This window comes from Nocardioides sp. NBC_00163, from assembly GCF_045206295.1.
In the GTDB taxonomy this organism is placed as follows: Bacteria; Actinomycetota; Actinomycetes; order Propionibacteriales; family Nocardioidaceae; genus Nocardioides.
Genome location: NZ_CP108155.1, coordinates 5,833,019 through 5,888,192, shown reverse-complemented (window position 1 = coordinate 5,888,192; position 55,174 = coordinate 5,833,019). Strand labels below are relative to the sequence as shown.

Sequence of the window (55,174 nt, the reverse complement as noted above, 5' to 3'; positions counted from 1 at the left end):
GCAGCTCGACGAGCGCGGGCCTGGCGGCAGGCCCGGCATCGACGGCGGCCAGCACGCCGCGTACGGCCTCCTCGGCCCGCCCCGTCCGCGCCGTCTGCTCCTCCAGGAACCCGATCAACGCTGCCCGCGCCTCTCCAGCCGGCGAGTCGAGCACAACCCGCATCGTCTCGATCGGGACCCCGGCCTCCCGCATGCCCACGATCAGCCGCGCCCGGTCGGCGAGCTCGGGCGTGTAGTAGCGATAGCCCGTCCCGGAGTCGACCTCCGCCGGCACCAGCAGCCCGCACTCGTCGTAATGCCGCAGCGCGCTCGCGGTCAGGCCCACCGCCCGCGCGAAGGCCCCGATCGTCAACAGTGGCTCATCCATGCCGCAACCATCGTCCTTCAGGCCAGATGAAGGTCAAGACGCCGACGAGAGGCCGTCACGGGAGGGTCAGCAGCCGGATGACAGGTCGCGCGACGTCGCCGGCGTCATCGGCAGGGTCGTGCGGAACCGAGCCGGCGAGCCACAGGCTGGCGAAGCCGTGCACGATCGACCATGCGGCCAGTTCGGTGGTCTTGTTGGCCGATGTCGACAGCGCCTCGGTGAGCGCCCGGCCGGCGCGCTGCTCGGCGGCGGCCAGCTCCGGCGCATCGGGATCGTACAGCGCCGGGCTGAACATCACCTCGAAGTGCGCACGGTGCCCCACCGCGAACCGCACGTACGCCACCCCGGCCTCGATCAGGTCGCCACCGGCAGCGGACAGTGCGTCCGCGAGCAGGTCGTAGCCCTCGGCCGCGAGCGCTGTGAGCAGACCGCGCTTGCCGCCGAAGTGGTGGGAGAACGCCGCGTGCGAGACGCCGGCTCGCCGGGCGACGTCGCGCATGCTGAGCGCGGCAGGTCCGCCGCCCTCCTCGAGCGCCTCGACGGTCGCGGCGAGCGCGGTTCTGCGCAGGTCCCCGTGATGGTAGGTCCGATCGGTCACGAAGCGATCTTACCATTGACAACATTTGGCAGCGCGCCTATCTTACCAGTGGTAACTTCATCGTCGGAGGAGAGCACTCATGCTCGAGACACTCATGCTTCTCGTTGTTCCCACGGCCGGGTTCAGACTGCTCGGGGCCTTGGGCCTGAGCCGTTTCGCGACCTGGCGATCCAGCGCCACCCACGGCTTGGCGGTGCTGCTGCTGTTCACCGGGAGCGCGCACTTCGTTCCGGACAGCGTCACGATCATGCCCAGCCATGACGATCTGGTCGCCATGGTCCCGCCGTTCGTTCCCGCCCCCAGCCTCACGATCTACATGACCGGCGTCCTGGAGGTGCTGGGCGCCGTCGGGCTCGTCATCACGCGGACGCGCCCGGCTGCCGGACTCGGACTGGCCGTGCTCTTCGTCCTGCTGTTGCCCGCCAACATCTACGCGGCGGTCGAGAACATCCCACTCAACGGCGATCCGGCTACGCCGCTCTGGTTCCGACTCCCCGAGCAGGTCGTCTACGTCGTCGTGGCGCTCTGGGCGGCGCTACCCGTTCGACACGGCCGCGTCCCGATGCCGGCAGGCGCGACGAACCCGGGAGCCGACGAGGCCGATCGACGCTTCGGCGTCAGGAACTGACGTCTCGGCGTTGGGCCTTGGCGCTGGCGTAGAGGCACAGGGCGGCGGCGGTGGAGAGGTTGAGCGACTCGGCCCTGCCGAAGATCGGGATGCTCACGATCTCGTCGGCCTCGGCGGCGAGCTCGGGCGGGAGGCCCCAGGCCTCGTTGCCCATCAGCCAGGCGGTGGGCCGGGCCAGGAGCGCGTCGGCGCTGAACAGGTCGGCGGTGCCGTGCATGTCGGCGGCCAGGACGGTCAGGCCGGCGGCCTTGGCCGCCTTGACGGCGACCAGCGGATCCCGCTCGATCGCGATCGGGAGGTGGAAGGCGGAGCCGACCGAGGCCCGGATGGTCTTGGGGTTGTAGAGGTCGACCGAGTCGCCGGCCAGGATCACCCCGGACGCGCCAGCCGCGTCGGCACAGCGGATGACGGTGCCGGCGTTGCCGGGATCGCGTACGTCGGCACAGATCACCACAAGCGGACCCGCGATGTCGGTGAGCGGCACGTCGAGGAACCGGCACAGTGCCACCACCCCGGCGGGGGTGACCGAGTCGGAGAGCCCGGCCATCGCTCGGTCCTCGACGAGAGTGACCGGTTGGTCGGCCAGCACCGAGGCGTACGCCTCGGCTCCGGCTTCGGTCGCGAAGATCTCCTGCACGCAACTCACCCCAGAATCCAGCACAGTGCCGAGCGCACCCTCAACGGCCTTCGGACCGTCGGCCAGGAAGACCCGCCGCTCCGAGCGAACCGCACGTCGCGCGAGCTTGCGGATCTCCTTGAGGCGCGAGTTCCCCGCGGACAGCTTCACGTTCTCCCCCGACTCATTCACTGACGAAGACTCCCACGTCGCAACAGAGAACGACGCCCCCAGCCCGGCACAGCGGCCGGTGGGGGCGTCGTTTCAAACGCAAGCTCAGGCGTTCGCCGGGGCGTTGACGTCCTCCGGCAGAGCAGCCTTGGCCTGGGCGACGATCGCGTTGAACGCGGCCACGTCGTTGACGGCGAGCTCGGCGAGGATCTTGCGGTCGACCTCGATGCCGGCCAGGTTGAGACCCTGGATGAAGCGGTTGTAGGTCATGCCCTCGGCACGCGCCGCCGCGTTGATCCGCTGGATCCACAGCTTGCGGAAGTTGCCCTTGTTCTTGCGGCGGTCGTTGTAGGCGTAGACGAGCGAGTGGGTGACCTGCTCCTTCGCCTTGCGGTAGAGGCGCGAGCGCTGGCCACGGTAACCCTGGGCCCGCTCGAGGGTGGTGCGACGCTTCTTCGCAGCGTTCACTGCGCGCTTGACGCGTGCCATTTCAGTGCTCCTTGAATGCTAGGGAAAGTTTCGGGGTGATCGCTCAGCGACCGAGCAGCTTCTTCGCGCGCTTCACGTCGGCGGGGGCGAGCTCCACCAGACCGGCGTTGCGACGGTGCTTCTTGCGCGAGCCGGTCGTCGGCGCGGAGGCGAACGCAGCGCCAGACTTACGGCCGGCCTGCAGGCGCTGGATCTTCCCGGAACCGGTCACCTTGAAGCGCTTCTTGGAACCGGAGTGGGTCTTGTTCTTCGGCATGTTCTTCTCTCTCTCGTCGTCCGGCCGGTCACGGGGCGCCGCGGCGGCGGAAGTCTCTTGCTGGGCCCGGGAGGCTCAGACGTCGATGTCGGGGTCGAGGTTCTCCGAGCGGCGCTTGACCTTCGGGATGGAGGCCGGACGCGCGGCGTTCGCAGCCGTACGCTCCGCCTTCTCGGCGGCCTCGTCGGCAGCGCGCTCGGCGGCCTTCTCCTCCTTGGCCTCCTTCGCCTCGACCTTGGCGTCGGCCTTCTTCTTGTGAGGGCCGATGACCATGGTCATGTTGCGGCCGTCCTGCTTCGGCGAGGACTCGACGAAGCCAAGCTCCTCGACGTCCTCGGCGAGCTTCTGCAGCAGGCGGAAGCCGAGCTCGGGACGGTGCTGCTCACGACCGCGGAACATGATCGTGATCTTCACCTTGTCCCCGGCGTTGAGGAACCGCACGACGTGACCCTTCTTGGTCTCGTAGTCGTGCTTGTCGATCTTCGGACGAAGCTTCATCTCCTTGATGATCACGTTCGTCTGGTTTCGACGGGCTTCACGGGCCTTCTGGGCGTTCTCGTACTTGAACTTCCCGTAGTCCATGAGCTTGCAGACCGGCGGCTTGCCCTGCGGGGCGATCTCGACCAGGTCGAGGTCGGCCTCCTGGGCCAGGCGCAGCGCGTCAGGGGTCGGCACGATGCCGACCGTCTCTCCGTTGGGACCAACGAGGCGGACCTCGGGAACCCGGATCCGGTCGTTGATACGAAGCTCAGTGCTGATGTGTCCTCCAGTTGTTGTGGCTGCGGAGGCTCTGGATCTCGGCTTCCGGGCCGCGTGCACGGGCGGTCCGGAAATCAAAAAAGGCTTCCGCTTGTCAGGTCACAAGCGGAAGCCAGTCATAACGCTCACCCGCGCACGGGCTCGCACCACCGGGGACACTGTCTCCGGGACCGGACCCGACGACCTTCGTTGCTAGGCGGTCGATGCGGGTGGGAGAACGCTGTCGTGATCTCCGCTTGTTGGATCAAACCGACGGCGTACGTCGGCTGATCGGTCAACACGGAACACTACTGCAACATTCCCCGCTGTCCCAATCGTCAGGGTCGCACCCAGGCGGTACGCGGCCCGACGGTCGCCAGCTGCCAGCCCTCGGCCACCTTCTGCAGGTCGTCGCCCTCGATCGCGAACGGGACCGGGCCGGCGAGATCGAGCACGAGGGCGTCGGCGCCGTCGTGGACGGCGGCCTGAGCCGCGTCCCGCAGGGAGACCGGAACCGGGCGGGCGTCGGCCTGCCACGCCTGCAGCGGCGCGGTCCCGGTGAACCCGAGCAGCGCCTGGCGCCCATCGGCACCGGTGAGCAGCACGGTGGCCATGTCAGAGGTCTTGTCGTGCGCCAGACCGGCTTCGTCGACCTCGACCTCGCCCAGCACCGCGACGACCGGGACGAGCACCCGGGCAGCCGCCAGGGTGATGAGCACATCGGCGTGCGTGGCCTGGCCCGCGGCGTACGACCTCATCACGGTCGCGACCTCAGGGCTGGTCTCACCGGTGTCGCCGGGAAATGCCGTGCCGAGAAGTCGTTTGTCGTTCATCGCCTCCCCATTCAACAACAGAGCAACATCAGGGCAGATATCGGGGACAGTCCGGGTGCCAGACGACCACGACGGTGGAAGACTGCAGGTATGGACCAAGGCGCCTACCTCGCACTAGCCGCCGCGCTCACCATTCTGGGCGCGATCTGGACCTGGGTCGCGTTCCGACGGCGCGGCCTCGGAGCCGGCGTGAAGGCTGCCGGGTGGACGCTGCTCGCCCCGGCGGCGTACCTCACCGGCCTGCTGCGCGCCGGCGGCCGGATCGTCGACGCGATCGCCGACTGGGCCGCACGCCTGGTCTTCAGCCCGACCGTCTGGATCGGGTTCGGCATCGCCGCGCTCGCCATCGTGCTGATCTTCGTCTCCCGCCTCCTGCCCACCAAGGAGAAGCCGAGCCGAGCGGCCCGCAAGGGGGCTGCCGGTGCCGCGCCCGCCGGTTCGGCCGGCCCGGCCTCGGTCGCGGCTCCGAAGACGGCCAAGGGCCCGGTGGTCGACGACGATGACGACGACATGGCCGACGTGAACGACATCTTGAAGAAGTACGGCATCTCCTGAGTTGACCGACTCCACTGATGGCCTCGGGCTCCACTTCAGCGAGCCGGCAACCGATCTCCTCACGATCGCGATGAGCCGTCCGGCCACCCTCGGCCCCGGACGGCTGATCTGCGTCGACGGCCCCGCCGGCTCCGGGAAGACGACGCTCGCCACCGCCCTGGCTGAGATGACGCAGGCCCCGGTGGTCCACATGGATGACCTGTACGCCGGCTGGGACGGCCTCGCCGAGGGCATCGCCCAGCTCGAGACGATCCTGCTTCCCCTCGTCGAGGGAGCCGCCGGCTCCTACCGGCGTTATGACTGGCACGCGCGCGAGTTCGCCGAGACCGTGCTGGTCCCGCCGAGCCCGCTGCTCGTCATCGAGGGCGTCGGCAGCGGCGCCGCCGCGTACGACGGCTTCCGCACCGCCCTCGCCTGGGTCGACGCGCCCGAGGAGGAGCGCCGGCGACGCGGCATCGACCGCGACGGCGAGACCTTCGCACCCCACTGGGACGCCTGGGCGGCCGCGGAGATCGAGCACTTCGCCCGCGACCTGACCGCCGCCCGCGCCGACATCATCGTGACCATCTGAGCGGCCGTCGCTCCATCGCCCGGGGCTAACCCGACCGGTAACCGGGCCGGGCCGGCCACCTCGATAGCCTGTGTCCGTGCTGAGACCGAGTGGAGAGCAGTTCACGATCGACGGCGGGGGCTACACCGCGACGGTGACGGAGAGTGGCGGCGCGCTGCGGCTGCTGTCCTACGAGGGGCGGGACCTGATCGCCGGGTTCAGCGACGACGAGCAGTCCAGCGGGGGCAAGGGTCAGCTGCTGGCGCCGTGGCCCAACCGGATCCGCGACGGCCGCTACGAGTTCGGCGGGAAGACCTATCAGCTCGGGCTCACCGAGGTCGCGCGCAACAACGCCTCCCACGGGCTGGTGCGGTGGTCTCAGTGGCTGCCCATCGACGAGGCCAAGGACTCGATCACCCTGGCCACCCGGTTGATGGCGCAGAGCGGCTATCCGTGGACCCTCGACCTCGAGGTGACGTACGCAATCGGCCCTGACGGGCTCACCGTGACCCAGGCGGCGACCAACCACGCCGACTCCCCCGCGCCCTACGCCGCCGGCGCGCACCCCTATCTCACCGTCGGGGCCGGTCCGGTCGACGAGTGGACGCTCACCCTGCCGGCGCGGACGCGCCTGCTCTCCGACGAGCGCAAGCTGCCCACCACGAGCGAGGCGACGGTGGGGACGGCCTACGACTTCACCTCCGCCAAGCCCATCGGCGACGTCGTCCTCGACCACGCCTTCACCGATCTCGACCGGGGCGAGGACGGACGGGCGACGGTCACGATCCAGGGCCCCGACGACAGCATCGCGCTCTGGGTCGACGAGCACCACCCGTGGCTGATGGTCTACAGCGCCGACGACCAGGCGCCGGCCCGCGGCGGTCTCGCCGTCGAGCCGATGACCGCTCCCCCGGACGCGTACAACTCCGGCACCGACCTGATCACGCTTGCCCCCGACGAGCGCCTCGAGGTCACCTGGGGCATCACCGCGCTGACATGACGCTGCTGACAGTCTCCGGGCTCAGCAGGACCTACGGCGACCACGCCGTCCTCGACGGGCTCGACCTCACCCTCGCGGCCGGCCGGGCGATCGCCCTGACCGGTACGAACGGGTCGGGCAAGTCGACACTGTTGCGTTGCGTGGCCGGGGCCGACGAGCCGACCGCCGGCGAGGTGCTGCTGGACGGCAGGCCGTACGACGAACGCTCGGCGCAGATGCGCCGCGACGTCGCCGCTCTGCTCGACGACCTGGACCTCTTCCCGGACCTCGCGGTGATCGAGCATCTCGACCTGGTCGCGCACGCCCATCGGGTCGAGGATCCCGAGGGCACCGTCGACGGCGTGCTGGACGAGGTCGGCCTCAACGATCAGGCCGACCAGCTGCCCGGGTCGCTCTCCTCGGGTCAGCGTCAGCGGCTCGCGCTCGCGCTGCTCCTGGTCCGGCCCCGCCGGCTGCTGCTCCTCGACGAGCCCGAACAGCGGCTGGACGCCGAGGGCGCCATCTGGCTCGCCGACCTGCTCCGACGGGAGAAGGAGGCCGGGGTCGGCATCCTCTTCGCCAGCCACCACGCGGCTCTTGTCGAGGCGGTGGCCGACGACGTCGTACGCCTGGGCTCCTCCTTCGACGAAGCATGAGCACGGAGACACCGCCGCCGACGCCGGCTGAGATCCGCGGACTGATCCGCGAGTGGCGTCGCGGTCACGTCACCGCACCCTGGGGCGAGGTGCTTTACCAGGCCTACCTCGCTCTCCTGACGGTCCTGATCTACGGCTCGGGGCTCGTCAGCGCGGTGGTCAATGCCGGGCAGGCGGTGGAGGGATGCACCACCGGGCCCTGCGTGGGCACCCGCGCCGCCGGACCGGTCCTTCTCGTGCTGATCTGGCTGGCCCTGGGCGCCGCGGCGCTCCGGCTCCTGGGACCGCTCATGGCCTCGCCCGCGACCTCGGCGCTGGTGCTCTCCACGCCGGTGGACCGTGGCCGCTGGCTGGGACGGCAGTACGCGACGGTCCTGACCCTAGGAGCCCTTGCCGCCGCGGTCCCGGCCCTCCTCGCCGCCGTGACCGCGGGCTGGCCGCTGCTCACCGGCGGCGCGCTGGCGCTCGCCGCGGCGCTGCTGGCACCGGCGACGTACGCCGCGGGGACCGTCGCCCAGGCGCGACCGGGGTCGGCATCGCGGATGGTCGGGCCGGTGACGGCGCTCGTCGCCCTGGCCGCGGTGGCGGCCGTGGCCGCCGGCGTCACGGCCCGGCTGACCCCGCCCGCGGACGCGCGGTGGTGGCTGGTGCCGGCTGTGCTCGCGCCGGTGACCGCCGGGGCCGCAGTGCTCGCGCGCCGTCGTCTCGGTGACCTGCGCCGTCGTGACCTGACTCGCGGACACGGGCTGGCCAACGGCCTCTCCGGCGCTCTCGCCGGGATGGACACCGCCCTCGCCTACGACGTCGTACTCCAGCACACCAGCAGCCAGCGTGCCGTCGTCCGGGCACGGCGCCTGCGGGGTCCTCGCGGGCCGCTCGCGCTCGTCACCGCCGATCTCGTCCGACTGCGGCGGGCGCCGCTGCGCGTCCTGGCACCCACCGCCGCGGTGGTGCCTGCGTACGCCTTGGCGGAGGCGGGCGCGGGTGCGCTGGTCGTGCCGGTGATGGTGGTCCTCGGCTTCGGGGCGGCCATCCCGCTCGGCGCCGGGCTGCGGGTACTGTCGCGATCGAGCAGCCTCGCACGGCTGCTGGGCACCTCATCCTGGCAGCTGCGGCTCGGCGCGCTGGTGGTCCCGACAGTGCTGCTGATGGCCTACGGGCTGGGCTGTCTGTGGGCGCTGCCACACCCACTGCTGGCTCCAGCGATCGGGCTCGGCGCACTCGCCACGCTCACCCGGTGGCTCGTCGCTCCCCCGCCCGACTACGCCTCAGCGATGGTCTCCACCCCGATGGGGGCGATGCCGGTCTCGCTGTTCGGCAACGCGGTGCGCGGCTTCGACATCGCCGGGCTGGTGAGCATCCCGGCGCTGTTCGCCCCCGACGCCCTCGGCGCCACCGTCTCGATGGCGATCTCGGTCGTGACGCTCGGGGTGCTCCTTGGCCGCCGCTGAGCCGGCTCAGCGGTCACATTCCAGCAGCCCCAGGTCGAACGCCTCGGCCATCGCCGCATAGCCGGCGTCGCCGGGGTGGAGGTGGTCCCCGGAGTCGTACGCAGGCAGGAACCGCGCCGGTCGCTCGGGGTCACGCGTGGCCGCGTCGAAGTCGACGATGCCGTCGAACTCACCGGAGGTCCGGATCCACTCGTTGACCGCGACCCGCACCCGGTCGCGCGCCGGGGTGTAGCGGCTGCCGCCCTCGTACGGGGTGAGGGTGGCGCCGACGACGCACACGTCCTCGGCGTGCGCCTGCGCGACCAGGTCGCGGTAGGCCACGATCAGGTCGGAAGCCTCGTCGGCGTCGTCCCAGCGGATGTCGTTGATCCCCTCCAGCAGCACGACCGTGGAGACGCCGGGCTGGTCCAGGACGTCTCGCCGGAAACGGTCCAGCCCGCGCTGGCCACCGGTGCTGTCGACGAGCACGCGGTTGGCGGAGATGCCTTCGTTCATCATGCTGAACCGCCCGGCGAACGAGCTCGCCGCCACCCGGTCGGCCAGCACGTCAGGGTAGCGCCGGTCGGCCCCGACCGTGGACCCGTTGCCGTCGGTGATCGAGTCACCGAAGAGCACCACGGTCTTGACCCGGCGCGGCTTCTCGATGACGACGCTCTCGACCCAGTACCAGCTGGAGATCTCCGTCGTGAACGCCGCACCCGACTCCTCGCCGGCCACGTCCGCGCCGGCTGTCCCGGAGACGTAGGAGGTCTGCGTGGCCACGTCGTGCCCGGTGATCGGGCCGCTCTCGCCGACGACGTGGAAGCTCACCGCGAGGGTCGTATCGGCCGGCACCGACGCGTCGACCGGGTCGCTGAGCACCTCGGTGCCGGGGGCGACGGTGACCTGGTCGGCGCCGTCGAAGGTCAGCGGCCGGTTCGTGCCGGACACCACCGCGGCTCCGTCCGCGGCCAGACCGATGTGTGCCGAGGCGAACGTCACCGGACGGTCGCCGAACACGTTGGACAGGGTGATGCGTACGCCGGCGCCACCCAGCGAGGTGTGCACCAGGTTGCGCACCGACCGGTCCGTCAGGCCGGCGGCGCCGGTCTGACCGCCCACCTCGTCGGCCGAGGCACCCCAGGTGCCGACCGGATGCACCGGCGCGGCCTGGGCCGGCACGGTCGAGACCAGCGTGAGGACAGCCGCCAGCGCCGCGAGAGCACGAGTCCATGAGATCACAAAGACACGCTAGGACTCCGAGGGCACCGCGATCAGAGCTTCGGGCGAAGATTCCCCGAAGCGTTGTAAGTGGTTCGCCGCAGGGTCGCTGCTAGGACAGTTCTTCGGCCAGTGTGCGCAGCGTGCGTACGGCTTTTCTCGACGAGCCCCCGTCGGAGGCCTGGATGCCGAGGACGGAGATGTTGTGGCCCGAGGCCAGGTCGATGTTGGGCCAGGGGGCGCCGCGGGGGAAGTTGATCGCGAGGACCTCGGCCCACTCCAGGTCGCGGCGCTTGTAGCCGTTGACCACGGTCAGACCGTCCTCGCGGGCGACGACCCGCGAACGGGTCACCGCATGGACGCAGGTCAGGATCAGCAGGCCCACGAAGCCGAAGGTGAGCCGTTCGAACATGGTCACCTGCGCCTTGATCTCGGGTGTGAACCCGACCCAGACCATCGTGCACATGATCGCCAGGGCGGCCACGAGGAACCAGCCCATGACGCGCGCCCCGAGCGGGCGCCAGGTGTGCGGCAGCTTCACCGGCAGGTCAGATCCGGCAGGCATTGATCTCCGTCAGCAGGATCGCGCGGGCACCCACGGCGTACAGGTCGTCCATCAGCTTCTGCGAACCGGCCCGCGGCACCATCGCACGGACGGCGACCCAGCCCTCGCGGTGCAGCGGGCTGACCGTCGGCCCCTCGAGACCCGGCGTCATCGCGGAGGCCTCGGTGAGGTCCTCGGCGCGGATGTCGTAGTCCATCATCACGTAGCTGCGCGCGATCAGGACGCCGTCCAGACGGCGCTTGAACGTCTCGTACGCCTCCGGCAGCTGCGCCCCGGATCGGGTGATCACCACGGCCTCGGAGCGCATGATCGGCTCGCCGAAGATCTCCAGGCCGGCCTGTCGCATCGTGGAACCGGTCTCGACCACGTCGGCGATCGCGTCGGCGACGCCGAGCTGGATCGAGGTCTCGACGGCGCCGTCGAGACGGGTGACGCTCGCGTCGATCCCCTCGCGCTCCAGGAAGGCCGAGACGACCCCGACGTAGGAGGTCGCGATCCGCTTGCCGCGCAGCTCCTCGATCGAGGTGAACGCGCCGGCGCGGCCGGCGAAGTGGAACCGGCTGCGGCCGAAGCCGAGCCCGATGACCTCGTCGGCCTTGGCGCCGGAGTCGAGGAGCAGGTCGCGGCCGGTGATGCCGATGTCGAGGGTGCCCTCGCCGACGTAGAGCGCGATGTCGCGCGGGCGGAGGTAGAAGAACTCGACGCCGTTCTCCTCGTCGATGAGGGTCAGGCGCTTGGAGTCCTCGCGCTGGCGGTAGCCCGCCTCGCGCAGCAGCTCGGAGGCGGAGCTGGACAGAGAGCCCTTGTTAGGGACGGCGATCCGGAGAGGCTTGTCATCGGTTGTCATGAGGGTTCCCCTACAGGTGTGAGTAGACGTCGTCGATCGAGATTCCGCTGGCGAGCATGAGCACCTGGGCGTGGTAGAGCAGCTGGGAGATCTCCTCCGCGGTCGCTTCCTTGCCCTCGTACTCGGCCGCCATCCAGGACTCGGCGGCCTCCTCGACCAGCTTCTTCCCGATCGCATGGACCCCGGCGTCGAGCTGTGCCACGGTGCCGGATCCTTCAGGTCGGGTCCGGGCCTTCTCACTCAGCTCGGCCCAGAGCTCGTCGAACGTCTTCACGAGCGTCAAGCCTAGGCCGTACGCGACCCGGCCCCCGAATCGTCTCACCGAATCGATAGCAGTCCTGCTATAGACGGTCATAGCAGACCTGCGATATCTTCGATCTCATGAGCACCGACGACGAGGACACCGCGTTCTACGTCGGGATCGCCGCGCAGGTCACCGAGCACCGGGTCGCGCGGGGCCTGTCCCAGCGCGAGCTCGCCGAGCTCTGCGGCACGACGCAGTCGGCGATCGCTCGACTGGAGTCCGGGTCCCGTCCACCCAAGATCGACACCCTTCTCCGGGTGGCAGCCGCCCTCGACTGCCGCCTCGAGGTCGGCTTCCACGCCCGCACCCGAGCCCACAGGAGCACGCCATGAAGACCCCGATTGCCGCCGATGAGGTCGAGTCGACCCGCAGCGAGCGGTTCCTGGCGGTCGCACTGACCGCCTTCCTGCTCGTCGGCACCGTCTGGTTCTACGTCAAGGTCGCCGGCTGGTGGCCGCTCTACATGGACTGGGACCAGTGCAACAACGGCCAGACGGCGTGTGAGATCCCCGGTCACGAGGCGATGCAGATCGGCATCCGCCTCGGCTTCATCATCCTGCTCTGCCTGGTCGGATTCTGGGTCCTCTACCGGCTTCGCCGCAGCGGCTCCCGCTTCCTGCCTCTCGGCTTCGCGCTCGCCGCGACCGGGGTGATCATGGCCCTGGTCTTCGCCTTCCACTACACCTTCGAGTACGCCGACTTCGGCCCGCTCATCCTGTCGCTGTTCGGTGCCGCGGCCACCGTCGGCGTCTTCGTCGCCGTCCAGCGCCTGCTGGCCAAGCGGATCCCAGCCATGCGCGTACGCAAGGGCGACTGCCCCTACTGCGGCTACCCGGTCCGCGGCAAGCACTGCGAGGGCTGCGGCCGCGAGACCATCGCCCCGTGCGCGACCTGCGAGGCAGATCGCCGGGTCGGCTCGCTCCACTGCGTGGCCTGCGGCGCCGACTGACCCTCCACCTCAGGTTGAGGGCTAGACCGGACGCACCGTCGCGCGGTGCAGCTTCATACTGTGCTCTTTCATGAGGGCGACGTAGCCTGGCGCGTTGAGCTCGAGGATCGCCGCAGGGTTGGTGCCGGGCTCGATCGTGCCGCGGATCTTCGCCGGCACGCCCATCACCAGGCTGCGGTCGGGCACCTCGGTCCCCTCGACCACCATCGCGCCGGCCGCGATCAGGCAGCCGTCGCCGATGACCACGGCGTCGGAGACCACTGCCCCGTTGCCGATCAGCGACCCGGTCCCGATCCGGTCGCCGTGCACCACGCAGCCGTGCGCGACCGTGCTGTGCGGGCCCATCTCGAGGGAGGAGCCAGGGCGTACGTGCAGCACCGAGTTGTCCTGCACGTTGGAGCCCTCACCGATGATGATCGGCCCGACGTCGGCGCGTAGCACCGCGCCGTACCAGACACTGGCGTTCGGCCCGAGGCGAACGTCACCGATCAGCGTCGCTGTCGGCGCCACCCAGGCGTCGGGATGGATCTGCGGACTCTTGCCGTCGAACTCGAAGATGTTCATCGACGCAGATACTAGGCATGCGCGCCGTCGGGGCTGACGTGGAGGACCACGCTGGTCAGGCGCGGCAGCGCCTCCAGGAGATGCTCCTCGGCGTGGTGGGCGATGTCGTGGCCGGCGGAGACGGGTAGCTCGGCTGACACGGTGATGTCGCCGTCGGCGTGGAGGGTGTGGCCGATCCATCGCAGCCTCAGGCTGCGGACCTCGAGCACCCCGTCGACCGTGCCGACCGCCTCCCTCGCCCTGCGTACGTCATCAGGGGTGACCGCGTCCATCAGCCGGGCGCCGACCTGCTTGAGCGCCGAGCGCAGCACGCCGAGGATCGCGATGGCGATGAGCAGCCCGATCACCGGGTCTGCCCACGGCATCCCGACCGCGACCCCGGCAGCACCGAACACCACGGCCAGCGAGGTGAAGCCGTCCGTACGCGCGTGGAGCCCGTCCGCGACCAGAGCGGCCGAGCCGATCTGACGGCCCACGCGGATCCGATAGCGCGCGACGATCTCGTTGCCCAGGAACCCGACCACCCCCGCCGCCGCGACCGCCCAGACGTGCTCGACCTCGCGCGGATGGAAGAGTCGGTCGATGGCCTCCCAGCCCGCCAGGATGCTGGAGAGGGCGATCATGGCGACGACGAAGAGACCGGCGAGGTCCTCCGCCCGGCCGTACCCATAGGTGAACCGGTCGTTGGCCGGACGCCGGGCGAGCCAGAACGCCACCAGCAACGGCACCGCCGTCAGCGCGTCGGCGACATTGTGGAGCGTGTCCCCCAGCAGAGCCACCGACCCGGTCAGGCTCACGACCACCGCCTGCAGTCCCGCCGTCAGCGCGAGGACGCCGAGGCTGACCCACAGCGCCCGCCGGCCACGTACGTCAGCCTCCAGCGCCTCGTCGACCTGATCCGCCGCGTCGTGGGAGTGAGCCCCGAAGACGTCCGAGACCGCATGCTTGAGCCGCGACCACCGCCCATCGTGCGCATGGCTGTGGTCGTGTGGGTGATCGTGCAACGTATGGGTCATGCCGACTCCTCCCCCGACCGGTGGTGCGCCGGAACCTGGTCCAGGAGATGCTCCACGTGGCCGATCGTGTCGAGGACCAGCTGGCGCACATGCCCGTTCTCGACGCGGTAGAGCACCGAGGTCCCCTCCTTCCGGGTCGTCACCAGCCGAGCCATCCGCATCTTCGCCAGATGCTGCGAGACCCCCGGCACCGGCTTGTCCAGCATCGACGCAAGCTCGGAGACCGACCGCTCCTCGTCCAGCAACAGCCCCGCCATCTGGAGGCGCGTCGGGTCGGCCAGCATCCGCAGCACCTCGACGGCAAGAGTGACCACGTCGTCGTCCCACACCGGAGGTTGCGTATTTGCATGCATGCGCAAATTGTAGCGCAATGCCAGGTTCGAATGCCGGCGGCCGTCCGCACAACGCCGAGTCGGCGCATCTGCCGCAAACCACACCACGGAGTCGGCGTATGCCTGGGTGTTGTGACTCGTTTTCATCGGTCGGTCTATGTGCGTCTGGTGAAGCGGATGTCGCCGCTGGGGAGGCGTTCGTGGAGGTACGCGGTGTCGTGGGCGCGGTGGTGGTGATGGGAGCAGAGAAGGGCGGCGTTGTCGAGGTCGGTCGCGCCGCCTTGGGCCCAGGCGATCCAGTGGTGGGCCTCGGCCCAGGTGCCGGGGATGTCGCAGCCCTCGGCCTCGCAGGTCGCTGATCTGAGGAGGAGGGCGCGGCGTTGGGCGGCGGTGAAGAAGCGTTCCTTGCGCCCGAAGTCCAGGAGCTCCGAGGCACCCCCGAGGACCGCGGGGATGATGCCTGCGGTGCAGGCCAGGCGCCGGGCCTCGGCCGCGGTGATCGGGCTGCCGCCGAGGATCTGGGCGATGCCGGCTTCCTTGCGGAGCTGGTCGATATCGATCGTCACGATCACCGTGGTCGCGTCCCCGCCATGGATTGGGAGCCGGGCCGGGTCGAGGGTCTCCAGCAGTTGGCACAACGCCCGCCCCAGCCGCCGGTCATAGGGCAGGTACTCACCGGTCTCGCTACGGGTGCCGTCATCGCGCCGGGGTGAGGCGAACGCTTCCAGGTTGGTCGCAAGTCGGTCCGCGGCCGCATCCGGGACCACAGCGGAGATGCGGGTGGTGCCGTCCCCGAGACGTCGCATCGCCAGGCGGGTCTTCTTACGGGCGTGGGCCTCCTCCGCGGCGAGCCGTCGGGCTTCCTCGGCCTCGGCGATCTCAGGCGCGATGACATCGAGGATCCGACGCCCGAGGCGGCGGAGCTGGGTGGGATCGAACCGGGTCGCGTAAGCGACCAAGGCCTCCTCTGCCTTGGTCTTGATCTCGGGGTCGAGGTCGGCGGGCAGATCGTCGAGGGCATTCACGATCACCTGGGCTTGGGCCGGGTTGCAGGCACCGGCGCGCATCGCGGCCGCGACCTGGTGATACGTCCGATCGAGCGCCTCGGCGAGGCGGAGGTCGGCGCGCAGGGTCTCGGGGCGCTGGTGGGTGTGGTGATGCAACCACGCCGCCACATCCCGCGCCCCGGACTCGGCGGCGACGTCGTCAGCGGCGGCGAGCACGCGCAGCTCGAGCTCAGCCAGCTGGGCCTTGGACCGGGCGATCTCGATCAGGGTGGTGGCCTTCTGGTCGGTGGCCATGAACGAGGGGTTCGCCTCAGCAACCTGCTCGAGGGAGGCGGTGATCGCGACCACGGCCCCGAGCACGGGGTGTTGTGGCTGTTGCAGCGTGGTCATCACGGTCACCTCCCGACGTACGAACTCAAAGGGTCTGCACACACGCAGATCCATCTTGGTTCGCTGGTCTCGGAGGCCCGGAGTACGGGCTATTACTTACCCTCGCAGCTCAGCGTTCACGCCCCTGGTTCCCCTGGATTACCCCACACCCGTTGTCTCCCGGATGAATAGGGCACGCCTCTTTCGAGGTGATCGGCCTTCACGTTTACGCCTGTGCCGAGCCTACCACACAATGCAAAACAACCGAACCCGATCAGGGACAGATATCCCAACAAAAGCCAGACCGCTGCTGGAAGCCCGCAAGACAGCCAAATGGCACCCAGCCAGGCACCCTGGTTCTAAATCTCCCAACCCAAACACAGTATTGGCCCCACCCACGCTGGAACTCAGCACAAGGCGCCCGCAGTCGAAGCCCGCTACCCTCGATGACCGATGACCATGACCGAGATCGGCGCAGCCTACGACGGCCGCGCAGCCGAGTACATCGACCTGTTCGGAACGATCGACCAGCTCGCCGAGCGCGACCGCGAGACGATCACTACCTGGCGAGACACCACGTCCGGCCGCCTATTGGATGCCGGCTGCGGCCCCGGCCTCTGGAGCCAGGAGCTGACCACAAGCGGCGTACGCGAGGTGGTCGGCGTGGATGCCTCGGCCGAGTTCGTCGCCGCCGCACGAGCGCGGTATCCAGAGGTCAGCTTCGAGCGAGCGGACCTGGCCGCGCTCCCGCTGGAGGCCAGGTCGATCGGCGGCATCCTGGCGTGGTGCTCGATCATCCACACCCCGCCCGCCGACCTCCCCGCGATCTTCGACGAGTTCGCCCGCGTGCTCACACCCGGCGGGTCGGTGCTGATCGGGTTCTTCGACGGCGAGCCAGGCGAGGCGTTCGACCACGCGGTGCACACGGCCTACTTCTGGTCCGCCGAGGCGCTCGGAGACCTGCTGGAACCGAACGGCTTCATCGTCGAGCAGACGTCAGCCCGGAAGGACCCGGGTGCGCGTCGCCGGCAAGGCGATCTGGTCGCGAGACTCGTCGCCTGACTTCCGGTCAGCTTGACCCTCACGCAACGTGAGGCTGAACGATTCCCTGCATGAGCGACTACTACGACGCATTCGAGGTCAGCCCCGTGCCACTGCCGGGACCCGACGCGGTGGCCCCGGAGCCGTTCCGCGGGATCTATGGCATGCCTCAGTTCCTGACTGTTCCGTGCGCCGCTGGATGTTCCAGGACGTGCTGCTCGTCCCCGCCGGGCCCGGGCTCGCTGAGCCGACAGCACCGCCGGCCACGAGCGTCAGCTTCTCCTGCGTACTGAGCTCGTACGCCGGCGGGATACTGCCTCTATACCGACGCCGACCTGCAGCGGCTGAGCCGGGCGATGACCACGCTCGAGCAGGATCTCGGTGCCGCGATCGACATGGACGTACCGCCCGGAAGCCCCGAGGCCAACGAGCTCGCCGAGCGTCACCGTGAGGTCTTCGGCAACTTCTTCCCGATCACACACCAGATGCAGGTCTGCAGGTCTGCCTCGGACGGATGTTCGAGGCAGACCCGGGCTTCGCGGCCCACTTCGACGGCATCCGCGACGGTCTGGCGAGCCACCTGGCGGGGACGGCGTCTCAGTAGTGGCGTACGCAGTCGCGCAGGGCGAGCGCGGTCTCCATGGCCGCCGCCGCGGCCTCGTACCCCTTGTCCTCGCTGGACCCCTCGAGCCCGGCCCGGTCGAGCGCCTGCTCCTCGTTGTCGCAGGTCAGCAGGCCGAAGCCGACTGGGATGAGGTGGTCGATCGCGATCCGGTTCAGACCATCGGTGGCAGCCGAGCAGACGTAGTCGAAGTGCGGGGTGCCGCCGCGGATCACAACGCCCAGCGCGACGATGGCGTCGTAGCCCGACTTGGCGAGCGCGGCCGCGGCGACCGGGAGCTCGAAGGCGCCCGGGACCCGGACGACCGTCAGGCCGCCGACGGCGGCGTCCTTCAGCGCCCGCTCGGCGCCGTTCAGCAGGCCGGCCATCACCTCGTCGTGCCAGCGCGCCGCCACCACGGCGACCCTCAGGTCGCTCGCGTCGACGACCTCGGGGGTCGGGGCTCCCTTGCCACTCATCGATTCTCCTCAGACAGATCGGGCAGCGCGTGACCCATCCGGTCACGCTTGGTCAGCAGGTAGGCGAGGTTGTGCTCGTTGGGTCGCGGGGTGAGCGGGACCCGCTCGGCGACCTCGACACCGTACGCCTCCAGGTGACGCACCTTCTCGGGGTTGTTGGTCATCAGGCGTACCGAGTCGACCTTGAGGTCGCGCAGGATCTGCGAGGCGGCGCCGTAGTGTCGTGCGTCGGCGGGCAGGCCGAGATCAAGGTTGGCGTCGACGGTGTCGCGACCGCCGTCCTGCAGCTGGTAGGCCTGCAGCTTGGCAAGCAGCCCGATCCCGCGGCCCTCGTGTCCGCGCAGGTAGACAACCACACCGCAGCCCTCCGCCGCGATCCGCGAGAGGGCCTCCCGCAGCTGCGGCCCGCAGTCGCAGCGCCGCGACCCGAACACATCGCCGGTCAGGCACTCCGAGTGCACTCGCGCGAGCACCGGATCGCATCCGGCGGTGTCTCCGTAGACCAGCGCGACGTGCTCGACCCCGTCGTCGATGGTGCGATACCCGTACGCGGTGAAGTCCCCGAACTCGGTGGGCAGCCGGGTCACCGCGTGACGCTCGACCAGCACCTCCGTACGCCGCCGGTAGGTGACCAGGTCGGCGATCGAGATCATCGCGAGACCGTGCTCGTCGGCGAACTCCCGCAGCTGCGGGGCGCGCTGCATGGTGCCGTCGTCGTTGACGAGCTCGACCAGCGCACCGGCGGGCTCCAGACCGGCCAGCCGGGTCAGGTCGACCGCGGCCTCGGTGTGGCCGACCCGGACCAGCACTCCCCCGTCGCGTGCCCGCAGCGGGAAGACGTGTCCGGGCCGGGTCAGGTCCCCGGCCACCGACGACGGACCGGCGAGCAGCCGAGTCGTGAGCGCCCGGTCGGCGGCCGAGATGCCGGTCGAGACGCCCTCGCGGGCGTCCACCGAGACCGCGTACGCCGTCTGCTTGCGGTCCTCGTTGACACGAGTCATCGGCGGCAGGTCGAGAGCGTCGAGCCGCTCCCCCGGCAGCGCCACGCAGATCACGCCGGAGGACCAGCGGATCGCGAACGCCATCACCTCCGGGGTCGCCAGCTCGGCGGAGAAGATCAGGTCTCCCTCGTTCTCCCGGTCCTCGTCGTCGACGACCACGACCGGCTTGCCGGCCGCCAGGTCGGCGATCGCGTTCTCGACCGGGTCCAGCCGGACCCCGACGTACTGCTCGGTGCTGTTCTCGATACTGCTGTGCTCGATCTTCACGGCCGAACCCCTCCCAGAAGCTTCTCGACGTGCTTGGCGATGATGTCGGTCTCGAGGTTGACCTCGTCGCCGACGGCCCGGAACCCCAGGGATGTGCGCGCCAGGGTCTCCGGGATGAGGCTCACCGTGAAGGCGTCATCGCTCACGGAGACGACGGTGAGGCTGATCCCGTCGACCGCGATCGAGCCCTTCTCGACGACATAGCGAGCCAACTCAGGGTCGAGGGAGATCGTGACGACCTCCCAGTGCTCGCTGGGCTCACGCGACACGACGCGCCCGACGCCGTCGACGTGCCCTTGCACGATGTGGCCACCGAGCCGGGTGCTCGGGGTGACCGCGCGCTCCAGGTTGACCTGGTCACCGACCGAGAGCGCGTGCAGGCTGGTGCGCTTGAGCGTCTCCAGCATGACGTCGGCGGTCCACTCGTTCTCCCCGAGCGTGGCGACCGTCAGGCAGCAGCCGTTGACCGCGATGGAGGCTCCCAATTCGGCGTCCGACAGCACGGTGGCGGCGGAGATGGTCAGGCGTACGGCGTCGCCCTGGTCCTCGATCCCGGCGACGGTGCCGAGCTCCTCAACAATCCCGGTGAACATCACTGCTCCCCTTTCTGTGGTTCCAAGATGAGTCGTACGTTCGGCTCGTCGCCCACGGCGGCGGGAGCGAGCACATCGACTGAGCGCACCCGCGGCCGGAAGGCGTCGGAGATGGTCGTGATCCCGAGGTCGGCGACGGCCGAGCGACCGGCGCCTAGCAGGAACGGGGCGACGTAGACGACGATCTCGTCGACGAGGCCGGCGTCCAGGAAGGCCGCGGCCAGCGTCGGCCCACCCTCGAGAAAAACATGGCGGCGCTCGCGCTCCCACAAGGCGGTCAACGCCTCGTGCGGATCGCGCGTGCGGAGGTGGAGGGACGGCGCCTGCGCGTCGAAGATCCGGCGGTCCTCAGGAAGGTCGCGCTCCCCCATGACGACCCGGAGAGGCTGTACGCCGACCGGCCGGTCCTCCAGGTCACGGACCGTCAGCGCGGGGTCGTCGACCGCGACCGTGTTGGTCCCGACCAGCATCGTGTCGCTCAGCGCCCGCAGCTTGTGGGTGTCGAGCCGCGCGGCGCGCGAGGAGACCCAGCGCGAGGTGCCGTCGGCGGCGGCGCTGCGTCCGTCGAGGGTGGTGGCGAACTTCCAGGTGACGTAGGGGCGCTGCAGCTCGGCCGCCCGGGTCCAGACCCGGTTGAGCTCACGGGACTCCGCTGCGTACAGGCCCTGCTCGACCTCGATGCCCGCCTGCTTCAGTGTGGCGGCACCGCCGGCGGCGACCGGGTTGGGGTCGGACTGGGCGTAGACGACGCGGGCGACGCCGGCCTCGATCAGCGCCTGCGAGCACGGGCCGGTGCGGCCGGTGTGATTGCACGGCTCGAGCGTCACGACTGCGGTCGCTCCCCGAGCAGCATCCCCGGCCTTCGTCAGCGCATCGACCTCGGCGTGCGGCGTGCCGGGCCCGCGGTGGTAGCCCTCGGCGATCATCGACCCGTCAGGCGCCAGGAGTACGCAGCCCACCCGCGGGTTCGGATAGATGGCAGGTCCCGGGGCACCGATCGCAGCGGCCAGCTCCAGGGCGCGACGCATCGCTCCCGGCTCCGGGTCACGCTGGTCCAAGCACTTCATCTGATCCCCTCTGGTCCGTCTCACGGACTCCGGGGTCAGGCCGAGACATCGCGCCGCGCCCTGAAGGTCTGGGGCGGTCACGACGAATCGGGCTGCGTGCGTCTTCCCATCCGGACTTTAACCGTCGGTCCAAGATTCTCACTTGGTCAACCGATGACTGGCTGTCATCGGGTCGCGGACTTCTGGACCTGGATCCAGTCACCGCCGGCTCGGAATTTCACCGACCCCAGAGCACGCGAGCACAAGCTCGTCTTCAACCAGTGTGCCACACACGTGGCACGGACCTGGATCAGGCGTCGACTGCTGAGACGGCCTTGTCGCGCAGCGCGTTGACCATCGCGTCCGGGTCGGTCGCCGAGTAGACGGCGGAGCCGGCGACGAAGACGTCAGCCCCGGCCTCGGCGCAGCGCTCGATGGTCTCCAGCGAGACTCCGCCGTCGATCTGCAGCCAGGTCTCGACGCCGGCCTTGTCCATCATCGCCCGCGCCCGGCGGATCTTGGGCAGCACCAGATCGAGGAACTTCTGCCCGCCGAAGCCCGGCTCGACGGTCATCAGCAGCACCATGTCGAGCTCGGCCAGCATGTCCTCGTAGGGCTCGATCGGGGTCGCCGGCTTGAGCGCCATCGAGGCGCGCGCGCCCTTGGCACGGATCTCGCGGGCCAATCGCACCGGGGCCTTGGTCGCCTCGACGTGGAAGGTCACCGAGCCGCAGCCGGCCTCGACGTACGCCGGAGCCTCACGGTCTGCGTTCTCGATCATCAGGTGGGCATCGAGCGGCGTGTCCGTGGACCGCGCGAGCGCTTCGACCATCGCCGGCCCGAAGGTCATGTTGGGCACGAAGTGGTTGTCCATCACGTCGACATGGACCCAGTCGGCGCTGGGGATCCGCGCGACCTCGGCCCCGAGGGCGGCGAAGTCGGCGTTGAGGATGGACGGAGTGATCTGGATGTGGCCCACGGAAGGTCACATTAGTAGGTGCCTCCGGCAGACCCGTCACCACGAGGGGGTCGACCACCCCGTCCGATCGCCGGGCACCCTCATACAAGCCACTCCGCCCCTCGGGCCGCAGCGAAGGCGGCGCTGAAGGTGGACAGGAGATGAGGTGAGAATGGACAGAAATTGGCCCGGAAATGGCCGCCGGATGGCCACGTACGGGATGAGGTGACATACGGGATTGGTACGGGTTTTGGCCGACGCGGTCGACCCCCAGGCTCCGTCTCAAGGAGCCTGGAGAAGACCAGGACCCGACCCGATCGGAGAACGATGAAGATACTTCGGATCGCAGTGGCCTTGGTCGGTGCGCTGCTGATAACCGGCCTGCTCGGCAGCCCCGCCAACGCTCAGGCGGGGGATGTCGTGCTCTACCACGACGGCCAAACACTCACCGAGCTACGCACCAACGACTGCACAAGCTCCCGCGCTCAGACGCTGCTCTACAAGGGGCCCTTTCCCCGTGCCACAGACATCGACGTCTACTGGGGACCCGACACCAGCGGCTGCAAGATGCGCGTCCGGGTGAAGTACGTGAGAACGATCAACGGCCCCGTCATCACCTCTCCCTACTACTACACGACCGGCGGGGATCGGATCTCGTTCACCAACATCTACCGCTGCTCGACCACGGTCGGCCTGCGCCGCAAGGACGGCACCTACTTCACCAGGACCCAGACCGGTGGCAGCGCGGACGCTGCCGGGTGCCCGTGATGACGCGCGGACGAAGCCGCCTCGCGGTCGCGGCCTGCCTGCTTCCGCTGGTTGCCGTAGGCGCGGGCACCGTGGGCGCCGCTCCCGCCTCGGCAGCCGACAAGTCCTGGACGTACGGCGATGGCTGGGTCAAGTACACCGACAGCACGAACAAGCTCTGCTTCTTCGCCTACAACACCGAGGGACGTCGCAGCGTTCGGAGCGACGGCTGGTTCGAGGACCGCAACACCTACTGGCCTACCGGCGGCACCTCGGGCGCCACCTGCAAGACGCTCAGGGAGCCCGAGGGGGCGAGCATCAGCTTCCCGGTCGACACCTATTGGGGTGAGCGGGGCACCTGGGTGTCACGAGGCCAACATGTCGTCATCATCTAGGCCCCAGGAGATGATCGGTCACTGATCGATCAGCGAACAGGGACCGGCAGGTCGCTCATCACCACTGGCGCAGTCAGGAGCGGCCTGCCGGTCCATGTCGGAGGTCGCGGTCAGCCGAGGTCGGCGTCGAGACCGGCCAGGTCGGCGTACGTCATTCCCTCGAGCGTGTCGCGGAAGACCCGGCGCTCACCGGGGGCGACGGGGACGTGGTTCTCGACCACCAGGACGGTGCAGCCGGCCGCCTCGGCGGAGCGCGCTCCGGTGTTGGAGTCCTCCACCGCGATGGTGTCCTCGGCCGCGACGCCGAGGGCGGCGGCCGCGGTGAGGTAGGGCTCGGGGTGGGGTTTACCGTTGCGGACCATGTCGCCGGTGACGATCACCTTGAAGGTGCCCTCCGGAAGCTCCTGGAGGATGGGGCCGACGAACCGGGCGTACGACATCGTCACCAGCGCGCACGGCACACCCTGCTCGAACAGGTCGGTGAGCAGCTCGCGCGCACCCGGTCGCCATGGGACCTCACGCTCGACCTGCTCGACCACGCCGTCGAGGAGCATCTCGACGATCTCCTCGGGCTCGTGGGGAAGGCCCATGCCCTCCTTGACCAGCCGCGCCGACTCGATCAGCGCGTTGCCGACCAGCTCCATCGCCTGCTCCTCGGACCAGGTCGCCCCGTAACGCTCGGCGATGGCGTACTCCGCCGCGATCCAGTAGGGCTCGGTGTCGACCAGGGTGCCGTCCATGTCCATGAGAACAGCCGCAGGTTTCATGGCGAGAATCTTGCCACGCGTCAGCGGACGTACTCGTCGAAGGTCCGCTGACCGAGGAACGGGGCGACGTGCTGGGCGACGATCCCGACGGGGACGGTCTCGCGCTTGAGGACGCCGTACTCCTCGGGCCAGCTGCCGTCGCGCGGGAGCTTGAAGGAGCCCATCAGCATGTCGATCACCGGCAGGTGGATGGCGTAGTTGCGGTCCCAGTAGTCGAGGTGCCGGGCGTGGTGCCAGTGGTGGTAGCGCGGCAGCACGACGAGGTACTCCAGCCAGCCGAACCGGATGCCGAGGTTGGCGTGCGCGACCACCGCCTGGATGCCGACCAGCACGGCGTACGCGTTGACGACCGAGGTCGAGAAGCCGAGGAACAGCAGCGGCAGCAGCACGATGCTGCGGGTCAGCACGGTCTCGACGAAGTGCACCCTGGAGCCGGCCAGCCAGTCGAGCTCGGGGCTGGAGTGGTGGACCGCGTGGAAGCGCCACAGCACCATGATCCGGTGGTAGCAGCGGTGCAGCACCGCCTGGGCGAGGTCGGCGAGGAAGACGGCGAGCAGGAAGGCCACGAGGAACGGCAGGCCGTCGATCCAGGCCTCTACGCCCGGCACCTTCACCGCCGAGACCACCAGCGACGTCGAGGTGGTGACCAGGATCAGGATGAGCTGGACCAGCACGTGGCTCATGAAGAAGTAGCAGGCGTCGGTGCGCCAGCCGGGTCGAAAGACCGGCACCGGGCGGCGGGCGAAGGCGTGCTCGAGCGGGATGAAGACCAGCGCGGAGAAGAACAGCGCGAGCACGAACCAGTCGAGGCCGAGCGAGAACGGCGAGTCCTCGACCCGGCCGTCGAACGGGACCTCGGTGCCGCCGAGCAGCACCGCGGCGGTCGCCGTCCCGACGCCGATGAAGGCCATCCGCTTGTGCTGGTCGCGCAGCACCGCGATCGTGCCGGCGAAGAAGGCGGCCGCGAGGCCGACGAGCAGCAGCGTACGCGCGAAGTCCTCGGTGTAGACGGCACGGAACTCGCGGGTGGTCAGCAGCTCCGGGAAGTGGAAGCAGAGCACCGTGGCCAGGCTCAGGACACCCAGGAAGCACGAGGCGGCCGGCGCGAGCAGGTGGTGGCGCAGCAGGGCGAAGCGCGGGCGCCGGGTGGCGCGTTCAGTCTCGGGCATGGCAGCAGTCTTGCCGCCGACGCACTGGCTGCGCCTGAGCTGACGTACTCAAGTTTGTCGCCCGTCACCACTCGCGTTGTCCTCACCGACACATTCGTGCCGACGGGCCCGTGATCGCTCGCGGACGGAGGATCCGCGCGGATAGCGTCCGAGACGAGACAGCACAGCGCGCCCGCGATGACGACATGCACAGGAGCACGAGATGGTCGACCAGGACACCTCCGGCCAGGGGCCCGTCCCCACAGGTGAATGGAAGCAGCGCGACTATCACCATCCGGCCGCCGGGTGGGGCGCGGCGACCTCGGTCATGAAGGTGCTCGCACGCGAGCACGCCGTCGTCTCCGGGACCCGGGCGATGCTCAAGATGAACCACGAGAACGACGGGTTCGACTGCCCCGGCTGCGCCTGGCCCGACGATCTGAAGGGGCTCAAGCTCGACCTGTGCGAGAACGGGATGAAGCACGTCGTGTGGGAGATGACGAGCAAGCGGGTCGACCGCGACTTCTTCGCCGCGCACACGGTCTCGGAGCTCGAGACCTGGTCCGACTTCGAGCTCGAGGACCAGGGCCGGCTGACCGAGCCGATGGTCTATCACGAGGCGAGCGACCGCTACGTCCCGATCAGCTGGGCCGACGCGTTCGCGCTGGTCGGCGAGACGCTGCGGGCTCTCGGCAGCCCCGACGAGGCGGCCTTCTACACCTCGGGGCGGCTCGGCAACGAGGCCACGTTCCTCTACCAGCTGTGGGCGCGCGAGTTCGGCACCAACAACCTGCCCGACTGCTCCAACATGTGCCACGAGGCCTCGGGGCGAGCCCTCACCGCCGCGATCGGGACCGGCAAGGGCACCGCCGACCTCGAGGACTGGGAGACCGCCGAGGCCCTCTTCGTACTGGGCGTCAACGCGGCCTCCAATGCGCCCCGGATGCTCACCGCACTGACCGAGGCGTACGACCGCGGCGCCCAGATCGTGCACATCAACCCGCTGGTCGAGGCGGCCGCCCGCAAGGCGATCATCCCGCACGAGTTCGTCGACATGGCGCTCAACAAGGCCACCCGCACCAGCACCCTCAACCTTCAGGTCCGCCCCGGTGGCGACCTGGCTCTGCTGCGCGGGATGGCCAAGGCACTCCTGGAGGAGCACCGCACCGACCCGAAGGCGCTCGACGTCGAGTTCATCGAGCGCTACACCTCGGGCTTCGAGGACTACCGGTCCCTGGTCGAGTCGACCTCCTGGGCCGACCTCACCCACCAGGCCGGGCTCAGCGAGGCCGACATCCGCAAGGCGGCCGCCGTCTACTCCGCCTCCGACCGTACGCTGATCAGCTGGTGCCTGGGCGTGACCCAGCACGAGCACGGCGTCGACACGGTGCGCGAGATCGTCAACGTCCTCCTCCTGCGCGGCAACCTCGGCCGCGAGGGTGCCGGCCCCTCCCCCATCCGCGGCCACAGCAACGTCCAGGGCAACCGCACCTGCGGCATCGACCACAAGCCGACCGACGCGTTCCTCGACCGGCTCGGCGAGGTCTGCGGCATTACCCCGCCGCGCGAGCACGGCCTCGACACCGTCGGCGTCATGAAGGCCATGAACGAGGGTGAGGTCAAGGTCTTCGTCGGCATGGGCGGCAACTTCGTCATGGCCGCGCCCGACACCGTCTACACCTCCAGCGGACTGCGCAACTGCGACCTGACCGTCCAGGTGAGCACCAAGCTCAACCGCAGCCACCTCGTCCACGGTCGCAAGGCGCTCATCCTCCCCTGCCTGGGACGCACCGAGAAGGACCACCAGGCCGGCGGCCTCCAGGAGACCTCCGTCGAGGATTCGATGAGCATGGTCCACCTCTCCCGCGGGATGAAGCGGCCCGCCTCACCTCACCTGCTCTCCGAGCCCGCGATAATCGCCGGCATGGCGCGGGCCACCCTGCCCTCGAGCACCAGCCCGTGGGAGTCGTGGGTCGAGGACTACGACCGGATCCGCGACGTGATGGCCAAGGCGCTGATCGGCTTCGAGGACTTCAACCGCCGGGTCCGCCTCCCGCTGGGGTTCCGGCTCAAGCAGCCTGCCCGCGAGCTGGTCTTCCACACGCCGTCCGGCAAGGCGGAGTTCGCCGCGTCGCCGCTGCCCGACGTGATCCCGGCCGAGGATGACGTACTCGTGCTCCAGACGATGCGCTCCCACGACCAGTGGAACACCACGATCTACTCCGACGACGACCGCTACCGCGGCATCAAGAACCTGCGTACGTTGATCCTCATGCACGAGGACGACATGCGCTCGCGTGGGATCACCGAGGGCTCGCTGGTCGACATCGTCGCCACCGCCAAGGACGGCAGCGTCCGATCGCTCCGTGGCTACCGCGCCCTTCGCTACGACCTTCCGCGCGGCAGCGCCGCGGGCTACATGCCGGAGATGAACGTGCTGATCGGGGCCAGCGACTACAGCGTCCAGAGCGCCCAGCCGCTGATGAAGAACCTCAAGGTCCGGGTGACTCCCAGCAGCAACTGACCCTCAGCCGGCGGGTACGGCCGCGATGCGGTCGGTTCCTGCGTAGATGTTCATCGAGGAGCCGCGCAGGAACCCGACCAGGGTCAGGCCGTTGTCGTCGGCCAGGTCGACGGCGAGCGAGGAGGGGGCCGAGACCGCGGCGAGCAGCGGGATGCCGGCCATCACGGCCTTCTGGACGAGCTCGAAGGAGGCCCGGCCGCTCACCATCAGCATGCTGTTGCGCAGCGGCACCAGCCCCTCGCGCAGCGCGTGCCCGATGACCTTGTCGACCGCGTTGTGACGGCCGACGTCCTCGCGTACGCAGAGCAGGTTGCCGTCGGCGTCGAAGAGCCCGGCGGCATGCAGGCCGCCGGTGCTGTCGAAGACGCGCTGCGACTCTCGCAGCCGCTCCGGCATCGTCGCCAGGAGCTCGGGCGTGACCTGCAGAGTGTCCTCCGCGACCGACCAGGCCGATGACGTACGCACCGCCTCGAGGGAGGCCTTCCCGCACAGGCCGCACGAGGAGGTCGTGTAGAAGCTGCGCTCCAGGGAGGCGTCGGGCGGGGGTACGTGTGCGGCCAGGCCGACGTCGACCACGTTGTAGGTGTTGCCGCCGTCTGCGGTGGCGCCGGCGCAGTAGCGGACGCTCGCGACGTCGTCAGCACTGTGCACGACGCCCTCGCTGACCAGGAAGCCGATGGCCAGGTCGAAGTCGCTCCCGGGGGTGCGCATCGTAACGGTCAGCGGTCGCCCGTTGACCCTGATCTCCATCGGCTCCTCAGCGGCCAGCGTGTCGGGCCGCCGCGAGATGACGCCATCGCGTACCCGCAGCACGGGCCGTCCAACTGTCACTCTTCCCATGTCAGCTCCTGTGGTGTGGGGTCGGTTCGTGAGGGGTCATGGTGGGCGTGCCTGGCGGCGTGCACGGCTGCGCCGATGAGCAGGATGAGGCCGATCAGGGCCAGGCCTGCCAAGAGTTCAGGATAGGAGGCGGACCTCGCCATGACCGCCAGCAGCAGGGGCGCTAGGAAGCCGCTGTGGGCCACGCCCTGGAACAGCGCCGACACCGTCGGCAGCGCGCCGGGTGGCGCGAGGCGCCCGATCTCGGCAAGCCCCGACTCCAGGGTCAGGCCGTAGCCGGCGCCGAGGAATACGGCCGCGCCGAGGACCAGGAGCGGGGAGACCTCCTCGATGGCGAGGGCGCCGAGCAGGAGCCCGATGACCACGGTCCCCATCGCGACGAGGGTCGCACGAGCGCTTCCGGGACGGTCGATCTTCGCCGCCAGCGGCTGCACCGCCAGCCCGACGAGCAGCGTGACCGCGGCAACCAGGCCACTGAACAGCGGCGCGCGGTCGAGGACTCGGTCGAGGACGAACGGCGGGAGGACGACGTAGGAGACCGTGACCGCCGCGAAGATCGCCGGGCTGGCGGGCAGCACGATCCCGACGAACCGCGGATGGGTGATGGCCGACCAGCGGTCGCTCGCCGGCGCCGCGGGCGGCGGTCCGGGTATCGAGCACATCTCCGGGATGCGGGCGGTCAGCGCGAGCACCAGCAGCGCGAAGCCGCCGTGCACCAGGCACGGCACCACGGACGGGGCCGGGAGCCAGGCGGCGAGGGTGCCCGCGAGCAGCGGACCGAGGGCGAAGCCGGCTCCCGTGGCGTACACCGCGAAGCGGGCGCCGCGGTCGGGACCGGGCGAGAGCGCGCGCAGCCACGCGGCACCGGCCGAGACGATCAGCCCGGCCGCGACCCCGGTCGCCAGCCGGCTCGCGACGACGACCTCGCCGGACACCTCGGCCAGTGCCAGCAGGAGACTTCCGGCCGCTGTGATCGCCAGGGCGATGCGTACGACCCGGCGGTGGCCGAACCTGTCGGCCGTCCGGCAGCCGAGGAGAAGCGCCGGGACCAGGCCTGCGAGGTAGATGGTGAACACCGCGACGACCGACATCGTCGACCAGCCCGCCTCGAGCCGGTAGACCACTGACAGCGGGGTGAACTGGTTGGCGCCCCAGCCCGCAGCCACCAGGGCCGCCGCGACCAGGACCCGGTCGGTGCGCGCCCCAGGCGACGCCGTGATCGCCTCCGGCACACCCCCGATCGCACTCACCGCGGCCACGTCATCATCCGCTCAGGCCCGGGTGCGGGCGAGGAACGGCTCTGGATCCTCGAGGAACGCCGCGGGCGGGACGAAGAACAGGCAACCAGTGACGGCCGTGGAGAAGTCGAGGATCCGGTCGTGCCGGCCGGGCGTACGTCCCAGGAACATGTTGCGCAGCATCTCCTCGGTCACCCCCGGGTCGGCGGCATAGCCGATGAAGTACGTCCCGAACTCCCCGGTCCCCACCGCACCGAACGGCATGTTGTCGCGCACGATCGCGAGCTCGGTGCCGTCGGGTTCGGTGATGGTGTTGAGCGCGACGTGGGAGTCATCGGGCTTGACCGAGTCGGCCAGCTCGATGTCGCTGAGCTTCCTGCGGCCGACGACCAACTCCTGCTCCTCGACCGAGAGCCTCTCCCAGGCGTCCAGGTCGTGGAGGTACTTCTGGACGATGACGTAGCTGGCCCCGGCGTACGTCTCCTCGGGGTCGGCCTCGCCATAGCCGACCAGCGCCGCCGGTCCGGACTCGGCTGCCGCCGTGGGGCTCTCGGTGCCGTCGACGAAGCCGAGCAGGTCACGCTCGTCCCAGTAGCGGAAGCCGTGGACCTCGTCGACGCAGTCGACGAGCCCGTCGAAGAGCACCATCAGCTGGCGGCCGAGCTCGAAGCAGAGATCGGGCCGGCCGGCACGTAGATGGAAGATCAGGTCACCGGGCGTGGCCACGGCCGCGTGCTTCTCCCCCGCCAGCGGCCGGAACGGGTGCAGCCCGTCCGGGCGCGGGGCGGCGTACAGCCGGTCCCAGGCCTCCGCCCCGATGCCGACCACGCAGCTGAGCGCCGCCTCCGGGATGCGGAAGCCGATCGCGCGGGTGACCCCGGCGACGTCCGCGAGCGCGTCGTGCGCCCCCTGCTCCTTCCCGTCCCTGACCGTCACAGTGAGGAAGATGGCCGCCTTCGCGGGTGGTGCCAGCACGTCCTGTGCCCGGTCCTGCGGCGTCACCTGGGTCTCCTGCCTTCTCGCATCTCGGTCATGACTGAGGGACGCAGCCGCGGTGGTTGTTCCGTTCCTGGGCCCGCGCCCAGACGCCCGCGTCGCAGCAGAAGCCGCGACCGCTGCGCTTGAGGCAGAGGAGTCCGACGCACCGGCCGTCCTCGACCACCGCGAGCCGGCGGACACCGACAGCGGTCATCGATGTCCAGGTCGACCACAGGTCCGCCCCAGCACCGACCGTCCGGCCCGACAGGGTCCCGATCGCCGTCGCCGGCTCGTCGTCACGCACCTCGATGAGGTCCTGCCGCTCGACGACAGTCAGGAGCCTGTCGCCGTCGGACACCAGCGCGGCATGGACGTGGTCGTCGAGGAAGAGTTCACGTACGTCACCACCGGTCGCCGTGGCCGCGAGCAGCTTCGGCCGGCGGACCATGGCGTCGGCCACGGTCGCCTCGCCGGGCGCGTACGCGAGCCGTCCGCCGCCGAACTCGACCCCACCCTCGTTGCGGGTGGTCGACTCCTCGATCCTGCTGAGGGGCACCTGTCCTCTTCTCGTTCGCGCTGCCGGTCCTGGTGGACACCACGGTACGCCGCGCTCCCCCTCCTCGTCGCCGCTCACCCGGACTCGCTGTCCGCACGCACACCGACCGCTGTGACGGCCGACGACGGGTAGCCTGCAGGCGTGAGTCGGACGAGTTCGCACACGCCTCTCCCCTCGGCCGCCGGGGCGCGGTTGGCCGGCTCGCTGCTGGCCGGAGCGGTGACGGCCGCGGCCGGCGTACTCCTCGTCGACGCCCAGATCGGCACCCTTCTCGGGGTGGCGGTCCTCCATGCGGCGTTCGTCGCCTCCGGCTGGATCGCGCTGTGGCCGCTCGATGCCGACACGACCCGCGCCAACACCCGCCGCGAGGATTTCCGGCCAGCGACCGAGGAGCTCGTCGTGGTCGCCATCTCGCTGTGCGGGCTGCTCGGGATCGTGATGCTCCTCGTCGTCGGCCACTCCTCCCAGGGGCGCCTCGCCGCGGCGGTCGCGCTCGTCGGCGTCTTCCTGGCCTGGGCGAGCCTGCACCTGATGTACGCCGCGCGCTACGCGCACCTCTACTACGCCGACGACGCGGGCGGGATCGACTTCAACTCCGACGACAAACCCGCCTACCGGGACTTCTTCTACTTCAGCTACAACCTCGGGATGACCTACCAGGTCTCCGACACCTCGGTGACCAGCTCCGAGATCCGCTCCGTCGTGCTGAGGCACACCCTGCTCTCGTACGTCTTCGGGGCGGTGGTGCTGGCGAGCACGATCAACCTGGTGGCCGGGATCGCAGCGGGCTGACGCCGGGCCTCTTCCGCGCGTGGGTCGCCCACAGCTCGGTCGCCGAGGCCACCCGCAGGGCGTAGGCGGCAGCCGCCAGCTCGGCGACGTCCATCGGCTCGGCCAGGGACCGGCCGGTCAGTTCCTGGATCCTGCGCAGCCGGTTGCGCACGGTGTTGGGGTGGCAGTAGAGCAGGGTAGCGGCGCGCTCGGCGGAGCCGGACTGCTCCAGGTACATGTCGAGGGTCTCCAGCAGCAGCTCACGGTCCTCGGACGGCTGCCGCAGCACCTCCCCCAAGACGTTCTCCGCGAGCCGGCGACCCTCGGCGGGTTCGTAGACGACCAGTGCCGCCAGCGGACTGTGGTCGAAGGCTCGCAGCCCGGCGTTGCCGGGCTCCAGCCCGGCCAGCGCCGCTCGCGCCAGGCGCAGCGCGCGCGGAGTCTCCGGGAGCGAGGCATAGGGCGGGCTCACCCCGGTCCGAGCGTCGGCGAAGCCGCGCAGGGTCTCCAGGACCTCCTCCTCCCGCTCCTCGGGGAACGACACGATGCCGAGCTGCTGCGCCGGGGTCAGCCGCCATCCGGAGACGAAGCCCTTCTCGGCGAGGCGTTGCTCGACGTTGACCAGGCTCTCCTTGGCGAGCCCGTTCGTCTCGGCGGCGACCACGATCAACAGCGCGTCGGCCGGGAAGCCGAGCAGCGCAGCCGCCTCCCAGGGGCCCGACTCGGGACCGGGACGCCCGGTGAGCACCGCCTCCACGACCGCCGAGCGTCGCCGCTGCTCGGCGAGCATCAGCTCGGCCGTGGTCGCCCGGTAGGCCTCGGTCAGGACGACGGCGTGCTCGTCGGTGAAGCGCCAGATGACGCCGGCGGTGTCGATCAGGGCATCGGTCAGCGCCGGCTGACGGGTGACCTGCACGTGCTCGACCAGGGCGTCCCAGAGCGCGGCGAAGCAGATCCGGTAGGCCCTCAGCACCTCCGGGAGCGGCACTCCCTGCTTCGCGCGGCGCCTGCCGGTGCGGTCGGAGGCCTCCAGATCGAGCTGGGCGTGCGGGTCGCCGATCGCTGCGACCACCGAGCGAAGGTTGTGGGCGAAGGACTGCCGCAGCTCGTCGAGGGAGACCAGCCCACTCTCCCGGTCGCGGTAGTAGGTCGTGATCCGCTCGGCGACCTGCGCGCACGCCTCGTCGGCGAGCCGGGCGATGTTCTGCTCCGCCCAGGCCGCGAGCCGAGATCGCCCGTCCTGTCCTGTCACATGCCCTCCTTCGCCGGTCCCGGGACCATCCTGTCATCAGTCGTGCCGCCAGTTGACCCGTCGACTCGGCACGGGATCGCCCAGCCACGTACGATCTGCCTACCTACGACGGGAGCCGGAGGTTCCGTGAACGAGATCCAGCTCAGCGACCTGAGTCTTGGACGCCATATCGCCCAGGGCTCACAGGGCCGCATCATCGAGCTGGCCGACCACCCCGGGACGGTCGCGAAGCTGTACCGCACGCGAGAGCTCGGCCTCGTGGACGGCCGTGCCCTGGCGGAGCTGGTGCGGATCCGCGGGTTCGTCGAGAGCGAGGGCCTGCAGGTGGATCACTTCGCCGCCTGGCCGCACACGGTCGTGCTCGACGGGCTACGCACCGCCGGCTTCCTGATGCAGCGGGTCCACGAGCCGTTCCTGGCCGGGTTCGGTCCCGCGACCGCGCTCGCGGAGCTGGGCCTGCTCGTGGACACGGGTGACGTACGCAGCCCCGGGATCTTCGAGCGGGTGCTGCTGATGCGGGCGCTGGCCGCGGTGATGGACGCGCTGCACCGACAGGGGCTCGTCCTCGGCGACCTCTCGCCGCGCAACATCGCCTGGTCGGTGTCACCGATCCCCCGGGTGATGCTGCTCGACTGCGACGGGATCCGGCCGGCAGGCGAGGACGGGGTGCTGCCGCCCGCCGACACCCGTGGCTGGGAGGACCCCACCAACCTCGGCCTGCCGCCGACCGCCGACAGCGACCGCTTCAAGCTGGCCCTCACCATCGCCCGCGTGCTCACCGGCGACCGCAACGCCGCCCCCGGGCTCCGGCCCGACCTGACCTTCGCCGGCGAGGCCGGCATCCTGGTCGGTCCGCTGACCCGGCTGATGGACCAGGCCGCCGGTCCTCCCGGACTCCGCCCGACCGCGTCACAGTGGGCCACCGTCCTGGACGTACGCAGCCCCTGGGCCGGAACGGCCCCGCCGGTGCCTCCTTCGATGCGCTCGCGCGGTCCGTCTCCCAGCGGGGAGATCCTGCGCCCCTTCCGACGCTCGCGCTGATCACAGGCCTCAGGTCGCCGACCAGCCGGACCACCGGCTGACCTCGATGACGATCACCGGCCCGGTGGGCGGCTGCTCGCGGTAGTCGGCGTACTTCGCGACCAGCGGGTCGAGGTCGCGGGTCGCGTGCACCCGGGCGACGCCGTCGGCGCGTGCCCACCACAGCTGCGACCAGTCGTCGTCGTAGGCGTCGACCAGGAGCGACACGGCCGGGTTCGCCGCGATGTCCTCGAGTCGCCGCAGCCGGGTGGTCGACTTGGGCTTGTGGTCGACCGCCGTGAGGATCTTCTCGCCCACCAGGGCGAACACGATCGGCACGATCCGGGGCACGGCATCGGCCGAGACCGTCGCCAGCCGCGCCACCCGGGCGCCGGCGAACCGCTCTCTCGCCCACTGCTCATCGTGTCGCACCGTCCGAGCCTATCCGCGTCGGCGAGGACGGCCCGGAGACGGATACGGTGTCCCGCATGGCTTCCGAACCCCTCCCTCGTGCTGCCTGCTGAGGCCGAGCGGCTGCTCACCGTCGACCTGGTCGAGTGGCTCGCCGACCTGGTCGATCCGGCGCTGCTGAGGCAGGAGTCGCCGAAGGCGCGACTCCAGGGGCTGCGCAGCGCGGTCGTCCACCGGATCGGGGTCAACGAGGCCTCCGCACTGCTGCACTTCCGCGACGGTCTCGAGCACAACCCGCTGCCGCTGCGCGACCAGGACGGGCTGCGGCTGGTGCTGGTCACCAGCCGCGGTGAGGACCTGGCCGTCGACGACGTCGAGTTCGCCGACTGGAGCCGCGACGACGACTGCCAGCGCTGCCGGACCGCGCTGGAGAGCTGGGCGCCACCCGCCTTCGACAACGGTTCGCGGATCACGTCCGTGGGCGCTCTGCACATCGCCTACGACCACGGCGACCGCGCCGGCATGGAGCCCGAGGAGATTCTGGCCCGGCTCCGGCCAGCGGTCGCCGAGGCCAACGCCGCCCTCGGCACCTGGGACGCCTCGACGGTCGGCGCCTACTGGTATCCCGCCAGCGAGACCTGGGCCCACGTCATCCCGCTGACCTTGGATCGGGAGCGCGACCCGGTGGCGGGTGTACTCACCCGCCACCCGGACGGCTACCACCTCGTCACGATCCTGACGCGGCGTACGGCGTTCTGGAACGTCGTCAGCGTCGGTCAGGTCCCGCCGGCATGGCTGGACAACCCCGAGGATCAGTCCTCCGGGTCGTAGCCCAGGTTCGGCGACAGCCAGCGCTCGGCCTCGGTCATCGTCCAGCCCTTGCGCCGGGCGTAGTCGGCGACCTGGTCCTGGCCGATACGGCCGACCACGAAGTACTGCGAGTCGGGGTGGCCGTAGTAGAGGCCCGAGACCGACGCGCCCGGCCACATCGCCATCGACTCGGTGAGCTCGATGCCGGTGTTCGCCTCGACGTCGAGCAGCGACCAGATCGTCTGCTTCTCGGTGTGGTCGGGGCAGGCCGGGTAGCCCGGAGCGGGGCGGATGCCGGAGTACTTCTCGGCGATCAGGTCCTCGTTGGGGAGCTTGCCGTCGCCGCCCTCCTCGGCGGCGTAGCCCCAGAACTCGGTGCGTACGCGCTCGTGGAGGCGCTCCGCGAACGCCTCGGCGAGGCGGTCGGCGAGCGCCTCCACCAAGATCGCGGAGTAGTCGTCGAGGTCGTCCTTGAACGCCTTGACCCGGTCGGGCAGGCCGATCCCGGCCGTCACCGCGAAGGCGCCGACGTGGTCAGCCCCCTCGCCGACCGGAGCGACGAAGTCGGCCATCGACTTGTTGGAGATGCCGTCGCGGTGCTGGCCCTGCTGACGCAGCTGGAACAGTGTCGCGCGCTCCTCGGTGCGCGAGTCGTCGGCATAGACGACCACGTCCTCACCGGTCGAGTTGGCCGGGAAGAGGCCGTAGACGCCGCGTGCCTCGATCCACTTCTCCTCGATGATCTTGTCGAGCATCTCCTGCGCGTCGTCGTAGAGCTTGCGCGCGGCCTCGCCGGTGGCCGGGTTGTTGAGGATGTCGGGGAAGCGTCCCTTCATCTCCCAGGCGTTGAAGAACGGCTGCCAGTCGATGTAGTCGCGCAGCTCGGCGATCGGGTATTCCAGCAGTGTGTGCACGCCGGGCTGTGCCGGCTCCGCCGGCGCCTTCGAGAAGTCGATCTCGGGCTTGTTGGCCTTCGCCTGGACGTACGTCAGCGACACCCGCTCGCGCCGCTCGGCGTGACGCTCGCGGAGCGAGTCGTAGTCGACCTTGACCTCGGCCATCAGCTTCTCGCGCCGGCCGGCGTCGAGGAGGGCTGCAGCGGTCGGCACCGAGCGGGAGGCGTCCTTGACCCAGACGACCGGGCCGTCGTAGGCCTTGTCGATCTTGACCGCGGTGTGGGCCCGCGAGGTGGTGGCGCCGCCGATGAGCAGCGGCAGGTCGAGCCCGACGCGCTGCATCTCGGTGGCGAAGCCGACCATCTCGTCCAGCGACGGCGTGATCAGGCCGGAGAGGCCGATGATGTCGGCGTCGTGCTCCTTGGCGGCGTCGAGGATCTTCTGGGCAGGCACCATCACACCGAGGTCGATCACCTCGTAGTTGTTGCACTGCAGCACCACGCCGACGATGTTCTTGCCGATGTCGTGGACGTCGCCCTTGACGGTGGCCATCACGATGGTGCCGTTCTTGGTCTCGGCGTCGCCCGGCTTCTTCTCGGCCTCGATGAACGGGATCAGGTACGCGACCGCCTTCTTCATCACCCGCGCGCTCTTGACCACCTGGGGCAGGAACATCTTGCCGGCACCGAACAGGTCGCCGACGACGTTCATGCCGTCCATCAGCGGCCCCTCGATGACCTCGATCGGACGGCCACCACGAGCCGAGATCTCGGCGCGGAGCTCCTCGGTGTCGGCCTCGACGTAGGCATCCAGGCCCTTGACGAGCGCGTGGGTGATCCGCTCCCCTACCGGCAGCTCGCGCCAGGCCTCGGCCTTGGCCTCCGCCTCGGGTGAGTCCTTGTTGTACTTCGAGGCGATCTCCAGCAGCCGCTCGGCGGCGTCGGCGCGCCGGTTGAGCACGACGTCCTCGATCCGGTCCCGCAGCTCGGGGTCGACCTCGGAGTAGGGCACCAGGGCGCCGGCGTTGACGATGCCCATGTCCAGGCCCGCCTCGATCGCGTGGTAGAGGAAGACCGCGTGGATCGCCTCGCGCACGGGGTTGTTGCCGCGGAAGGAGAAGCTCACGTTGGAGATGCCGCCGGAGACCTTCGCGCCGGGAAGGTTCTGCTTGATCCAGCGAACCGCCTCGATGAAGTCCGCGCCGTACGTCGCGTGCTCCTCGATCCCGGTCGCGACCGCGAACACGTTGGGGTCGAAGATGATGTCGTCGGGCTCGAAGCCGACCTCGTCGACGAGAATCCGGTAGGCCCGCTCGCACACCGCGATCCGGCGCTCGTAGGAGTCGGCCTGGCCGTCCTCGTCGAAGGCCATCACGACCGCGGCGGCGCCGTAGCGCTTGCACAGCTCGGCGTGCTCGACGAAGGACTCCACGCCCTCCTTGAGCGAGATCGAGTTGACGATCGGCTTGCCCTGGACGAGCTTGAGGCCGGCCTCGATGACCTCCCACTTGGAGGAGTCGATCATGATCGGGACCCGGGAGATGTCAGGCTCGGAGGCGACCAGGGTCAGGAACCGGGTCATCGCGGCGACCCCGTCGATCATGCCCTCGTCCATGTTGACGTCGATGACCTGGGCGCCGTTCTCGACCTGCTGAGCGGCCACGGAGAGCGCGGTGTCGAAGTCGCCGGCCTTGATCAGGTTGCGGAACTTCGCCGACCCGGTGATGTTGGTCCGCTCCCCCACGTTGACGAAGAGGCTCTCCTCGGTCACTGTGAACGGCTCCAGGCCGGAGAGCCGCAGCGCGGGCTCGACCTCGGGGACGTCGCGGGGCGCGACCCCCTCGACCTGCTTGGCGATCTCGGCGATGTGGGCCGGGGTGGTGCCGCAGCAGCCGCCGACCAGGTTAACGAACCCGGCCGTGGCGAACTCGTGGACGTGGCCAGCGGTGTCACTCGGGCCCTCGTCGTACTCGCCGAAGGCGTTCGGGAGCCCCGCGTTGGGGTAGCAGGAGACGAACGCGTCCGAGATCCGGGAGAGCTCGGCGATGTAGGGGCGCATCTCCTGGGCGCCGAGCGCACAGTTGAGGCCGACCAGGAGCGGGTCGGCGTGGCGTACGGAATCCCAGAACGCCTCGGTGACCTGCCCCGACAGGGTGCGGCCGCTGGCGTCGGTGATCGTCCCGGAGATCACTACCGGCCAGCGGCGGCCGTACTCCTCGAAGACCTGCTTGACAGCGAAGATCGCCGCCTTGGCGTTGAGGGTGTCGAAGATCGTCTCGATGAAGATCAGGTCCGAGCCGCCCTCGAGGAGCGCGCGGGTCGCGTCGGCGTAGGCGTCGCGGAGCTGCTCGTAGGTGACGTTGCGGGCGCCGGGGTCGTTCACGTCCGGGCTGATGGAGGCCGTACGCGTCGTCGGGCCGAGCGCGCCGGCGACGTAGCGCGGCTTCTCGGGGGTCGCGTAGATGTCCGCGGCCGCACGAGCCAGGCGCGCGGCCTCGAAGTTGATCTCGTAGGCGAGGTCGGCCAGGTCGTAGTCGCTCAGCGAGACCGCGTTGGCGTTGAAGGTGTTGGTCTCGATGATGTCGGCGCCGGCCTCGAGGTATTCGCGGTGGATGCCCTCGATGATCTGCGGCTGGGTCAGGTTGAGCAGGTCGTTGTTGCCGATGAGGTCGCTGGGCCAGTCCTTGAATCGCTCGCCGCGGTAACCGGCCTCGTCGGGACGGTCACGCTGGATCGCAGTGCCCATCGCACCGTCGAGCACCATGATCCGCTCCTTCAGGGTGGCGGTCAGGGTCTCGGTGACATCAGGGCGCAGACTCACTCTTGTTTCCTCTCCCGGGCGGGCACGGTGGTGTGCACGGCTTTGCCTGAAACACGCTACGACGTAGGTGCGCGGGCCATGCCATTTCATTCCGAATCCTGACACTGGCAGTCCACCAGGTGGGAATTGAGAAGGTGTACGCAGGGTGAACGACGCCGACTCCCTGGTCCCGGTGACTAGGGTGGAGGTGTGATCGAGATCGAAGAGACCCGCGACCTGGTCGATCCTGTGGTGATCGCCGCGTTCGAGGGCTGGAACGACGCGGCCGACGCCGCCTCCGGCACGGTTGACCATCTGATGGACGTCTGGCACGCGCGGGTGGTGGCCGAGATCGATCCCGAGGACTTCTACGACTACCAGGTCAACCGTCCGGTCACCGGCACCGACGAGAACGGCTTCCGTTCCATCACCTGGCCCACCACCCAGGTCGCCGTCTGCTCCCCGCCCGACCTGGACCGCGACATCATCCTGGTGCGCGGCATCGAGCCCAACATGCGCTGGAAGCAGTTCGTCAGCGAGATCCTGGAATGCGTCGACGAGCTCGGCGGCCAGCTCGTGGTGACCCTCGGTGCGCTCCTCGCCGACGCCCCGCACACCCGGCCGATCCCGGTCTCCGGCACTGCTACCGAGCCCGACCTCGTCGACCGCCTCAAGCTCGACTCGCCGTCCTACGAGGGGCCGACCGGCATCGTCGGCGTGCTGCAGGAGGCCTGCATCCAGTCCGACATCCCCGCGGTCTCCTACTGGGCCGCCGTCCCCCACTACGTCGCCGCCCCGCCCTGCCCCAAGGCCACCCTCGCGATCATCAACAAGCTCGAGGACCTCCTGCAGTGCTCCATCCCCCTCGGCGACCTCCCCGAGGACGCTCGAGCCTGGGAGCGCGGCGTCAACGACCTCGCCGAGGAGGACGAGGACGTCTCCGACTACGTCCGCTCCCTCGAGGAGGCTCGCGACACCGCCGACCTCCCCGAGGCCAGCGGCGACGCGATCGCTCGGGAGTTCGAGCGCTACCTCAAGCGGCGTACGGACGACTCTTAGAACCGGGCGCAGGGATACCCGGTTAACCGGGTATCCCTGCGCTTCTCAGGCAATGCAACACCCGAGAAGCGCAGGAAACACCTGAGCGGTGTGACGCATGTGACCCCTGGGGCCGGCAGTCAGAGCTTGATGCCGAGCGCCGCGTCGACGACCTGGGCGATCGTCTCGCCGGCGAGAGCGTCGGAGGTCTCGGCGAGACCGCCCTCACCGAGCGTGGCGGCGACCCAGGCGTCGACGGCCTCGACCGCACGCGGGGCGTCGAGGTCGTCGGCCAGAGCACCCAGGATCGTTTCGACGACCGGGGCCGCGGGAGCGCCGCGGCCGAGAGCGACGGCTTTGCGCCACTCGGCGATCTTGTCGACGGCGTCGAAGAGCTTGGCGTCGGTCCACTCCCAGTCGTCGCGGTAGTGGTGGCCCAGCAGCACCAGCCGGATCGCCATCGGGTCGATCTCGGAGTTGCGCAGGGCGGAGACGAAGACGAGGTTGCCACGCGACTTGGACATCTTGTGGCCGTCGTAGGCCACCATCCCGCCGTGGGTGTAGATCTCGGCGAAGTCCTTGCCTGCCGACCGCGCGTGCGAGCCGGACATCTCGTGGTGCGGGAAGACCAGGTCGGAGCCGCCGGCCTGGACGGTGAACCCGGCACCGAGGTGCTCCAGGGCGATCGCGGTGCACTCGATGTGCCAGCCGGGGCGGCCGGGACCGTAGGGCGAGGGCCAGGACGGCTCGCCGGGACGCTCGGCGCGCCACAGCAGCGGGTCGAGCGGGTCCTTCTTGCCGGCCCGCTCGGGGTCGCCGCCGCGCTCGCCGAAGAGCTCGATCATCTCCGAACGGCCCAGGCGAGACTCCTCGCCGAACGCGTCGTCGACGGCCACCGAGGCGTAGACGTCCTCGTCGACCTTGTAGATCGCGCCGGCCTCCTCGAGCTCGCCGATCAGCGAGACGACCAGCGGGATCGACTCGACCGCGCCGATGTAGTGCTGCGGCGGGACGACCCGCAGCGCCTCCATGTCCTGCCGGAAGAGCTCGGTCTCGCGCTCGGCGAGCGCCTCCCACTCGATGCCGACCTTGTCGGCCCGCTCGAGCAGCGGGTCGTCGACGTCGGTGACGTTCTGGGTGTAGCCGACCTCGTAGCCGGCGTTGAGCCAGGCCCGGTGGAGCAGGTCGAAGGCGACGTAGGTGTTGGCGTGGCCCATGTGGGTCGCGTCGTAGGGCGTGATGCCACAGACGTACAGCGAACGCCGCCCCTGACCCTCCGTCGGGACGACCGCGTCCCGCTGATGGTCATAGAGCTGCACCTCGGGCCCGTTGACGGACAGTTCTGGGACGTCGGGGGCAGACCATGCGCGCATGGGTGCAGCCTACTTGGCGGGGACCACGTGTCTCAGAAGGGCGGCCACGGGATGACATGGCGGTCGTACTCCGGCCGCGGGAAGACCCCCTCGGCGAGCAGGATCTCGCAGCGCCGGCCGAGCGCGTCGACCTCCCGACCCGTCAGGTACGCAGCCAGCTCCCGCCCCAGCGCGCCGGCGAGCCCGTCATGGACCGCCCGGATACCGGCGAGCTCCTCGTCGGAGAAGCCCTGCCCCCGCCATCCCCACAGGATGGTGCGCAGCTTCGGCTCCTCGTGGAAGGTCAGCCCGTGGTCGCAGCCGTATCGGCGCCCGCCGGAGACCGGCAGGACGTGGCCGCCCTTGCGGTCGGCGTTGTTGGTGATCGCGTCGAAGACCGCCATCCGTCGCAGCCCGGGCGTGTCCTCGTGGGCCAGGGTGACGACCCGGTCCCGGTCGTCGAAGCCGTCGAAGACCCGGAGGTAGCCGTCCGGCACCGCCCCCTCCGGCACGATCGTGACCGGCTTGAGGGTCTCGTCGGCGTGGACCCAGCGCTGGATCATCCCCGGGCCGTGCGGCCCGTCGCCGAGCCAGGTCTCGGGGACCACGGACCATCCCAGCGTCTGCGAGACGAGGTACGCGGCGACCTCGCGGTGCGCGAGCTGCCCGTCGGGGAAGTCCCACAGCGGCCGCTCCCCCGCGATCGGCTTGTAGACCACCTCGGACTCGCCGAGGGTGGCCAGGAACGTCGCGTTGGAGGCCGTGGTCAGTCGCCCGACGAGCTCCAGCGTCCCCTCGTTCTCGGGGGCACTGGGCGCGATCTCCGGGGCCGGATCCACAGGATCAGACCGGGTCACGCCGCTTGAACCCGTTCGCCCGGACGCACAGGTGTCCCTCGGGGTCGATCGGGCTGCCGCAGAACGGGCAGTTGGGGCGTCCAGCACCCAGCACCGCCTCGGCCCGCTTGACGAAGGCACGAGCGTTGCGCGGGGCGATCCGCACCAGGAGCACCTCGTCGGGCTCCGGCTCCTCCAGCTCGATCGCCGCCACGGCGTCCTCGTCGACCAGCTGGCCCGACTCGTCGACCTCGGCGATGATCTCGGTCTCGCTGATCGGGAAGACCTCGAGGACGACCTTGTCCTCGTCGGGGTCCCAGGCCAGCGTCATCGTGCCGGCGCGGAACTCCTCCTCGATCGGCTGCTCCAGCGGTCCGTTGTCGTCGAGGTCGTAGGGAGCGATCGCCGGCACCACGGCGGGCGCCGACTTCATCACCTCGTCGAGGAGCTCGTCGAGCCGTTCGGCGAGCACCGTGACCTGCTGCTTCTCCAGGGCCACGGAGACGACTCGCGCTCCCTCACGCGCCTGGAGGAAGAACGTACGCGCCCCGGGCTCGCCGACGGTGCCGACGACGAATCGCTCGGGCGGGTCGAAGGCGTGCATCACAGGCATGGTCAAACCTTATCCAGACCAGGCTCAGGACCCGAGCCGCCGCCCACGACGGCGTCGTCGTTGCGCCGCCGCGACGACTTGCGTCCCTTCTTCGCGGCCGGCTTCGGGGCCAGCCAGGACAGATCGCCGGCGTGCGTGTTCGTGGCCAGGACCGAGGGACGCCCCTCGCCGTAACGGACGACCGAGATCGAGGCCGGGTCGACGTGCAGCCGCTGGAAGAGATCCAGGTGCATGCCGAGCGCGTCGGCCAGGATCGACTTGATCAGGTCGCCGTGGCTCACGCACAGCCAGACCGCCGCGTCGCCGTGCGCCGCCGTGACGGCGGCGTCGTGGCGGCGTACGGCCTCGACTCCTCGGGCCTGCATGGCGGCCATCGACTCGCCCCCGGGGAAGGTGACCGCGGAGGGCTGGGTCTGCACCGTCTTCCACAGCTTGCGACGAGCCAGCGTGGTGATCTTCTCCCCCTGCCACTCGCCGTAGTCGCACTCGGAGACGCCGTCCTCGACGACGACGGTGGGCTGCTCGGCGCGACCCTCGAGGATCACCGACAGCGTCTGCTGGCAGCGCTCCATCGGACTGGTCACCGCGAGCGCCAGCGGGACCGGCGCGATCCGCTCGGCAGCTCTGCTCGCCTGCTCCACGCCGCGCTCGTCCAGCCTCACCCCGGGAAGCCGACCGGCCAGGGTGCCGGATGCGTTCGCCGTCGTACGGCCGTGTCTCACCAGGATCATCGTCGCCACGACTCGCGACCCTATCCACACCGGTGAAGCCGGCCCACAATGCCGGGCAGCATGCCCTAACCTGACAACGTGATCGTCGACAGCGCTCTCTACCGCGGCGGTGCGCGCGACAGGATCGACTGCGCACCGCACGACTACGCCACGCTGCGCAGCGGCGTGAAGGACGAGGGCGACTTCGTCTGGCTCGGGCTCTACCAGCCCAGCCAGTACGAGCTCGAGGAGGTCGCCGAGGCCTTCGGCCTGCATCCGCTCGCCGTCGAGGACGCGCTGACCGCCCACCAGCGGCCCAAGCTGGAGCGCTACGAGGGCGGGATGTTCCTGGTCGTCAAGACGCTCTGGTACGTCGACTCAGAGGACGCCGTCGAGACCGGCGAGGTCGCCTTCTTCATCGGCCCCGACTACGTGATCACGGTCCGCCACGGTCGCGGAACCCGGCTCGCGCCGGCCCGTGAGCTGCTGGAGAACAGCGACGAGCAGCTCCTCGCCGAGGGGCCCTACTCCGCGGTCCACGCGGTGGTCGACTACATCGTGGACGGCTACGTGGACGTCGCCACCGAGCTCACCAAGGACGTCGACGAGGTCGAGACGTCGGTCTTCTCCGACGAGCGCACCCACGACTCAGCCCGGATCTATCGGCTCCGCCGGGAGATCGCGGAGGTACGCCGCGCGGTGATGCCGCTGCGCGAGCCGGTGCGCCGCTTCGCCAACGGAGAGGGCGGGATCGACCCGGATCTGCGCCCCTACTTCCGCGACGTCCTCGACCATCTCGCCTCCATCGTGGAGTCGATCGAGAACCTCGAGACGTTGCTGTCCTCCGCCTTCGAGGCCCACCTGGCGCAGCTCTCGCTCCAGCAGAACGACGACATGCGCAAGATCTCGGCGGGCGCGGCGATGATCGTGGTGCCGACCCTCATCGCCGGGATCTACGGGATGAACTTCACCCACATGCCCGAGCTCGACTGGAGGTTCGGCTACCCGTTCGCGCTGCTGCTGATGGGTGGCGTGATCACCGGGATGTGGATCTTCTTCCGCAGGTCCGGCTGGTTCTAGTCGAGCTGCTTGACCGGGCGGGCGTCGAGATGCTCCCGGTCGCACCACAGCGAGAGGTCGTCGGCGAACTCCGACTCGCCCTCGCCGCCCCGCGAGTCGAGCTGCTCACCCTGATACCACTCGGTGAGCATCGCGGCGTCGTCGTAGCCGGCCGGCATCCGCGGGCCCTGGTAGCGGACCGCGACGACCTCCTTCTCGCGCACAGAGATCATCCACGCCCAACCCGCGTCGTCGCCCTGGGCCGGCCGCCAGGCGAAGACCAGCGGGCCACGTTGACCCTTCGTGGTGACGCAGTGCTTGCGCAGCGTCGGCGCCGAGCACGGCTCGCGGGTCATCCAGGCGGGCGGTGACGGTGCGGCGAGGACGTCGATGTCGGCGTCCGGCATACCGGTGAAGTCAGGCGAGGAGCGCTGCAGCAGCCGCCCTCCGATGGCGTCGGGGCCGAACTTCTCACGCAGCGGGGACCGGATGACGCCCTTGTAGTAGCCGTAGCCACCCCGGCCACCGACATAAGCCTGGGCGATGCCGTGGTCGGTGTTGGGCACCAGCTCGTACGCCGTGGGGTCGGGCTCGCCGCCCTCCCAGTCGTCGAGCTCCTCACCAAGGGCGAGGGTCGAGGAGGTCGCCTGGTAGCGGAGCCGCGGGTCCTCGACGACGGCGACCAGCTTCTCGACGCTGATCGGCATGTCGAGCGTGCGAGGGTCGCCGGTGATGGTGGGCCCGGCGTAGCCGATCGAGGCGGCCTCGCCGCCCTCGCGCAGCAGCACGACCCCGACGACGCCGGGGTCCTCCTCGGGCTCCTCCTCGGTCCAGCGCAGCTGCATCTCGGCGTTCTTCACCTCGGTCGGCAGATCGACGCAGCGCTGCCCGAGCTCGCTCCGGCATGCCCCGACCTCCTCTGGCGGCTGAGCCGAGACGGCGACGTTCACCAGGTCGCCGTCGTACTCACCGTCGGTGCCGTAGCGAAGGTCGACCGAGACCTGCTCGGGAGGCGTGGACTCGTCGGTGTACGAGGCGGCCCGGCTGGAGGTGTCGGTCGGCAGGTGCTCGAGCGCGACCGCTGCGACGGCACGGTGGGTGATCCGGCCCGGATCGACGCCGGCGCCGGCGTCGACAGCCTGGCCGGAGCACCCCGAGACTCCGACCAGCAAGCCGACGACGCCGACCACGGCGAGAGGCCTCACGGCCTTGGCAGCGCGCATCAGTGGAGGAAGGTGAACAGAGGCGAGTCGGGCTCGATCCGCTCTATGAGCAGGTCGCTGGCGCCCATCCGCCCGAGGAGACCCTCGAGACCGTCGGCGGAGTCGAGGTCGATACCGATCAGCGCGGGACCGAGCTCACGGTTGGACTTCTTGACGTACTCGAAGACCACGATGTCCTCGCCGTCTGCCAGCACGTCGTCGAGGAAGCCGCGCAGCGCCCCGGGAGCCTGCGGGAAGGAGACCAGGAAGTAGTGGCGCAGACCCTGGTGGATCAGCGCCCGCTCGAGCACGTCGGCGTAGCGGGAGACGTCGTTGTTGCCGCCGGAGAGGACGGCACCGACACGCTTGGCGCCGCGCAGATCGATCTGCCCCAGGGCCGCCACCGCGAGCGCGCCGGCGGGCTCGGCGATGATCCCCTCGGTCTGGTAGAGCTCGAGCATCTCCACGCAGATCGCGCCGACCGGCACGGAGACGAGCTCGTCGACGTACTCCTTGACGATCGGGTACGTCACCTTCCCCGCGGTCGCGACCGCGGCTCCGTCCACGAAGGTGTCGAGTGTGTCCAGCCGGACCGGCTCACCGGCCTCGATCGCGGCCGCCATCGAGGCGGCGCCCGCGGGCTCGACCCCGATGATCCGGGTCTGCGGCCAGACCTCGCGCACCCAGGTCGCCACCCCCGAGGCGAGCCCACCGCCACCGACCGGCAGCAGCAGCACGTCGAGCGGCTCACTGATCTGGGAGGTCAGCTCGTAGCCGACCGTGCCCTGCCCGGCGATCGTGCGCGGGTCGTCGAAGGCGGAGACATAGGTGGCGCCGAGCCCGCGCCCGAGCTCGTAGGCGTAGGCCGAGGCCTCGTCGTAGGTCGAGCCGTGGAGGGTCAGCGTCACGTGCGAGCCGCCGAGGGCGGTGATCCGGTCGCGCTTCTGCTTGGGCGTGTTGGTCGGGACCACGATGTGGCCGGGCACCCCGAGGCGGGCGCAGGAGATCGCGACACCCTGGGCGTGGTTGCCGGCGCTGGCGCACACAACGCCGCGCTCGAGCTCCTCGGGCGTCAGCGAGCTCATCAGGTTGTAGGCGCCCCGGACCTTGTAGGAGCGCCCCAGCTGCAGGTCCTCCCGTTTGAGCAGGACCTCGGCGGCGTACCTCTCCGAGAGTCTGACCGAGCGTTCGATCGCCGTGCGCGTGGCGATCGTGCGCGCGGCGGCTTCCTCGATCGCTGCGGGTGTTACGGCGGGCTTCACACCGGACTCAGGCACGTGCCTGAGTTTGTCACGATCACCACTCGGTGAGCACACCCGCGCCGAGGAGTCCCAGAACCACGAGTCCGAGGACGACCCGGTAGATCACGAACGGGGTGTAGGTGTTGTGCGAGAGGTACTTCAGCAGCCACGCAATCACGGCGTAGCCGAGGACGAAGGAGACGATCGTGGCGACGATCGTCGGGCCCCAGCCGTAGAGGTTGGCACCGTGGGCGATCTCGCCCATCTCGAACAGACCAGCGCCGAAGACCGCCGGCAGCGCCAGCAGGAAGGCGTAGCGGGTCACGGTGGCCCGCTCGTAGCCGAGCGCGCGGCCCATCGAGATCGTCGCCCCCGAGCGGGAGACGCCGGGGATCAGCGCGCAGGCCTGGGCGCAGCCCATCAGGATCGCGTCACGCCAGGACAGGTCGTCGAACTGCTTGCGGTTCGCACCGAGCCGGTCGGCGATCCCGAGGACGATGCCCATGACCACGAGCATGGTGCCGACGACGTACAGGCTGCGCAGGTCGTGTTCGATGATGTCCTTCATCACGAAGCCGATCACCACGATCGGGATCGAGCCGACGATGATGAACCAGCCCATCCGGGCATCGGTGTGGCTGCGCAGCTCGGCGTTGAAGAGGCTCCGGAACCAGGTCACGATGATGTCGCGGATGTTGCGCCACATGTAGACCACCACGGCCAGCTCGGTGCCGATCTGGATCACGGCGGTGAACGCCGCGCCGGGGTCTCCCCAGCCGAGCAGCTCGGGGAAGATGCGCAGGTGCGCGCTGGATGAGATGGGCAGGAACTCGGTGAGTGCCTGAAGAATGCCCAGTGCGATCGCCTGCAGATAATCCACGGGCGGAAACTCTAAGGGGCATGTACGCCACACCCGACCGCTGCCTCCCCGTCGGTGTGTCCGCCGTCACTGCCAGCGTGTCCGGCCGGGACCCTGCCGGGGGCACGGATAGATTGGTCTCATGCAGAGCCGACTCCTCGGAGCCACTGGGCTGCGAGTCTCGTCTCTCGCCCTGGGCACCATGACCTGGGGCAGCGTGACCGACGAGCATGAGGCCCGCGAGCAGCTGGCCGGTTTCACCGAGGCCGGCGGCACGCTGGTCGACACCGCCGCCGGCTATGGCGACGGGGCCTCGGAGGCGCTGCTCGGTTCGCTCCTCGAGGAGCGGGTCGTGGGTCGTGACGACGTCGTGCTGGCGACCAAGGGCGGCATCACCTGGCGCCGCGGCAACCGGGGTGTGGACACCTCGCGCGGTGGCCTGCTGAGCAGCCTCGACGCCTCGCTGAAGCGGCTCGGCGTCGACCATGTCGACCTGTGGCAGGTGCACGTCTGGTCCCCCGAGGTGCCGCTCGAGGAGACCCTCACTGCGCTCGACATGGCGCTGAGCAGCGGCCGGGCCGCCTACGTCGGTGTCTCCAACTACAGCGGGTGGCAGACCGCCCAGGCCGCGACCTGGCAGCGGGCCGTCCCGGGACGGGCGACGCTCGCCTCGACGCAGGTGGAGTACTCACTGCTGGCCCGCGACATCGAGTACGAGGTGCTGCCGGCCACCGAGGCGCTCGGGATGGGCCTGCTGGCGTGGTCCCCGCTGGCAAGTGGCGTGCTCACCGGGAAGTACCGCACCGGGATCCCGTCCCACTCCCGCGGCGCCGACCCGAACTTCTCCGCCCGGGTGGACGCCTTCGACGACGAGCGCTCCCGCGGGATCGTCACCGCCGTCGCCAAGGCCGCCGAGGGCTTGGAGTGGACGCCGCTGCAGGTCTCGCTGGCCTGGGTGCGCGATCGGCCCGGCGTCACCGCGCCGATCATGGGGGCGCGCACGGCCGCGCAGCTCAAGGAGGCCCTCCAGGTCGCCGACCTGACCCTGCCGCCCGAGATCGCGCTCGCCCTCGACGACGTCTCCGCGGTCTGACCCCTGCCGCTGGTCGAGTCCGTCGAGACCGCTCAGGAATCAGCGGTCCAGGCCTGGCACAACCACCACGCCGAGATGGCCCCGAACGTACGGTGCGGGTCGATCCCGGTGACCGTGGCGAACCGCTGAACCCGGTTGCGGACAGTGTTCTCGTGAACGAAGAGGATGCGGGCCACAGCGGCGGCGTCGCGATCCGCCTCGAGCCAGGCGCGTACGGTCCGAGCCACCGCCTCAGCCGCGGCCCCGAGCTCGAGGTGCGCCGTTCGATGCCGCAGCGCGAGGGCCTCGGCGAGATCAGGGCGGGAGATCAGCGCAGCTGCGGGAGCGACGTCGCCGATGTGAACCGCTCCGGACAGGCCGGTCGCCTCGGCGGCCGGGACGGCGGCCACCGCCAGCCGGTGGGCGACGCCGAGCTCCTCCGCCGCCACCGGGCCGGCGATCCCGACCACCGGCCTGGTCCCACCGGGACGGAACACCGGCGGCCCAGGCACCACCGCGACCAGGGTGTCGCCCACGGCCGCAGCGAGGCTGACGCCGCTGCCATCCGTCAGCCGCCGCACCGCGGCGGTGGACACCGCATCGCCGGGTCGAGTGACCAGCACCCAGAGCCCGGCGCCGGCGGCGAAGCCCCGCTCGGCGGCGGTGAGGGCGGCCACGGAGCCGCCCTCGAGAAGCCGCCGCATCGACTCCGCGTCGCGATCCCAGGCGTCGTGGGTTCGTGGAGCGTCACGGTGAGCGCGGATCAGTCGGGTGCGCACGGCGTCGGCCCAATCGTCATAGAGCTCGCGGGCATCCAGCAGGCTGTCGGCCGTGATCCCGGCCGCATGGGCCAGCTCGCGGGTGCGTGCCCAGATCGCGCGCTCCGAGATCCGCACCGAGCCGAGCACCACGTCGATGGGGATGCCTTGGCGCGACCGGTTGACGGCGAGCTGCTCGACGACGGTCAGCTCCGCCTCGGTGGGCGCACGCCGGCCGGCCACGGCTCGACCGGCGGCGGTGAGGAGGACACGGGTGTGGCCGGTGATGTCGGAGACGGGCAGGGTGGCCGACTCCTCGACATGGCTGCGAACGGCGGCGACGACTGCAGGGAGCAGGTCGTCGTCGGCCAGCACCCGTTCGATGAGGTCGACGATCGCCTCCCAGTCACGTTGTCCGGTCTTCACCCGCCGATCATGGCGCGCGATTGTTGTCCGCCACAATCCCGGCTCTCAGATCGGTGGCCAGGGCCAGGCATCTCAATGCCGATTCGCCCTAATGTTGTGGCGATCACCACCGTGGGGGTTTCATCGCCGGTCCGGACCAGGAGAACGTAGACATGAGGAAGTCCGCCCGCGTCGCCGTCATCGGCGCCGGCGCAGCCGGCCTGGCCACCACCAAGGCACTGCTCGACGTCGGGTCCGACGTCGTGACGTACGAGAAGGGTGATCGGCCGGGCGGACTGTGGAGCCAGCACAACAGCAGCGGCCTCTCGGCCGCCTACGACTCGCTCCACCTCAACACCAGCAAGGGCCGTACCGAGTTCGCCGACCACCCGATGCCGGCGGACTGGGTGGACTACCCCTCCGCCGAACTGGTCGCCGTCTACCTCACGGACTATGCCAACACCTTCGGGGTGACCGAGCGGATCCGTTTCGGCGCCACGGTCGTCGGCGTCGAGCGCGAGGAGTCCGGCAGCCACCGCGCCACCTGGTCAGTCACGTGCGACGACGGTACGACTGAGCGGTACGACGCGGTGGTCGTCGCCAACGGACACAACTGGGACCCCCGCCGGCCCGAGCCCGGCTACCCCGGAACGTTCTCCGGCGTGCAGATGCACGCCCACGACTACCGCGACGCGGAGGTCTTCCGCGATCGCCGCGTGCTCGTCGTCGGGATGGGAAACTCGGCGATGGACATCGCCGTCGACGCCTCCTACGTCGCCGCCTCCCCGGTACTGCTCTCGGCCCGTCACGGCGTCCACATCGTCCCGAAGTACCTCTTCGGCCGACCGGCCGATGCCACCGGTGGCGCGATCGCAGGTTTGCCGTGGCGAATGCGTCAACGCCTGGCAGAGACGATGCTGCGCGCCGCGGTGGGCCGTCCCGAGGCCTACGGCCTGCCTGCCCCGGCCGGCGGGCTGTTCCAGAACCACCCGACCATCAGCGACACGATCCTGCATCGCCTCACCCACGGGGAGGTCGCCCCCCGTCCCGGAATCGAGCGGCTCCACGGCGACCATGTGGTCTTCACCGACGGGCGCAGCGACAAGGTCGACACGATCGTGTGGGCCACCGGCTACCGCGTGAGCATCCCGTTCCTCTCCGAGCGTTGGCTGGGAACGGACCCCGAGAGGATGCAGCTGCACCACCGCGTCTTCCACCTCGACGACCCGAGCCTGGCCTTCGTCGGCCTCATGCAGTCGACCGGTGCGGCGCTGCCGATCGTCGAAGCCCAGGCCAAGCTCGTCGCGGCCCATCTGAGCAGGACGTACGCCCTCCCGGTGGCGTCCGAACGCCGCCGCATCGCCGATCGGGCGCTGCGTGAGGCGCGGGCCCGCTGGGGTGAGAAGCGGCCGGCGATGCGCATCGACTTCGACGCGTACCTCGCCTCGGTGCCGGGCGAGCTCAGAGCCGGCCGAAAGCGCCTCGATGCCGGCGCTTCCCCCTTCGTGTCGCGGCTGGTCCCCCTGCAGCCGCGGCCCGCAACCACCTCCACCGCAACCACCGATGAGGTCACCACATGAGCAGCCTGCGCGATGCCGCTGGTCTTCGCGTCCTGATCACCGGTGCCTCCGGCACGTTCGGCCGGGCCCTGGCCCGGGAGCTGTCCGCACGAGGAGCTGCGGTGGTCGGGCTCGACGTCGCGCCCCGCGACGACGACCCTGTCCCCGTCATCGCGTGTGACCTGACCGACGACGACGCGGTCCCCGCCGCCGTCGCGACGGCGCTCGGGCACCTCGGCGGCCTCGACCTGCTGATCAACAACGCCGGCATCGGCGGCCCGGCACCGGCCGAGCTGGCGCCGGGCGCGGAGGTGCGCCGCCAGCTCGACATCAACCTGCTCGGCACCTGGCGGGTCAGCGCCGCCTGCGTACCGGCCTTGGTCGCCTCGCGCGGCAGGGTGGTGATGGTGGCCTCGCGGATGGCCGTCATGCAGCTGCCGCTCGCCGCGGCGTACGGCGCCTCCAAGCGCGCCATGGTCGCCTATGCCGACGCGCTCCGCCTCGAGCTCGGCACGCACGTCGGTGTCACCTGCGTCTATCCCTCGGCCGTACGCAGTCCGATCCACGACACCACCGCGGCGGCCGGCCTCTCGCTGGAGGGGATGAGCTCCTACGAGCCGCTCGAGGGCGTCGTCGACACGGTGCTTCGCGCCGGCCTGTCCCGCCGGGCTCGACGCGACGTCCCGACCACACGTCGGGGCGCGGTGGAGCTCTTCCTCGCCCGCCACCTGCCCGCACTCACCGACCGCATCGTGGCGCGCACCTTCTCAGCCCGGATCCGGTCCGGCGCGTTCGGCACTGCCGAGCTCGCCGCCCCCGCGGTGGAGCGCCATGCCGAGGCCGACGCGTGATCACTACGGAGCAGGAGACGGCGCGCGCCGGAAACCTACCACTGGTCCAGTACGCTGCAGGCTCGCTCGGGATGGGCGCATGGGTGACCGTCCCCGGGCTGCTCCTCCTCTACTTCCTGACGAACACGCTCGGCGTCACACCACTGGTCGCGGGTCTGGCGCTGCTGGCGCCGAAGGTCATCGACGCGGTCGTCCATCCGGTGTTCGGGACGCTCTCGGACCGGGACGCCCGCCGCCACGGTCACCGTCGCGGCGCGATGCGCTGGGGCCTCCTGCTCGGGCTCGCGATGGTCGCGATGTTCACCGTCCCCGGTGGCCTCCACGGCACTCCGGCGGCGCTGTGGGTCGCCGCCTGGTACGTCGTCGGCAACATCTGCTTCGCGGCATTCCAGGTCCCCTATCTGACGACTCCCTCGGACCTGCGGGTCGGCTACCACGAGCGAACCCGTGTGTTCATGGTCCGAATGGTGCTGCTCACTGTGGGTCTGCTCGCCGCGGGCGTCGTGGCGCCGATTCTGGTCGCTGATGAGCAGCGCGACAGCTACACCCGGATGGCGCTGGTCTTCGCCGTCGTGATGGCGCTCACCGCCCTGATCGCGATCCGCGGCGTACGCCGGCTGAACGCCACCTGCGGGTTCCGCGAGCCGGCGGCGCACTCGCAGTCCGTCCTCGCCGACCTGAGGCTGGCGTGGGCCGACCGCGACTTCCGGCTGCTGGTGCTCTCCTATCTGTTCACCGGCGCGACCACCCATCTGGTGCTGGCCGCGGTCCCGTTCTACGCCGAGCACATCCTCGGCCGGTCGGGCCTGACCGCCGTGCTGATGGGTGCCTTCCTCGGCCCGGCGATGGTCACCTCGCCGTTGTGGCTACGCCTCTCCCGGCGGATCGGCAAGCAGAGGGGCCTGCTGATGGCTCAGGCGCTCTTCGTCCTCGGCACCGCGACCCTGGTCGCCGGCGACCGGATGCCCACCGCGCTGACCGTCGCGGTCGTCGCCCTGCTCGGTACGTCGTTCGCGGGCCTGCAGCTGCTGGCGTTCTCGATGGTGCCCGACGCCGTGGCCGCCGCGGCGCGGCGTCGACCGGCCCGGGCCGGTGCCTACACGGGTGTGTGGACCGCTACCGAGGCGGTCGGAACCGCGCTCGGGCCCTACGTCTACGCCGCGGTCCTCGCCATCGGCGGTTTCGCAGCGGCGGTGGACGGCGAAGGCGTGCCGCAGACCGCGGGCGCGGTCGATGCCGTGCTGGTCGGTTTCACCGTCGTACCTGCGGTCCTGATGTCCATCGCCTGGCTCATCCAGCGACGCTGCGCCCTCGATCGGCCCGCGTAAATCGACGCGCGGGAACACCTGGTTGGGCACACTGGTTCTCCAGGCAGTCGAGAGAAGGAGACGTGCATGGCTCGAGCCGAACGCCGCCCACCCCGCCCGGGAGTGATGTGGGAGTACGACAAGGTGATCTTCTCGCGTGAGTTCTCCCGCAACATCGTCACCAAGCTCCTCGTCGAGCGCGCCGAGCACGGCGGCTGGGAGCTCGACCGCGTCCGGATCACCGCCGACGGCACCCGCCGGGTGACGCTTCGGCGCAAGATCATCCGGCAGCGGCTGACGGTCTGAGCGCGTCTCCGCGCTCCTCGCGCGTCCAGATAATAGGGTCCTGCGAGTGATCCATCTCGTACGCCACGGCGAAGCCGCCGGCGGGGACACTGTCGACCCCGGCCTCTCCGACCTCGGCCGACGCCAGGTCCAGGCGCTCGCCACCCGACTCGCGTTCCGTCCTGTCCGGCAGGTCCTGCACGGCCCGAGCCGGCGTATGTCCGAGACGGCCCGCATCCTCACCGAGAACCTCGGCGCGGGGCCGGTGCCCTCCGACCTTCTCGCCGACCGCACCCCGGTGCCGTCGGCGGAGCGTCGTGGCGACTACCCGACCCACCGCTGGGAGTGGTTCGACGACGTACCGGAGGCCGAGCGCGACCTCGACGGCACCGAGCTGACCGCCGCCTGGCACAAGCTCTGGTTCGAACACCATGACGAGGAGATCGTGCTGGTCACCCACGCGTTCGTGGTCGCCTGGTTCGTACGCGAGGTGCTCAACGCCCCGCCGGCGACCTGGATGCGGATCGGCCCGATCGGGAACGCGACCCTGACCAGCATCGGACCCAACCTCGCCGGTGAGCCCGTCGTCGAGACGTTCAACGCCGAGGTCATCCTCCCGATCTGATCTATCTGGGCCGATCTGGATAACCGGCGCCCACAAGGCGCCAACAACATGGACATGTCGCCGCGACACGGCCGTCATGGCCTGCCCAGCGCTGGCAGGATCCGCCCGTGATCTCGGCACTCGACACCCTGACCCCCGCCCAGCGCGACCTCCTCGACCAGTGGCTCCCCGGAGCCGAGGTGGTCGCCGACCGCAGCGCACTGCACCGCGCCGGCACCACCGCC

At 70.0% G+C, this 55,174-nt stretch carries 61 protein-coding genes, 1 pseudogene and 1 riboswitch (2 of these 63 cut by a window edge); of the genes and pseudogenes, 25 read left to right on the top strand and 37 right to left on the bottom strand.

Features of this window, described 5'->3' with window-relative positions; genetic code table 11:
* Together OG801_RS28140 and OG801_RS28135 are read right to left on the bottom strand one after the other, a co-directional pair.
* On the bottom strand, positions 1-367 hold the 5' portion of the coding sequence (locus OG801_RS28140) for a MerR family transcriptional regulator (RefSeq protein ID WP_406032440.1). The gene continues 689 nt to the left of window position 1, outside the view; 367 of the gene's 1,056 nt are visible here — the first part of the coding sequence; it begins with the start codon at positions 365-367; the stop codon falls past the left edge of the window.
* Positions 368-422: 55 nt separating this feature from the next.
* The gene (locus OG801_RS28135; RefSeq protein WP_355017207.1) at positions 423-965 is read right to left on the bottom strand and encodes a TetR/AcrR family transcriptional regulator; all 543 of its coding nucleotides are present in this window, start codon (positions 963-965) and stop codon (positions 423-425) included.
* A gap of 79 nt (positions 966-1,044) precedes the next feature.
* Here OG801_RS28135 and OG801_RS28130 point away from each other — a divergent pair, with 79 nt between their 5' ends.
* On the top strand, positions 1,045-1,593 hold the full coding sequence (locus OG801_RS28130; protein ID WP_406032439.1) for a hypothetical protein: 549 nt from the start codon (positions 1,045-1,047) through the stop codon (positions 1,591-1,593).
* Here OG801_RS28130 and OG801_RS28125 read toward each other — a convergent pair.
* The 5 genes from OG801_RS28125 to OG801_RS28105 all read right to left on the bottom strand — a co-directional run bounded on the left by OG801_RS28125 (position 1,583) and on the right by OG801_RS28105 (position 4,696).
* Entirely contained in the window at positions 1,583-2,401 is an 819-nt protein-coding gene (locus OG801_RS28125) for a TrmH family RNA methyltransferase (protein ID WP_406032437.1), read from the bottom strand. The genes OG801_RS28130 and OG801_RS28125 overlap by 11 nt on opposite strands.
* 84 nt (positions 2,402-2,485) lie before the next feature.
* The gene (gene rplT, locus OG801_RS28120) at positions 2,486-2,869 is read right to left on the bottom strand and encodes a 50S ribosomal protein L20 (RefSeq protein WP_355017204.1); all 384 of its coding nucleotides are present in this window, start codon (positions 2,867-2,869) and stop codon (positions 2,486-2,488) included.
* A 43-nt stretch (positions 2,870-2,912) separates the two neighbouring features.
* Positions 2,913-3,125: a 50S ribosomal protein L35 gene (locus tag OG801_RS28115; protein ID WP_008359371.1), complete on the bottom strand. Its 213-nt coding sequence runs from the start codon at positions 3,123-3,125 to the stop codon at positions 2,913-2,915.
* A gap of 75 nt (positions 3,126-3,200) precedes the next feature.
* Entirely contained in the window at positions 3,201-3,944 is a 744-nt protein-coding gene (gene infC / locus OG801_RS28110; protein ID WP_406032435.1) for a translation initiation factor IF-3, read from the bottom strand.
* A 257-nt stretch (positions 3,945-4,201) separates the two neighbouring features.
* Positions 4,202-4,696: an SseB family protein gene (locus tag OG801_RS28105; protein ID WP_406032433.1), complete on the bottom strand. Its 495-nt coding sequence runs from the start codon at positions 4,694-4,696 to the stop codon at positions 4,202-4,204.
* A gap of 90 nt (positions 4,697-4,786) precedes the next feature.
* Between OG801_RS28105 and OG801_RS28100 the strand changes: the two genes are divergently transcribed.
* From OG801_RS28100 to OG801_RS28080, 5 genes are all read left to right on the top strand, one after another.
* Positions 4,787-5,251: a hypothetical protein gene (locus OG801_RS28100; protein ID WP_355017201.1), complete on the top strand. Its 465-nt coding sequence runs from the start codon at positions 4,787-4,789 to the stop codon at positions 5,249-5,251.
* A gap of 1 nt (position 5,252) precedes the next feature.
* Positions 5,253-5,822: a 4-amino-4-deoxy-L-arabinose transferase gene (locus OG801_RS28095; RefSeq protein ID WP_406032431.1), complete on the top strand. Its 570-nt coding sequence runs from the start codon at positions 5,253-5,255 to the stop codon at positions 5,820-5,822.
* Between the two features lie 76 nt (positions 5,823-5,898).
* Entirely contained in the window at positions 5,899-6,801 is a 903-nt protein-coding gene (locus tag OG801_RS28090) for an aldose 1-epimerase family protein (RefSeq protein ID WP_406032429.1), read from the top strand.
* Positions 6,798-7,436, top strand: coding sequence for a heme ABC exporter ATP-binding protein CcmA (ccmA, locus tag OG801_RS28085; RefSeq protein ID WP_406032427.1), 639 nt, complete (start codon positions 6,798-6,800; stop codon positions 7,434-7,436). Before OG801_RS28090 ends, ccmA begins: the two co-directional genes overlap by 4 nt.
* Complete coding sequence (locus OG801_RS28080; protein ID WP_406032425.1) at positions 7,433-8,887, top strand: DUF6297 family protein; 1,455 nt, start codon at positions 7,433-7,435, stop codon at positions 8,885-8,887. Before ccmA ends, OG801_RS28080 begins: the two co-directional genes overlap by 4 nt.
* Positions 8,888-8,893: 6 nt before the next feature.
* Here the strand turns inward: OG801_RS28080 and OG801_RS28075 are convergent, their stop codons facing one another.
* The 4 genes from OG801_RS28075 to OG801_RS28060 all read right to left on the bottom strand — a co-directional run bounded on the left by OG801_RS28075 (position 8,894) and on the right by OG801_RS28060 (position 11,773).
* On the bottom strand, positions 8,894-10,108 hold the full coding sequence (locus OG801_RS28075; protein ID WP_406032423.1) for an SGNH/GDSL hydrolase family protein: 1,215 nt from the start codon (positions 10,106-10,108) through the stop codon (positions 8,894-8,896).
* Positions 10,109-10,199: 91 nt separating this feature from the next.
* Positions 10,200-10,652, bottom strand: a complete 453-nt coding sequence (locus tag OG801_RS28070) for a PH domain-containing protein (protein WP_406032421.1) — start codon at positions 10,650-10,652, stop codon at positions 10,200-10,202.
* Complete coding sequence (gene hisG / locus OG801_RS28065; RefSeq protein WP_406032419.1) at positions 10,636-11,499, bottom strand: ATP phosphoribosyltransferase; 864 nt, start codon at positions 11,497-11,499, stop codon at positions 10,636-10,638. The genes OG801_RS28070 and hisG overlap by 17 nt, the downstream gene beginning before the upstream one ends.
* Positions 11,500-11,509: 10 nt before the next feature.
* The gene (locus OG801_RS28060; protein ID WP_008359350.1) at positions 11,510-11,773 is read right to left on the bottom strand and encodes a phosphoribosyl-ATP diphosphatase; all 264 of its coding nucleotides are present in this window, start codon (positions 11,771-11,773) and stop codon (positions 11,510-11,512) included.
* Between the two features lie 107 nt (positions 11,774-11,880).
* Between OG801_RS28060 and OG801_RS28055 the strand changes: the two genes are divergently transcribed.
* Positions 11,881-12,135 (top strand): helix-turn-helix transcriptional regulator, encoded by a 255-nt coding sequence (locus tag OG801_RS28055; protein ID WP_355017193.1) that lies wholly within the window; start codon positions 11,881-11,883, stop codon positions 12,133-12,135.
* Positions 12,132-12,752: a hypothetical protein gene (locus OG801_RS28050; protein ID WP_406032417.1), complete on the top strand. Its 621-nt coding sequence runs from the start codon at positions 12,132-12,134 to the stop codon at positions 12,750-12,752. Before OG801_RS28055 ends, OG801_RS28050 begins: the two co-directional genes overlap by 4 nt.
* A gap of 21 nt (positions 12,753-12,773) precedes the next feature.
* Here OG801_RS28050 and OG801_RS28045 read toward each other — a convergent pair whose 3' ends face one another.
* The 4 genes from OG801_RS28045 to OG801_RS28030 form a co-directional block, all read right to left on the bottom strand.
* Positions 12,774-13,316: a gamma carbonic anhydrase family protein gene (locus tag OG801_RS28045; RefSeq protein WP_406032415.1), complete on the bottom strand. Its 543-nt coding sequence runs from the start codon at positions 13,314-13,316 to the stop codon at positions 12,774-12,776.
* A gap of 11 nt (positions 13,317-13,327) precedes the next feature.
* Positions 13,328-14,332 (bottom strand): cation diffusion facilitator family transporter, encoded by a 1,005-nt coding sequence (locus OG801_RS28040; protein WP_406032413.1) that lies wholly within the window; start codon positions 14,330-14,332, stop codon positions 13,328-13,330.
* Entirely contained in the window at positions 14,329-14,685 is a 357-nt protein-coding gene (locus OG801_RS28035) for an ArsR/SmtB family transcription factor (RefSeq protein ID WP_406032411.1), read from the bottom strand. The genes OG801_RS28040 and OG801_RS28035 overlap by 4 nt, the downstream gene beginning before the upstream one ends.
* A gap of 134 nt (positions 14,686-14,819) precedes the next feature.
* Entirely contained in the window at positions 14,820-16,061 is a 1,242-nt protein-coding gene (locus OG801_RS28030) for a DUF222 domain-containing protein (RefSeq protein ID WP_406032409.1), read from the bottom strand.
* 432 nt (positions 16,062-16,493) lie between these two features.
* Here OG801_RS28030 and OG801_RS28025 point away from each other — a divergent pair, with 432 nt between their 5' ends.
* Positions 16,494-17,102, top strand: a complete 609-nt coding sequence (locus OG801_RS28025) for a class I SAM-dependent methyltransferase (RefSeq protein WP_355017187.1) — start codon at positions 16,494-16,496, stop codon at positions 17,100-17,102.
* Positions 17,103-17,437: 335 nt separating this feature from the next.
* Positions 17,438-17,518: pseudogene (locus OG801_RS28020) on the top strand (hypothetical protein); the annotation flags it as partial.
* Between the two features lie 160 nt (positions 17,519-17,678).
* Here the strand turns inward: OG801_RS28020 and ribH are convergent.
* From ribH to rpe, 5 genes are all read right to left on the bottom strand, one after another.
* Positions 17,679-18,161: a 6,7-dimethyl-8-ribityllumazine synthase gene (gene ribH, locus OG801_RS28015; RefSeq protein ID WP_350657968.1), complete on the bottom strand. Its 483-nt coding sequence runs from the start codon at positions 18,159-18,161 to the stop codon at positions 17,679-17,681.
* On the bottom strand, positions 18,158-19,429 hold the full coding sequence (locus tag OG801_RS28010) for a bifunctional 3,4-dihydroxy-2-butanone-4-phosphate synthase/GTP cyclohydrolase II (protein ID WP_406032407.1): 1,272 nt from the start codon (positions 19,427-19,429) through the stop codon (positions 18,158-18,160). The genes ribH and OG801_RS28010 overlap by 4 nt, the downstream gene beginning before the upstream one ends.
* Entirely contained in the window at positions 19,426-20,022 is a 597-nt protein-coding gene (locus OG801_RS28005; protein WP_355017185.1) for a riboflavin synthase, read from the bottom strand. Before OG801_RS28005 ends, OG801_RS28010 begins: the two co-directional genes overlap by 4 nt.
* Positions 20,022-21,080: a bifunctional diaminohydroxyphosphoribosylaminopyrimidine deaminase/5-amino-6-(5-phosphoribosylamino)uracil reductase RibD gene (gene ribD / locus OG801_RS28000; RefSeq protein ID WP_406036314.1), complete on the bottom strand. Its 1,059-nt coding sequence runs from the start codon at positions 21,078-21,080 to the stop codon at positions 20,022-20,024. Before ribD ends, OG801_RS28005 begins: the two co-directional genes overlap by 1 nt.
* A gap of 101 nt (positions 21,081-21,181) precedes the next feature.
* Positions 21,182-21,328: riboswitch (FMN riboswitch) on the bottom strand.
* Between the two features lie 50 nt (positions 21,329-21,378).
* A complete protein-coding gene (gene rpe / locus OG801_RS27995) occupies positions 21,379-22,047 on the bottom strand; it encodes a ribulose-phosphate 3-epimerase (protein ID WP_406032404.1) in 669 nt (222 codons plus the stop codon).
* Positions 22,048-22,353: 306 nt separating this feature from the next.
* Here rpe and OG801_RS27990 point away from each other — a divergent pair, with 306 nt between their 5' ends.
* Complete coding sequence (locus tag OG801_RS27990) at positions 22,354-22,794, top strand: hypothetical protein (protein ID WP_406021547.1); 441 nt, start codon at positions 22,354-22,356, stop codon at positions 22,792-22,794.
* On the top strand, positions 22,794-23,168 hold the full coding sequence (locus OG801_RS27985) for a hypothetical protein (protein WP_406032403.1): 375 nt from the start codon (positions 22,794-22,796) through the stop codon (positions 23,166-23,168). The genes OG801_RS27990 and OG801_RS27985 overlap by 1 nt, the downstream gene beginning before the upstream one ends.
* A 110-nt stretch (positions 23,169-23,278) precedes the next feature.
* Here the strand turns inward: OG801_RS27985 and OG801_RS27980 are convergent, their stop codons facing one another.
* Positions 23,279-23,935, bottom strand: coding sequence for an HAD family hydrolase (locus tag OG801_RS27980; protein WP_406032401.1), 657 nt, complete (start codon positions 23,933-23,935; stop codon positions 23,279-23,281).
* 20 nt (positions 23,936-23,955) lie between these two features.
* Positions 23,956-25,104 (bottom strand): sterol desaturase family protein, encoded by a 1,149-nt coding sequence (locus tag OG801_RS27975; RefSeq protein ID WP_406032399.1) that lies wholly within the window; start codon positions 25,102-25,104, stop codon positions 23,956-23,958.
* A gap of 202 nt (positions 25,105-25,306) precedes the next feature.
* On the opposite strand from OG801_RS27975, the gene OG801_RS27970 reads away from it, so the two are divergent.
* Positions 25,307-27,607 carry an FdhF/YdeP family oxidoreductase gene (locus OG801_RS27970; RefSeq protein ID WP_406032397.1) on the top strand — a complete coding sequence of 767 codons (2,301 nt, stop codon included), beginning with the start codon at positions 25,307-25,309 and terminating at the stop codon, positions 27,605-27,607.
* A gap of 3 nt (positions 27,608-27,610) precedes the next feature.
* Here the strand turns inward: OG801_RS27970 and fdhD are convergent, their stop codons facing one another.
* The 4 genes from fdhD to OG801_RS27950 are packed head-to-tail and all read right to left on the bottom strand — an operon-like array spanning position 27,611 to position 31,219.
* Complete coding sequence (gene fdhD / locus OG801_RS27965) at positions 27,611-28,447, bottom strand: formate dehydrogenase accessory sulfurtransferase FdhD (RefSeq protein ID WP_406032396.1); 837 nt, start codon at positions 28,445-28,447, stop codon at positions 27,611-27,613.
* Positions 28,435-29,697 carry an MFS transporter gene (locus OG801_RS27960; RefSeq protein ID WP_406032394.1) on the bottom strand — a complete coding sequence of 421 codons (1,263 nt, stop codon included), beginning with the start codon at positions 29,695-29,697 and terminating at the stop codon, positions 28,435-28,437. The genes fdhD and OG801_RS27960 overlap by 13 nt, the downstream gene beginning before the upstream one ends.
* Positions 29,698-29,718: 21 nt before the next feature.
* On the bottom strand, positions 29,719-30,687 hold the full coding sequence (locus OG801_RS27955; protein WP_406032392.1) for a Dyp-type peroxidase: 969 nt from the start codon (positions 30,685-30,687) through the stop codon (positions 29,719-29,721).
* Between the two features lie 28 nt (positions 30,688-30,715).
* Positions 30,716-31,219, bottom strand: a complete 504-nt coding sequence (locus tag OG801_RS27950) for a hypothetical protein (protein ID WP_406032391.1) — start codon at positions 31,217-31,219, stop codon at positions 30,716-30,718.
* Between the two features lie 141 nt (positions 31,220-31,360).
* On the opposite strand from OG801_RS27950, the gene OG801_RS27945 reads away from it, so the two are divergent.
* The gene (locus OG801_RS27945) at positions 31,361-32,011 is read left to right on the top strand and encodes a DUF1345 domain-containing protein (RefSeq protein WP_406032389.1); all 651 of its coding nucleotides are present in this window, start codon (positions 31,361-31,363) and stop codon (positions 32,009-32,011) included.
* Here OG801_RS27945 and OG801_RS27940 read toward each other — a convergent pair.
* Positions 31,980-33,242 carry a PucR family transcriptional regulator gene (locus OG801_RS27940; protein WP_406032388.1) on the bottom strand — a complete coding sequence of 421 codons (1,263 nt, stop codon included), beginning with the start codon at positions 33,240-33,242 and terminating at the stop codon, positions 31,980-31,982. The genes OG801_RS27945 and OG801_RS27940 overlap by 32 nt on opposite strands.
* 126 nt (positions 33,243-33,368) lie before the next feature.
* Here OG801_RS27940 and OG801_RS27935 point away from each other — a divergent pair, with 126 nt between their 5' ends.
* Positions 33,369-34,283 carry a hypothetical protein gene (locus OG801_RS27935; RefSeq protein WP_406032386.1) on the top strand — a complete coding sequence of 305 codons (915 nt, stop codon included), beginning with the start codon at positions 33,369-33,371 and terminating at the stop codon, positions 34,281-34,283.
* A gap of 9 nt (positions 34,284-34,292) precedes the next feature.
* Here OG801_RS27935 and OG801_RS27930 read toward each other — a convergent pair whose 3' ends face one another.
* Positions 34,293-34,694, bottom strand: coding sequence for a TIGR03668 family PPOX class F420-dependent oxidoreductase (locus tag OG801_RS27930; RefSeq protein WP_406032384.1), 402 nt, complete (start codon positions 34,692-34,694; stop codon positions 34,293-34,295).
* Between the two features lie 78 nt (positions 34,695-34,772).
* On the opposite strand from OG801_RS27930, the gene OG801_RS27925 reads away from it, so the two are divergent.
* Positions 34,773-35,504: a hypothetical protein gene (locus OG801_RS27925; RefSeq protein WP_406032382.1), complete on the top strand. Its 732-nt coding sequence runs from the start codon at positions 34,773-34,775 to the stop codon at positions 35,502-35,504.
* Here OG801_RS27925 and metH read toward each other — a convergent pair.
* Positions 35,486-39,142: a methionine synthase gene (gene metH, locus OG801_RS27920; protein ID WP_406036313.1), complete on the bottom strand. Its 3,657-nt coding sequence runs from the start codon at positions 39,140-39,142 to the stop codon at positions 35,486-35,488. The genes OG801_RS27925 and metH overlap by 19 nt on opposite strands.
* Positions 39,143-39,388: 246 nt before the next feature.
* On the opposite strand from metH, the gene OG801_RS27915 reads away from it, so the two are divergent.
* The gene (locus OG801_RS27915; RefSeq protein ID WP_406032381.1) at positions 39,389-40,237 is read left to right on the top strand and encodes a PAC2 family protein; all 849 of its coding nucleotides are present in this window, start codon (positions 39,389-39,391) and stop codon (positions 40,235-40,237) included.
* 119 nt (positions 40,238-40,356) lie between these two features.
* On the opposite strand, the gene mshC is transcribed toward OG801_RS27915, so the two are convergent.
* From mshC to OG801_RS27895, 4 genes are read right to left on the bottom strand one after another with little or no spacing between them, the layout of a single operon-like run.
* Positions 40,357-41,589 (bottom strand): cysteine--1-D-myo-inosityl 2-amino-2-deoxy-alpha-D-glucopyranoside ligase, encoded by a 1,233-nt coding sequence (mshC, locus tag OG801_RS27910; RefSeq protein WP_355017168.1) that lies wholly within the window; start codon positions 41,587-41,589, stop codon positions 40,357-40,359.
* Positions 41,590-41,621: 32 nt separating this feature from the next.
* Positions 41,622-42,425, bottom strand: a complete 804-nt coding sequence (locus OG801_RS27905) for an SCO1664 family protein (protein WP_406032379.1) — start codon at positions 42,423-42,425, stop codon at positions 41,622-41,624.
* Entirely contained in the window at positions 42,412-43,017 is a 606-nt protein-coding gene (locus OG801_RS27900; protein ID WP_160023889.1) for a DUF3090 domain-containing protein, read from the bottom strand. The genes OG801_RS27905 and OG801_RS27900 overlap by 14 nt, the downstream gene beginning before the upstream one ends.
* Positions 43,018-43,019: 2 nt before the next feature.
* Positions 43,020-43,757, bottom strand: coding sequence for a histidine phosphatase family protein (locus OG801_RS27895; RefSeq protein WP_355017165.1), 738 nt, complete (start codon positions 43,755-43,757; stop codon positions 43,020-43,022).
* Between the two features lie 69 nt (positions 43,758-43,826).
* On the opposite strand from OG801_RS27895, the gene corA reads away from it, so the two are divergent.
* Positions 43,827-44,807 (top strand): magnesium/cobalt transporter CorA, encoded by a 981-nt coding sequence (corA, locus tag OG801_RS27890; RefSeq protein WP_406032378.1) that lies wholly within the window; start codon positions 43,827-43,829, stop codon positions 44,805-44,807.
* Here the strand turns inward: corA and OG801_RS27885 are convergent.
* From OG801_RS27885 to OG801_RS27875, 3 genes are read right to left on the bottom strand one after another with little or no spacing between them, the layout of a single operon-like run.
* Positions 44,804-46,009 carry a hypothetical protein gene (locus OG801_RS27885; protein WP_406032377.1) on the bottom strand — a complete coding sequence of 402 codons (1,206 nt, stop codon included), beginning with the start codon at positions 46,007-46,009 and terminating at the stop codon, positions 44,804-44,806. The genes corA and OG801_RS27885 overlap by 4 nt on opposite strands.
* Positions 46,009-47,265, bottom strand: a complete 1,257-nt coding sequence (gene ilvA, locus OG801_RS27880) for a threonine ammonia-lyase IlvA (protein ID WP_406032375.1) — start codon at positions 47,263-47,265, stop codon at positions 46,009-46,011. The genes OG801_RS27885 and ilvA overlap by 1 nt, the downstream gene beginning before the upstream one ends.
* 19 nt (positions 47,266-47,284) lie before the next feature.
* The gene (locus tag OG801_RS27875) at positions 47,285-48,109 is read right to left on the bottom strand and encodes an undecaprenyl-diphosphate phosphatase (protein ID WP_355017160.1); all 825 of its coding nucleotides are present in this window, start codon (positions 48,107-48,109) and stop codon (positions 47,285-47,287) included.
* A 121-nt stretch (positions 48,110-48,230) separates the two neighbouring features.
* Between OG801_RS27875 and OG801_RS27870 the strand changes: the two genes are divergently transcribed.
* Positions 48,231-49,181, top strand: a complete 951-nt coding sequence (locus OG801_RS27870) for an aldo/keto reductase (RefSeq protein ID WP_406032373.1) — start codon at positions 48,231-48,233, stop codon at positions 49,179-49,181.
* 32 nt (positions 49,182-49,213) lie between these two features.
* On the opposite strand, the gene OG801_RS27865 is transcribed toward OG801_RS27870, so the two are convergent.
* The gene (locus OG801_RS27865) at positions 49,214-50,344 is read right to left on the bottom strand and encodes a helix-turn-helix domain-containing protein (RefSeq protein ID WP_406032371.1); all 1,131 of its coding nucleotides are present in this window, start codon (positions 50,342-50,344) and stop codon (positions 49,214-49,216) included.
* Between the two features lie 152 nt (positions 50,345-50,496).
* On the opposite strand from OG801_RS27865, the gene OG801_RS27860 reads away from it, so the two are divergent.
* The 6 genes from OG801_RS27860 to OG801_RS27835 form a co-directional block, all read left to right on the top strand.
* The gene (locus OG801_RS27860) at positions 50,497-51,903 is read left to right on the top strand and encodes a flavin-containing monooxygenase (protein WP_406032369.1); all 1,407 of its coding nucleotides are present in this window, start codon (positions 50,497-50,499) and stop codon (positions 51,901-51,903) included.
* Entirely contained in the window at positions 51,900-52,733 is an 834-nt protein-coding gene (locus OG801_RS27855) for an SDR family NAD(P)-dependent oxidoreductase (protein WP_406032367.1), read from the top strand. The genes OG801_RS27860 and OG801_RS27855 overlap by 4 nt, the downstream gene beginning before the upstream one ends.
* Positions 52,730-54,061 carry an MFS transporter gene (locus tag OG801_RS27850; RefSeq protein ID WP_406032365.1) on the top strand — a complete coding sequence of 444 codons (1,332 nt, stop codon included), beginning with the start codon at positions 52,730-52,732 and terminating at the stop codon, positions 54,059-54,061. Before OG801_RS27855 ends, OG801_RS27850 begins: the two co-directional genes overlap by 4 nt.
* Before the next feature lie 66 nt (positions 54,062-54,127).
* Positions 54,128-54,346 carry a DUF5703 family protein gene (locus OG801_RS27845; RefSeq protein ID WP_355017154.1) on the top strand — a complete coding sequence of 73 codons (219 nt, stop codon included), beginning with the start codon at positions 54,128-54,130 and terminating at the stop codon, positions 54,344-54,346.
* A 46-nt stretch (positions 54,347-54,392) separates the two neighbouring features.
* Positions 54,393-54,950, top strand: a complete 558-nt coding sequence (locus OG801_RS27840; protein WP_406032363.1) for a histidine phosphatase family protein — start codon at positions 54,393-54,395, stop codon at positions 54,948-54,950.
* Between the two features lie 107 nt (positions 54,951-55,057).
* On the top strand, positions 55,058-55,174 hold the 5' end (the start) of the coding sequence (locus OG801_RS27835; protein ID WP_406032361.1) for a phosphotransferase family protein. 726 nt of this gene lie beyond the right edge of the window; only the first 117 of its 843 coding nucleotides appear in the window; the start codon lies at positions 55,058-55,060; its stop codon lies beyond the right edge, outside the window.

Excerpts from the sequence above, each read along its gene's own strand:
- OG801_RS28130 (WP_406032439.1), top strand. The coding sequence starts at position 1,045 with ATGCTCGAGACACTCATGCTTCTCGTTGTTCCCACGGCCGGGTTCAGA.
- rplT (WP_355017204.1), bottom strand. The coding sequence starts at position 2,869 with ATGGCACGCGTCAAGCGCGCAGTGAACGCTGCGAAGAAGCGTCGCACC.
- OG801_RS28115 (WP_008359371.1), bottom strand. The coding sequence starts at position 3,125 with ATGCCGAAGAACAAGACCCACTCCGGTTCCAAGAAGCGCTTCAAGGTG.
- OG801_RS28105 (WP_406032433.1), bottom strand. The coding sequence starts at position 4,696 with ATGAACGACAAACGACTTCTCGGCACGGCATTTCCCGGCGACACCGGT.
- OG801_RS28100 (WP_355017201.1), top strand. The coding sequence starts at position 4,787 with ATGGACCAAGGCGCCTACCTCGCACTAGCCGCCGCGCTCACCATTCTG.
- ccmA (WP_406032427.1), top strand. The coding sequence starts at position 6,798 with ATGACGCTGCTGACAGTCTCCGGGCTCAGCAGGACCTACGGCGACCAC.
- OG801_RS28080 (WP_406032425.1), top strand. The coding sequence starts at position 7,433 with ATGAGCACGGAGACACCGCCGCCGACGCCGGCTGAGATCCGCGGACTG.
- OG801_RS28070 (WP_406032421.1), bottom strand. The coding sequence starts at position 10,652 with ATGCCTGCCGGATCTGACCTGCCGGTGAAGCTGCCGCACACCTGGCGC.
- hisG (WP_406032419.1), bottom strand. The coding sequence starts at position 11,499 with ATGACAACCGATGACAAGCCTCTCCGGATCGCCGTCCCTAACAAGGGC.
- OG801_RS28055 (WP_355017193.1), top strand. The coding sequence starts at position 11,881 with ATGAGCACCGACGACGAGGACACCGCGTTCTACGTCGGGATCGCCGCG.
- OG801_RS28050 (WP_406032417.1), top strand. The coding sequence starts at position 12,132 with ATGAAGACCCCGATTGCCGCCGATGAGGTCGAGTCGACCCGCAGCGAG.
- OG801_RS28045 (WP_406032415.1), bottom strand. The coding sequence starts at position 13,316 with ATGAACATCTTCGAGTTCGACGGCAAGAGTCCGCAGATCCATCCCGAC.
- OG801_RS28040 (WP_406032413.1), bottom strand. The coding sequence starts at position 14,332 with ATGACCCATACGTTGCACGATCACCCACACGACCACAGCCATGCGCAC.
- OG801_RS28035 (WP_406032411.1), bottom strand. The coding sequence starts at position 14,685 with ATGCATGCAAATACGCAACCTCCGGTGTGGGACGACGACGTGGTCACT.
- OG801_RS28030 (WP_406032409.1), bottom strand. The coding sequence starts at position 16,061 with ATGACCACGCTGCAACAGCCACAACACCCCGTGCTCGGGGCCGTGGTC.
- OG801_RS28025 (WP_355017187.1), top strand. The coding sequence starts at position 16,494 with ATGACCATGACCGAGATCGGCGCAGCCTACGACGGCCGCGCAGCCGAG.
- ribH (WP_350657968.1), bottom strand. The coding sequence starts at position 18,161 with ATGAGTGGCAAGGGAGCCCCGACCCCCGAGGTCGTCGACGCGAGCGAC.
- OG801_RS28005 (WP_355017185.1), bottom strand. The coding sequence starts at position 20,022 with ATGTTCACCGGGATTGTTGAGGAGCTCGGCACCGTCGCCGGGATCGAG.
- OG801_RS27990 (WP_406021547.1), top strand. The coding sequence starts at position 22,354 with ATGAAGATACTTCGGATCGCAGTGGCCTTGGTCGGTGCGCTGCTGATA.
- OG801_RS27985 (WP_406032403.1), top strand. The coding sequence starts at position 22,794 with ATGACGCGCGGACGAAGCCGCCTCGCGGTCGCGGCCTGCCTGCTTCCG.
- OG801_RS27980 (WP_406032401.1), bottom strand. The coding sequence starts at position 23,935 with ATGAAACCTGCGGCTGTTCTCATGGACATGGACGGCACCCTGGTCGAC.
- OG801_RS27975 (WP_406032399.1), bottom strand. The coding sequence starts at position 25,104 with ATGCCCGAGACTGAACGCGCCACCCGGCGCCCGCGCTTCGCCCTGCTG.
- OG801_RS27970 (WP_406032397.1), top strand. The coding sequence starts at position 25,307 with ATGGTCGACCAGGACACCTCCGGCCAGGGGCCCGTCCCCACAGGTGAA.
- fdhD (WP_406032396.1), bottom strand. The coding sequence starts at position 28,447 with ATGGGAAGAGTGACAGTTGGACGGCCCGTGCTGCGGGTACGCGATGGC.
- metH (WP_406036313.1), bottom strand. The coding sequence starts at position 39,142 with ATGGTGCTCGACGGTGCGATGGGCACTGCGATCCAGCGTGACCGTCCC.
- mshC (WP_355017168.1), bottom strand. The coding sequence starts at position 41,589 with ATGCGCGCATGGTCTGCCCCCGACGTCCCAGAACTGTCCGTCAACGGG.
- OG801_RS27900 (WP_160023889.1), bottom strand. The coding sequence starts at position 43,017 with ATGCCTGTGATGCACGCCTTCGACCCGCCCGAGCGATTCGTCGTCGGC.
- OG801_RS27885 (WP_406032377.1), bottom strand. The coding sequence starts at position 46,009 with ATGCGCGCTGCCAAGGCCGTGAGGCCTCTCGCCGTGGTCGGCGTCGTC.
- OG801_RS27870 (WP_406032373.1), top strand. The coding sequence starts at position 48,231 with ATGCAGAGCCGACTCCTCGGAGCCACTGGGCTGCGAGTCTCGTCTCTC.
- OG801_RS27860 (WP_406032369.1), top strand. The coding sequence starts at position 50,497 with ATGAGGAAGTCCGCCCGCGTCGCCGTCATCGGCGCCGGCGCAGCCGGC.
- OG801_RS27855 (WP_406032367.1), top strand. The coding sequence starts at position 51,900 with ATGAGCAGCCTGCGCGATGCCGCTGGTCTTCGCGTCCTGATCACCGGT.
- OG801_RS27845 (WP_355017154.1), top strand. The coding sequence starts at position 54,128 with ATGGCTCGAGCCGAACGCCGCCCACCCCGCCCGGGAGTGATGTGGGAG.